Raw genomic sequence first — 56,070 nt, 5'->3', positions numbered from 1 at the left:
TCGGCGGCCTGGTGTCGGACATCCCGTGGGACGTCAGCGTCGACGAGCTGTCCGGTGGGCAGCGCCGCCGCGTCGCACTTGCCCGGCTGCTCGTCGGTGACTGGGACGTCCTGTTCCTCGACGAGCCCACGAACCACCTGGACGTCGAGGGCATCCAGTGGCTCGCCGAGCACATCAACCGTCGCTGGTCGTCGAACCAGGGCGGCATGGTGGTCGTGACGCACGACCGGTGGTTCCTCGACGCGGTGTCGACCGACACGTGGGAGGTCCACGACGGCGTCGTCGACCCCTTCGAGGGCGGCTACGCGGCGTACATCCTGCAGCGCGTCGAGCGCGACCGGCAGGCAGCCGCCAGCGAGCAGCGCCGCCAGAACCTGGCCCGCAAGGAGCTCGCGTGGCTGCGCCGCGGCGCACCGGCCCGGACGAGCAAGCCGAAGTTCCGCATAGATGCGGCGAACGCCCTGATCGACGACGTCCCGCCGATCCGCGACACGGTCGCGTTGGCGAAGACGGCGACCGCCCGCCTCGGCAAGGACGTCGTCGACCTGCTCGACGTCAGCGTCTCGTTCGACGGCACCCGGATCCTGGACCGCATCGAGTGGCGCATCGCACCGGGGGAGCGGACCGGCATCCTCGGCCCGAACGGTGCCGGCAAGTCGACGCTGCTCAACCTCGTCTCGGGCACGCTCGCGCCGACGAGCGGCCGGGTGAAGACCGGCAAGACCGTGCAGGTCGCGATCCTCGACCAGCAGCTCGCCGACCTGGCGCAGTTCGCGAACGACCGGGTGCGCGAGGTCGTCGCCCGCAAGAAGACGAGCTACGTCGCGGACGGCAAGGAGATGACGCCGGCACAGCTGCTCGAGCGCCTCGGCTTCACGGCGGAGCAGCTCTCCACGCCGGTCAAGGACCTGTCCGGTGGGCAGAAGCGCCGCCTGCAGCTCATGCTCATCCTGCTCGACGAGCCGAACGTGCTGATCCTCGACGAGCCCACCAACGACCTCGACACCGACATGCTCGCGGCCATGGAGGACCTGCTCGACACCTGGCCGGGCACCCTGCTGGTCGTCTCCCACGACCGGTACCTGCTCGAGCGCGTCACCGACCAGCAGTACGCCGTGCTCGGCGGGCACCTGCGGCACCTGCCCGGCGGCGTCGACGAGTACATGCGGCTCCGTGCGGCCGGCACCGGTGGCGGGACTGCTTCTGCGGCTGCCGCCGCGTCTGCCGGGAGGCCCGACACGGCGGGCGGGACCGGCTCGGCCGGTGCCGTGGCCGGGTCGAGTGCGTCGGCCGGTCCCGGCGCGTCCGCTGCGGCCGCCTCGGGCTTGTCGGGCGCGGAGCGTCGGACGGCCGAGAAGGAGATGTCGGCGCTCGACCGCAAGATCGCGAAGGTCGGCGCGGACCGGAAGAAGCTGCTCGACCAGTTCGCGACCCACGACCAGTCGGACTACGCCGGGCTCGGGGAGCTGCAGGCGAAGCTCGCGGCGCACGAGGCCGAGATCGAGCAGCTCGAGGAACGCTGGCTCGAGGTCGCGGAGCTGCTCGGGGTCTGAGCGGGTCTACTCCGCTGGCGGCGCGTCCTCGGGGGCCCCGCCGCCGGGGTTCGCGACGACCTCCCACAGGTGCCCGTCCGGGTCCTGGAAGAAGCCGGACCACATGCCCCACGGGCGTGTGTACGGCGGCGCGAGCATCGTGGCGCCGGCGATCCGGGCCCGGTCGAGGAACGCTTCGGCGTCGGCCTGACTGTCGACGAAGTGCCCGATCGTCGCCGCGGGGCCGTCGGCGAGGGCGACACCCGAGTCCTTCGCCATGTCGTGCCGCCCGTAGACGCTGACGATCAGGCCGTCGTCGAGGGTGAACATCGCCGTCGTCCCGCCCGCCTGGGTCTCCGTCGACGGGAACTCGGTGCCGATGACGCCGCTGCCGTCGATGCCGAGCAGGGCGCGGTAGAACTCCGCCGATCGTGCGACGTCGGCGACGGCCAGGGTGATCGCGTGCATGGGCCGGAGACTAGTCCCCGAGGCCCAGGATGAGTCGTCGGAGCAGCCCGGCCAGCTGGTCCTGCTCGGCGTCGGACACCCCGGACAGGATGTCCCGCTCCGCCGTCAGCAGGTCCGCGATGGCCGCGTCGACCGCGACCCGGCCCTTCGTTGTCAACGACACGAGGATGCCCCGGCCGTCCTTCGGGTCGGTCCGGCGTGCGACGAGTCCGCGCGCCGCCAGCCGGTCCACCCGGTTCGTCATCGTGCCGCTCGACACCAGGGTCTGCTGCAGCAGGGTCTTCGGACTCAGCTCGTACGGCTCACCCGCCCGTCGCAGGGCCGACAGCACGTCGAACTCCCACGGCTCCATGTCACCCGCGTCGAACGCCGCTCGCCGCGCGCGGTCCAGGTGCCGCGCGAGCCGGTCGACGCGGGACAGGACCTCGAGCGGACCGAAGTCGAGGCCGGCACGCTCACGCCCCCACGCCGCGACGATCCGGTCGACCTCGTCCTGGTGCGGCATCCCTCCATCTTGGCCGAACCCGGGGCGGACGGCCAGCCTCGTCGGTCATGGGAGGATGGACGAGCACCCACGGGTGCGTTCCGCCTTGGTGTAATGGCAGCACGACGGCCTTTGGTGCCGTTAGGTCCGGGTTCGAATCCTGGAGGCGGAGCTGCAGGGTGGGCGGGCGGGGTGATCGTGCTCATCACCCGCCCGCTACGCCTGACGTCTCCGGTGCTACTCGAGCAGCCCCTCCTTGGTCAGCCAGTCCTTCGCGGCGGCCTGGGCCTGGGCCTTCTCGCTGCCCTCGACACGGTTGCGCAGCGCGATGAGGTCATCGGTCGTCAGCTTCTCGGACAGCTTGTTCAACGTCGACGCGAGCTTCGCGCTGTAGATGTCCTTGTTCAGGAACGGCAGGATGTTCTGCGACGCGATCAGGTTCTCGGGGTCCTTCAGCACGAGCAGCTTCTTCGTCACCAGGTCGGGCGACGTCGTGTAGATGTCGGCCACCTGCACGGTGTCGTCGACGAGTGCCTTGACCGTGTCGGGCCCGCCGTAGTCCTCGATCGACTTGAACGTGACCTTGTCCACGCCGTACGTCGACTTCAGCCCGGGGATGCCGTACGGAAGGGTGCCGAACTGCGGGTTGGCGCCGAGCGAGAACGGCTCGATCTTGGAGAGGTCACCGATCGATGTGAGGCCGTTCTTCTCGGCCTCGGCCTGGGTCACGACGTAGGCGTCCTTGTCCTCGGCCGGAGACGGCTCGAGCACCTGGAAGTCCTTCGGGATCTCGGTCTTCAGCGCGGCGTCGACCTCCGCTGTCGTCTTCGCGGTCGCCTTGGTGTCGTAGAAGAACAGCAGGTTGCCGTTGTACTCCGGCATGAGGTTGATCGAACCGTCCTTGAGCGCGGGGATCGTGGTCTGCCGTGGGCCGAGGTTGAACTTGGTCGTGACGTCGAACCCGGCGTCCTTCAGGACGAGGGCGTACATGTTGCCCAGGATCTCGCTCTCCGGGAAGTTGAACGAGCCGACCACGATCGGCGTACTGCCCGATCCGTCGTCTCCGCCCGATGCTGGCTTCGTGGGGTCCGAGGTGGAACAACCGGAGAGTGCCACGATCGCCCCGACCGCGATCACACCCGCGAGGATGCGTGTCCTGGTGCCTGCTGTGAACATCAGTGGTCCCTTTCGTCGACGGAGAGTGCCGTCACCGCGCGGCGCCGGAGTGGCAGCGCGCGGACGTGTGTGCGGCGGCGGCGGGTCTGCCCCTCGGGGCCGCGGCGGGTGAGGTGTTGTGCGAGTGCGAACAGGCCGTCGATCACGAGGGCGAGGACCGTCACGAGCAATGCACCACCGAGGATGAGGTCGTTGTCGTTCAGGCTGATGCCCGTCGAGATGATCGCGCCGAGCCCGCCCAGCGAGATGTACGACGCGATCACGACGGTCGCGATGACCTGGAGGACCGACGCGCGGATCCCGCCGATGATCAGCGGCAGCGACAGCGGCACCTCGACCTTGAGCAGGATCTGCAACTCGGTCATCCCCACCGAGCGCGCGGCGTCCACCGTCTGCGGGTCCACGGACTCCACACCGGAGTACGCCCCGGCGAGGATCGAGGGGATCGCCAGGACGACGAACGCGATGATGGACGCGATGAAGGCGGTCTGCGTGAACGGCACGGTCATCCCGATGATGACGAAGAGGGTGCCGAGCAGGCCCAGCGTCGGCAGCGCGCGCATGGACCCGCTGAACGCGATGACGAAGCTGCGCCCGCGCCCGGTGTGACCGATGTACAGGCCCAGCGGCAAGGCGATCAGGGCGGCGATGGCGACCGAGATGAACGTGTACAGCAGGTGTTCGCCGATCCGGTCCTGGATCGGGAGGGGGGTCTGCAGGCCGGGGCGGTAGTTCGCCGGGTCGAGGAGCCAGGCGACCGCATGGAGGAAGAACTGCACGGTCAGGCCCCCCGTTCGATCGTCGCCAACGCGGCCCGACGGCGCGACCGACGCGACCGCACCTGTATCCGTCGCGACCACGGCATCAGGACGCGCCCGAGCGCCACCAGGACGGTGTCGAAGACCAGCGCGACGAAGAGACTCGCTGCCACGCCGACCAGGATCTCCTCGAGGAACTGACGCTGTCGCCCGTCCGTGAACAGGAAGCCGATGTTCGCGGAACCGACCAGGGCTCCGACCGAGACCAGGGCGACGGTGCTCGCCGAGACCACCCGCATCCCCGCGAGGAGGACGGGACCCGCCAACGGGAGCTCGACCGTCCAGAAACGCCCCCATGCGGAGTACCCCACTGAGGTGGCCGAGTCGACGACGTCCGCAGGGACGGCGGCGAACGCATCAGCTGCCAACCGCACCATGATGGCGACCGCGTACACCGACAGCCCGACGACGATGTTCACGGGATCCGTGATGCGGGTGCCGAGCAGGTAGGGCAGGATCACGAAGAGCGGCAACGACGGGATCGTGTAGAGCAGGCTGCCGCCGCCGACGATGACCGATCGGACGGCCTGCCAGCGGTTCGCCACCCAGCCCAACGGCACCGCCACGACGAACCCGAGGACGATGGGCACTGCCGCGAGACCCGCGTGCGTGACGGTGAGGCTCCAGACGAGACCGAAGTTCGCGATGATCCAGTTCAGGTCAGCATCCCAATCGTCATCCAGCGATCGGGACCAGCGCCCCGCAGGAACGCTGCGTCGCTCTCAAGGTAGTCGCGCAGGACGGTTCTGACCGGGCGGGTGGTGGTGGCAGGGGCACGCTGGGCCAGGTCGACCGCGTTTACGGTTGCGACGCGTTCCCGCACGGGCGCGTCCACGAACCCCACGAGACGAGACGACCATGTTCATCCACGACCGGAACCACGCCTGATGGACGTCCCACGGCTGCACGTCGCCAGCGCCGCGACGTTCGACGAGACCGCTGCCGACGTCTGGGCGCGCATCGGTGACTTCGGCGATGTGCGCTGGATGCCCGGCGTCGAGCAGGTGGAGCACCTCGAGCACGGCAGTGTGCGGAAGGTGCACCTCCAGGGCGGCGGGCCACCCGTCTCCGAACAGCTCGTCGCGTCCACCGCACGGTCGATGACGTTCAGGTTCTCCGATCCGGGGGCCCTGCCGGTCGCGCACTACCTGGCGACGCTCCGCGTCCACGACGAGGGTGACGGCAGCCTCGTCACGTGGTCGGCGGAGTTCGCAGCCGACGGGGCCGAGGACGAGACGGCTCGTGCGCAGATGACGGCCTGGTACGAGGCCTGCCTCAGCAACGCCGGCGGAACCATCCTCTCGCCGCTGTCGTTGCACGTCTTCGTGAGTGACTACAAGCCCATCAGCGCTCCGGTGGCCGAGTGGAGCTCCGCCGATCCGGCCACCTGGCCCGCCAGCACGGCGACGCTCATCGCCGGCGTGACCGACGCGGTCCTCATCGACGCGCTCATCACCGCGACCGAGGTGGACGAACTCGTCGCCTGGATCGCGGCGACCGGCAAGAACCTGACCACCGTGTACGTGACGCACGGTCACGCCGACCACTTCCTCGGCTTGGCAGCGGTGCTCGCCGCCTTCCCGGGCGCGACGGCAGTGGCGCTCCCCGAGGTCGTGCCGTTCGCCGACGAGCAACTGACCGACGCGTACCTGGCGTACTGGGGTGCACTCTTCCCTGGCCAGCTGCCGGAGACCGTCGCCGGCCCGAGACCGTTGCCCTCCCCCTCCATCGACCTCGAGGGGCACCAGCTGGTCCCGATCTCGGTCGGACAGAGCGACACCGATCCGTCCAGCGTGGTGTACGTCCGTGACCTGGACACGGTCGCCGGGGGCGACGTCGTCTACAACAACATCCACCCGTGGCTGGCACAGACCGGACCCACGCAGCGGGAGGAGTGGGAAGCCGCGATCGACATGGTCGACGAGCTCGAGGCGTCCTGGGTGGTGGCGGGGCACCGGGACCCGCACGCTCCGTCCGACGCTGCGGGTCCGCTCATCGCCGCCACTCGCCGGTACCTCGCGGACTTCAGCGCCGCAGCTGCGGAGTCGACTTCCGGCGACGCGCTCATCCGGGCGATGCTGCAACGCCACCCCGACCTCGGCAATCCCTACACGCTGACCGCCTCCGCCGTGGCGCAGTTCCCGGGGGCGGTCGACGCAGACGACGTCGAACGATGACCGAGGACACGGACGACCCCATCGGCGCAGGCGCGTCGGCGGCGTTGCTGCGAGCCGTGGCCGGGATGGCCGAGGTGCTCCCCGCGGGCAGGCACACAACCGGAGTCGTGGAGACCATCGTCACCGGCGCGGACCTCCGGACGATGAACGGGCTGCACCCGAGTCCCGGTGCATCGATCGCCGACGTCCTCCGTGCCGCGGACTCGCTCGATCACCGCGAGAAGTGGTCGATCATGAGCGTCGAGAGCGCGACGACGGGCGCCATCCGCAGCGCAGCCGCGCAGTTCGACGCCGTCACCGAGACGACGACGACGTACGTGCGGGCACTCACGGCAGAGGCAGCAGCACGGCGGGACGCCGAACTCGACGTCCGCGCGGTGACGTCGCGTGCCGTGGCGACCGACTTCGAGGAGGTGCTCGGCGAAGCGTTCGGGGCTGGGCGGAGCCTGGGTGCTCCCTTCGTCGACGACGCCGTGCTGGCCTCCGTCGGTGTGAAGGCCGTCGTGGCGTACCGGCGCGGTGTCCCCGTGGCCACGGGCATGTCGATCCGCGACGACCTCGGCTTCCTGGGCGTCTTCGCGATCGGGGTCCACCCCGCGGCGCGACGGCAGGGGATCGGCGCGGCCGTCACAGCGCACGTCCTCGACGAGGGGCGGCGCGACGGCGCGCACACGGCGTACCTGCAGTCCAGCGCGGACGGCCTGTCGGTCTACCGCCGACTGGGGTTCGTGCCGGCGTCGGACGGGATCACGTACTGGTTCCCGTCCGACGACCTGGGAGGACGACGGGACGGCGACTCACCAGCCTGACGGCTGCGAGCCCGACCGACGGGTTCGGACTGCTCACCCGAAGGACAGCACGATCTTGTCGCGGGTCTCGCCTGCTTCGAGCAGACGGTGCGCTTCGGCCGCTTCCCGGACCGGCAGGACCAGACGCCGCTTGAGGCGCAGCGCTCCTGCTGCGAGCAACGGCATGGTGACTGCCAACGCGTCCGGCGCCCGATCCGGGCTCGGGTGGGACAGCAGCGCTCCCGAGGCCACGACCTCGGGGCCGCCGACGAGTGTGCTGACCCGGTCCGCGGTCCCGAGTGCCGTGACCGCGTCCACCAGCCCGCCGCGGCCAGCCGCATCGATCACCGCGTCGACGTGGCCGTCGATCCGGTCGAAGAGTCCGGGGCCGAACGCGATGAACTCGGCACCGAGCCCGCGGACCACGTCGGCGTCGCGTTGTCTCGCCGCACCGATCACCCGGATGCCCTGTGCTCGGGCGAGCTGTGTGACCACTGCGCCGACTGCACCGACCGCACCGAGCACCACGAGCGTCTCGCCACGCACCGCACGGACCTGGTGCAGGGTACCCACGGCGGCGTCGGCCGAAGCAGGGAGGGCTGCTGCGGCGTCCCAGCTGACGGAGGCGGGTTTCGGGTACCAGACCGGGGTGGTGACGAGCTCGCCGTACCCGCCCTGGGCCGGCAGGAGCGCAGCGACCTCGTCGCCCGCCCGCGCGTCGGCGCCGACACCGACGGCCTCGACGACCCCGGCCGCCTCGAAGCCCAGCACGTCGCCGGGGCGCTGCGGGAACACGGCAGTGAGGTCGCCGGCGCGGATGTGGAGGTCGGTGGGACCCACCGCCGCTGCCCGCACACGGACGAGCACCTCGCCCCGTCGCGGCTCCGGCGACTCCACGGCGCGCCACCGCAGGACCTCCGGACCACCGAACTCCGTGATCACGATCGCGTTCGACATGTCTGCTCCGTTCGTCTCCGGAGCATGCTCGCGGGCACGCGGTCGTCGAGCCTGTTCCTGTTCGGGACACGTTCGGTGCCGTCGCCGTCCGTACCGTCGCTGACACCCAAGCGAACGGAGTCCCCGATGTCCCCCGTACAGTTCACCCGCGAGTCGCCCGAGGTCGGGCGGATCGTGGTCTCCGACCCACCCGTGGGCTTGATGACGGGAACGACCGTCCGTGGTCTCGCCGACGTCGTCGCGCGACTGGCCGACGATCGCTCGATCAAGGTGGTCGTCGTCGAGAGCAGCACCGAGGACTTCTTCCTGAACCACTTCGACCTCGCCGCACTCGACGACTTCCCGGGCGGCGACGCCTGGGTCGACCTGGTCGTCGGGCTCTCGGAGGCGCGCTACGTCACCGTCGGGCTGATCCGCGGCCGCACCCGCGGTGGCGGCGACGAGCTCGCCCTCGCGCTCGACCTGCGGTACGCGAGCCGTGAACGTGCTCGGTTCGGCCAGCCGGAGGTCGGCACGGCGGTGGTGCCCGGAGGTGGTGGTACCGAACGGCTCCCGCGCCAGATCGGACGGGACCGTGCGCTCGAGGTCGTCCTGACGAGCGACGACTACGACGCGGACACCGCCGAACGGTGGGGCTGGGTGACCCGCACGCTCGACGACGAGGACTTGGACGGGCACGTCGCCGGGATCGTCGCGCGACTGGCGTCCTTCGACGGCGACGCGCTCGCCACGGCGAAGGCGATGGTCAACCGGACGGTGCTGCCACCTCGGTCGGAGCTCCAGGCCGCGTACCGCACGTTCGAGGAGCTGGCGGCGAGCCCCTCGTACCGGGCCCGCGCCGCCGCGGGTGCTGCACCATCGGACGACGACCAGTTGCTCGCGCTGGAGCGCGACCTCGGTTCCTTCATCGGCGCGGCGGCCCGGCGACGGGCCACCGGTGTCTGAGGCGGGCATCGTCCCGCGGACGATGACGGCGATGCAGGTCCGGGTGCTCGGCGGGCCGGAGCGGCTGGAGCGGGTGACGGTCCCGGTTCCGGTACCCGACATCGGCGAGGTCCTGGTCAGGGTCCGCGCGGCCGGGATCAACCCGGCGGACGTCGGCGACCAGCGGACCGGGGTGTTCAGCGGTCCGCCGCCGTTCACACCGGGCTGGGACGTCTCCGGCGAGGTCGCCGCGCTCGGGCCCGGGGTCACGGTCCACCGGGTCGGCGATCCGGTGCTCGGGCTGCTGCCGTTCCCCCGGCGGGCAGGTGCGTACGCGGAGTACGCGGTCGGCCCGGCTCGGGCGTTCGTGCCGAAGCCGGACACGATCGACCACGTGCAGGCCGCGGCGCTCCCGTTGGCGGGACTCACCGCACTGCAGGCACTGGTCGACACCGCAGACGTGCAGCCCGGTGCCCGGGTCGCGGTGACGGCGGCGTCCGGTGGCGTCGGGCACCTGGCCGTGCAGGTCGTCGCGGAACTCGGGGCGCACGCCGTCGCCGTCACTTCGGCACGCAGCGTCGACCTCCTCCGTGATCTCGGCGTGCGGGAGTTCGTCGACCGCGATCGGACCACGCTGGTCGACGGCGCCGATCCGGTCGACGTCGTGTTCGAACTCGTCGGCGGGGACGCGCCACTGGCGTCGCTGCGTGCCCTCGTGCCCGGTGGTGTGCTCGTGTCGTCCTTGCCGCAGAGCCTCGGCCCGGTCCGGCCGCTCGCGGCAGAACTCGGCGTCACCGCGACCGGACTGTTCGTCGAGTCGGACGGCGCCGGCCTGGCGCACCTGGTGGAGCTCGTCCACCACGGCGCGGTCCGCCCCGTCGTCGCGGCGGTCCACGACCTGGCCGACGCGGCTCGGGCGCAGTCCGAGGCCCACGGCCCCGGCAAGGTCGTCCTGCAGGTCCCCTGAGGTGCTCGCCGCGCCGCCCGCGGGGGCGGGCCCGTGAACGCGCTGCAGGAGGGCGGGAGGCCCGTGGCCGAGCCCGCCACGGGCCTCCCGTCCGCACACCGGACACGGTTCAGGGAATACCTGACGCGTCAGGTAGTTGTGTCCGGTGTGCAACGGAGAATGAGCGACGGAGAACTCGCCACCTGGCAGCGACTGCAGGTGGTGACGGAACGGCTGCGTCGACGGGTCGGCGCCGGCCTCCGGGCCGACGCCGACCTGTCCGACGCGGAGTTCACGGTGTTGGCCCACCTCGTCGACGCGGGCGGCGAGGCGCGGCCGACGGCGTGCGCAGCGGCGATCGGGTGGGACTCCAGCCGCCTCGCCCACCAGCTGCGTCGCCTCGAACGCCGGGGGCTCGTCGAACGCCGGAGTGGCCCCGACGGCGACGCACGCGGCTCGACCAGCGCGATCACGGCCACCGGACGCACGACGCACCGAGCGGCGGTGGGCGCCCACCTGCGGGCAGCGGCCACGTGGTTCGGCGACGCCCTCGACGACGACCAGCTCGCCGCGCTCGACGATGCGCTGCAGACGCTGGCCGACCACATGCGCCGTCTCGACGGCGACGGCCCGGGCGACGGACGCCCGGAGGAACAGGAGCACGAGGAATGAACACCACCACCGACACCTGGACGACGGACCCCGCCGACCTGAGTCGATCGACCGTCGTCGTCATCGGGGGCAGCGGCGGCGTCGGCGAGGGCGTCGTGCGCGCCGCGCTCGCCGCCGGAGCGACCGTCGTCGCGACGGGGCGCGACGAGCGCCGGCTCGGCGAACTGGCTGAGCGGCTCGGAGCGCTCGGACTGGCGGGGACGCTGCACACGCGGGTCCTCGACGCCATGGCCGCGACGCTCGACGCGGACGTCACCGCGATGGCCGACGAGTTCGGCGCCTTCGACGGCGTCGTCGTCTCGGTCGCGTCGTGGGGCGAGCAGGGACGCAAGCCGGCGCTCGCCCTGGACGACGACGAGTGGCAGCAGCTGCTCGACGGCAACCTCACGAGCGTCTTCCGGCTCTTCCGCGCCTTCCTGCCGGTCACGGCGCGCACGGGAGTCCTCGTGCAGCTCAACGGCATGAGCGCGGACATCCCGTTCCCGGGCAGCGCCGCGGTGGCACTGAGCGCCGCCGCGACCAAGTCGCTCACCGTCACGCTCGCGGCCGAACTCGGTGGGCGCGGCCCACGTGTCGTCCAGCTGGTGCTCGGGGTCGTCCGGACGCGGGCGCGGCAGCTGGCCGGCATCGATGACGCCCGCTGGATCGACGCCACCCAGATCGGCGACCACGTCGTCGGCCTGGTCGCGGGGACGAGCCCGCTGTCCACCGAACCGTTGCAGTACTTCACCGACCGCGCCGAGGGTCCGCGACCCGGACCCTCGATCCGCTGAACCGAGGACCCCATGGAGATCGTCCGGCCCGCCGACCGCGGGTACGCAGCACTGCAGCACGTCTACTCGAGCACCGGTCGACCCGGTTCGGTGCTCCTGCCCCGGACCACCGCCGAGGTCGTCGAGGCGCTCTCGACCGTCCGCGACACCGGCCGTCCGTTCGCGGTGCGGAGCGGGGGACACGGCATCAGCAGCATCGCCACGAACACCGGCGGTGACGTCATCGACCTCAGGGGGATCGCCTCGGTCGAGCACCGTGGCGGCCGAGCGGTCCGCCTCGGCCCGGGAGCGCGATGGGGCGCGGTGGCCCGGTCCCTCGCGCCGCACGGGCTCGCGATCAGCTCCGGCGACTCCGGCGACGTCGGCGTCGGCGGTCTCGCGACCACGGGAGGCATCGGCCTGATGGGACGTGCGCACGGGCTGACCATCGACCGGCTGCGTTCCGCAGAGTTGGTCACCGCGGACGGCACCGTCCACCGGGTGTCGGATCACGAGTCCCCGGACCTGTTCTGGGCGATCCGCGGTGCCGGCGCGAACTTCGGGATCGTGACCGCGTTCGACTTCGAGGCATCGGACGTCGCGGACGTCGTGCAGACGACCGCGGTGTACCAGCCGGTCGACCTGGCGGCCTTCCTGAGCGCCTGGGGCCGGACGGTGGAGACGGCCGCGCGAGCGGTGTCGGCCTTCCTGTACCTGGGCGCCGGGCCGACCCCGTTCGCACAGGCGACGATCGTGTACGCCGGTGACGACGTCGACGCCGCCACCCCGGAGATCGAGCGGTTCCTGCGCCTCCCCGGGCTGGCCGGGCAGCGTGCCGTCGTGACCCCGTACGCGTCGGTACCGCTGACCAGCGGTGCGCCGCACACCGGCCAGCAGCGGGCGTCGACGCACACGGGGCTCGCCGTGCACCTCGACGACGACCTCGCCGACCGCATCGCCACCCTGCTGCGCAGCCCGGGGACCGACATGGTGCAGATCCGCTCGGTCGGCGGCGCGATCAACGACGTCGACCCGTCGGCGACCGCCTACGCGCACCGGCACCAGAACTTCTCGGTGACGGCCGTGTCGGTCCGCGGGGGAGCGGCGTTCCACGACGCCTGGGAGCCCGTGCACCGACGGATGGACGGCATGTACCTGAGCTTCGAGAGCGACCACGCACTGAGCGCGGTGGCGGAGGCATTTCCGCCCGCGACCCTCGCGCGCCTGCGCGACCTCAAGGCACGGTGGGACCCCGAGGACCTCTTCGACCAGAACTTCGACGTGACCGGGTCACCGAGCGGGGAAGCGCTCCGCGCGGTGCGGTGAGCGCTCGGCGTCGCGGGTCGGGCCGTGACCGGTCACGTGGTCACGGGCTCGGCCCCGATGCGTTCGGCGAGTTCGGCGAGGGCCCGTGCGCTCGCCGAACCCGCGACGGCGTGGTACGCGCAGAGCAGGTAGCCCGGTGTGTTCGGGACCACGAAGGTCTGGTGACGGAGCGGGACCTGACCGTACCCCTCGATGAACGGTCGCACGTCGCCGTCGTAGTAGGGATCGACCTCGTGGCGCTCCCACAGCGTCCGGAAGGTCGGGTCGACGGCCGAGAGCCGGGCGGCGGTCGCGTGGAGTCGTTCGTCGTAGGGGTGTCCGTAGAACCGCATGCGGCGCGCGGTCCGGTCCGCCAGCGCGGGCCAGGTCGGCAGCGCACGGACCTCCGGGAACGTGAACACCACCTCGGGGATGCTGCGCCCGACCTCGAGACCGAGCGGGACGACGCGTCGAGCGAGCGCGTTGGAGAGCACGACTTCGTGGCGCGAGTTGAGGATGTAGGCCGGGGTGTTCGGCCAGGAGTCCAGGATCGTGGACAGCACGTCGTTCGACACCGCAGCCTCGTCTGACGCCAGGTCCTTCGGCTGTGCGGAGGCGAGGCGCAGCATGTGCTGCACGGCGGCGTCGTCGAGGCGCAGCGCGCGAGCGAGCGCCTGCAGGACCTGGTCGGAAGGCGTCCGATCACGTCCCTGTTCGAGCCGCAGGTAGTACTCCTGGCTGATGCCGGTCAGACGAGCGACCTCGTCGCGCCGGAGCCCGGGCACCCGGCGCCGGGTGTAGGACTGCACGGACACGTCCTCCGGCCGCGTGGCGGCGCGGCGCGCTCGGAGGTACTCGCCCAGTGGCGACCATGCTGCGACCACGAGCGGTCCTCCGTTCCCTCCGTCCCGGCGGTGTTTCCCGGGCGGACCTCCATCCAAGCGCAGCCGACGTCCCCGACCGCGCCGAGTGTCCCCGACGGGGACACCCTCGTGCCGTCGTCGGTCCGTACCGTCGGCGCAGTGCGGAGGGAGTGTCGTGCACAGTTCACCAGTGCGACGGGCACACGTCACCGTCGCCGCCCGGTTCGCGGCCGCGCCGACCGCAGTGTGGTCGCGGTTCGTCGACTTCGCGGAAGCACACGTCGGCCCCGGAGGGTCGGTCGAGGCCCTCCGGCCCGGTGCGAGCCGCTGGGTCCGCCGGTCCTCGACGGACCTCGGTGTCGTCGAGGAGCGGACGAGCACCGACGAAGGCGTCGTTGCCTACCGAGCGCGGGTCCCCGGTGGATCCGCGCTCGACGACCTCGACGCCGTGGTCCGGGTCTCGCAGGACGGTGCGGGCAGCCTCGTCACCTGGAGCACCGAGGCACTCGCCGAGCAGACCCTCGCGGAACGTGCGCTGCTGCGTCGCTGGCTGGGAGCCCGGCTCGGCCGCGCCGGTGGGACGGTCCTGCCGCCCTTGACCATGGACGTGTGGCTCGGCGACTACCGTCCGATCGCACGTGCCGGGCTCGACGGCACCGGGACCGCGACCTGGTCGCCGACGACGGCCACCCTGATCGCCGGGGAGCGCGACGCCGTCCTGGTGGACGCGCTGATGACCGCCGACGAGGCGGAGCGGCTCGTCGAGTGGATCCGGGTGAGCGGAAAACGCCTCCGGTCCGTGATCGTGACCCACGGCCAGGCGGACCACTTCTTCGGGCTCGGCCACGTGCTGCGCGCGTTCCCGGAGGCGACCGCGACGGCCGTCCCGGACGTCGCGGAGCATGCACGGGAGCAGACGGGTGCCGCGTTCCGGTCGCGGTGGGACGAACTCTTCCCCGGACGGTTGCCGGTCGCACTCAGCGCGCCCGTGCCGTCACCGGCCGGCACGTTCGACCTCGAGGGGCACCAGGTGCAGCTGTTCGACGTGGGGTGCGTCGCGGGGCGACCGACCAGCGTGGTCTCCGTCCGGCACCTCGACGCCGTGATCGGCGGCGACCTCGTGTACAACGGCGTGCACCCCTGGTTGCTCGGGACCGACCGGACCGACCGCGTGGCCTGGTCGCGTGCGCTCGACCTCGTCGAGGCGCTGCGCCCCGCGTGGGTGATCGCCGGGCACCGCGACCCGGACGCGACGTCGGACGCGGCCGTGCAGCAGGTGGCGGCCCTCCGGTCCTACCTGCGAGGGTTCGACGTCGCGCTCACGTCGAGCAGCGACGCCGCCGAGCTGACCCGGAGGATGGTGCACCGGTGGCCGGACCACGGGAACCGGTCAACGCTCGAGGCATCGGCGGCGACGCAGTTCGCCAGCGGCCGGGACACCGCTCGCGAGGACTACCCAGACCTCCTGCCCGGCACGCCGTCGGGCGGGCCGACGGGACTCGGCTGAGCGCTGCCGGGCGGTTACGCTGAGACCGACCGGGAGGAGCGTCGTGGGCGATACGGACCTCGCAGCGCGGCTCCGGACGCTCCGGCTCGCCGCCGGGATGACGCTCGAGGCGCTGGCCGAGCGGTCGGGGGTCAGCGTCCGGGGGATCAGCGACATCGAGCGTGGCAAGAGCCTGCATCCGCAGCCCCGGACCGTGGAGGCGCTCGTGCACGGACTGCGGCTCGACGAGGGCGGCCGACGGTGGTTGCGTGCGCCGCTGCTCGGCGCGGCCGCGGACGTCGGGAGGACCGACTTCCGCCCGCCGCGCCTGACGGACTTCACCGGCCGTGCCCCCGAGCTGGCACGGCTCGTGGCCGGCCTCGACCCCTCTGCTCACCGCCCCCTGTTCGTCGTCTCCGGACCTCCCGGGATCGGCAAGACGGCGCTGGTCACCGAGGCGTTCGGTCGGGTGGACGCACGACGGGTGTTCGTCGACCTCGCGGGGCACGGCCGTCCCTCGTCCACCGCACTCGAGGTCCTGCAGCGGGTGCTCCGCCAGTGCGACCCGGGTGACCCGCCCGGTACGCTCGCCGCAGCTCGTGCTCGGTGGTCCGAACTCTGCACCGGCGAACGGGTCCTGGTGCACCTCGACAACGTCTCCGACGAGAGCCAGGTCCGCCCGGTGCTGGTCGAGGGTCGCGCGACGGTGGTGGCGACGTCCCGCCGGAGTCTCGCCGGCCTGGACTCGGAACGGATCGTGCTCGACGTCCTCGGACACGAAGACGGCCGACGGCTGTTGGAACGAGCGATCCCGGCGGGACAGCGGGACACCGCCGCGGTCGAGGAACTCATCGCGCTGTGCGACGGGTTCCCCCTGGCGCTCCGGGTCGCCGCGAACCGCGTCGCCAGCCGGCCCGCGACGAGCGTCGCCGACCTCGTCTCACGACTCCGCTCGGCGGACCGACGACTGGCGCTGCTCGTCGCCGGCGACGTCTCGGTCGCAGCGACGATCGCGGTGTCGTACGACGACCTCGACCCGGCCGTGGCGGCGGTGTTCCGGGCGACCGCGGCGCTCGACGGCGTCACGTTCGGGCCCGACCTGGTCGCTGCGGCGACGGACGGTGGCGAGGTCGACACCGAGGACCACCTCGACCAGCTCGTGGACCTCGGGCTCGTCGAGCCGCGCGGAGCCGATCGGTACCGCGTCCACGACATCATCCGCCTGTTCGCGCTCGGTCGGCTCCGCGACGACCCCGCCGCCGAGTCCGCCGCGCGCGACCGACTGACCGGGTGGCTCCTGGACCGTCTGCTCGCAGCGGGTTCCGCGTTCGTCGTGCCCGGCCGTGCTCCGGTGTCGAGACCGGACGACGACCAGGACACGGCGCGCGACTGGATCATCGGCGAGGTCGACCACTGGTGGCCGGCGTTCCAGCGGGCCGCCGCCGGCGGACGGCACGACGTCGTCCTGACGTTGGCCTCGGTGCTGCAGTGGTTCGCGAACCTCTGGCCGGACTGGGGGCGGTGGTACGAGCTCGACCTGCTGGCCGAGCGGTCGGCCGAGGCCATCGGGGACGACGGGGCGCGGTCCCGGATCGCCGGACACCTCGCCTGGGCGGCGCACGTCGAACGCGCCGACCACGACCTTGCGGGGCGGCACGCCGAGGACGCGCTGACGGCCGCGGAACGGTCCGGGGCGGTCGACCTCGTGGCCTGGGGGCACTACCACGTCGCGTGGTCGCTCCTGGAAGCGGGTGATGGCGACGGGGCGGAGGCCCACGCGCTCGCCGCGGTCGCCGGCTTCGAAGCCGAGGACGATCCGGTGTTCCTGCACCAGGCCCGTGGGATGCTCGGCCTGGTGCTCCGCGCCCAGGGACGGCACGTCGAGTCGGTCGCGTCGTTGCACGCGACCGTCGACGGCATCGTCGAGGGACTCGACCCCGTCGACGAACGCGTCCGGTACGCCCAGGCACTCGCACGTGCGGAGCTCGCTGCGTCGCTCCTGGAGTCCGGCGCGGTCGACGAGGCGCTCGCCGTGCTCGACGACGGACTGCGCGCCGTCCCGGACGACACCGGCACGTCGCTGGGGCTGCTCCTGCAGCGACGGGCGTCGGTCCTGATCGCCCTGGGCCGCCGCGCCGAGGCGCTCCACGACGTCGAGCGTGCGCTCGGGGCGATCCCGGCCCAGGGCCGTCCAGCCCGGCTCGAAGCCCTGCACCGCGAGCTCCGCGCGCTGCGCGTCGAGCTCGGCGGACCACCGGACTGATCGCTGCCCGGTCACCCGGCCGCGGCGCCGACCGCCGTCGCCCGGACCGGACCACCCGGCGCCGCACCGGGCCGGCGCCCGAGACCGGCGAGTGCTGCGGCCCCCTCGGAACCAGCCGGCGCGTGGAAGGCCGTCAGGACGAACCGTCGGGGACCGGGCACCTCGAGCGTCTGGCACGCCAGTGTCACCGGACCGTACCCGTGCACGTGCTGGCGGACGGAGCCGTTGAGGTACGGGCGCGCGTCGTGGCGTGACCACAGCTGCCGGAAGTCGTCGTCGCGGACCGACAGGGTGCCCACGATCTCCTGGAGCCGACGGTCCCGCGGATCGCTCCCGTAGCGCAGGGTGGCAGCGGTCCGCGCCGCCGCGTCCGGCCAGTCCTCGAGCATCGCCCGCCCCGCACTGGAGAAGACGGCGAGCGGTAGGTTGACGCCGGGCCGCAGGCCGCCACCGGTCATCGCCCGCGCCAGCGGGTTGACGATCACGACGTCCTGGTTGCCGTCCATGATGTAGGCGGGGGTCCCGGTCCACTGGTCCAGCAGGCCGGCCAGCGCCGCGAGGACCTCGGTCGCGGGAGCCGGAGCCTCCATCGGCGCCTCGCCCGCCTGCATCCGTACGAGTCTGCTCATGTGGTCGACGGCCACGGCTTCGAGGTTGAGGGCTCGGCCGAGCGCGTGCAGGACCTGGTCGGACGGCTGGCGGTCGCGCCCCTGCTCGAGCCGGAGGTAGTACTCCTGGCTGATCCCGGCCCGACGCGCCACCTCGTCTCGTCGGAGTCCGGCGACGCGGCGGGGCGTGAGCGAGACGATCCCCACGTCCTCGGGCTGCACGAGCGCTCGTCGTGCGCGGAGGTATTCGCCGAGCGGGGTCACGGTGATCGGCATGACGGCTCTCCCTCTGGTCGTCCGGTGCGGCCCCGCCGAGCGGTGCTGCATGATGTCGGAGATCAGCACACCAGCAGCCCGGCGTCCGCACCATGCAGAACGCAGGCAGGAATCGAGGAAGCCGTGCCCGAAGGACCAGATGGAGCACTCCTCCGCCGTCTGCGGACCCGCGCGGGCATGACCCTCGCCGACCTCGCCGGGGCCGCACGGATCGGAGTCCGGACACTCGGCGACGTCGAACGCGGCGTCGCACGTCGGCCGCAGCGCGCGACGCTCGAAGCGCTCGCCGATGCACTCGGCGCCGGACCGGACGAGCGCGCGGCACTGCTGCGCATCGGTCGGGCTCGGGCAGCGACCTCGTCCACCGCGCCGGACGTCGTCGCGGACTTCACCGGGCGGGACGACGAGGTCCGGCGGATCGTCGACCGCCTCCGCGCCGGCGCCGGCGCCGGCGCAGGAAAAGGGGCCGGGGCCGGGGCCGTCGTCGTCATCGCCGGCGGTCCCGGCATCGGCAAGAGCGCGCTCGCTGCCGAGGCGCTGCGGACCAGCAGGGGCCGGTGGCTCCACGTCGACCTGGCAGGACAATCGGAGACGCCGCTGTCCGCACTGGACGTCGTCCGTCGTCTGGTCACCCTCGCGACCGCCGGCGCAGAGGAGGCACCGACCGGGTTCGACGCGGCGACGGCGCGCTGGCGGGAGCTGCGCGATGCACACGGCCACGCCGTCCTGCTCGACGACGCCGTCGATGAAGCGCAGGTCCGTTCCGTCACCGGCGCAGGGGGCTCCGGCGGACCGGTCGTGGTGACGTCCCGGCGGCTGCTCGCGGGTCTCGACGCGGACCTCCGCATCACGGTCGGTCCGCTGTCCGAGACCGACGGCACGGCCCTGCTCGGGCGGATGGTGCCGGACGCGACCCACGACCCGGCGCTGCGTGCGTTGGCCGGGCGCTGCGCAGGCGTGCCCCTGGCGCTCCGGGTCGCGGGCGGTCGCATCGCAGCACCGGGCGCCGACGTGGACGGGTTCCTGCAGGCGATGCTGGCCGAGGAGCTCCGGATCGGTGCGCTGCGGCACGGATCGCTGTCGGTCGAGGCGGCGTTCAGCGCCTCGTACCGGCGGCTCCCGCAGACGACGGCCCGGGTGTTCCGGTCCCTCGCCGTCATCGACGGGACGACGTTCGACGCACAGGTCGGCGGTGCGGCGCTCGGTCTCGACGAACCGACCGCCGAGGACGCCCTCGAGGAACTGGTCGACCTCGGCCTGCTGGAGCCGCGCGGGGGCAACCGGTACCACGTGCACGACCTGCTCCGGGCCTTCGCTGCCGACCGGCTCACCGAGGAGGACGGGTCGGCCGCGACGGGGGCATGGCGCGAGCGGCTGCACCGGTCCCTGCTGGCCACGGTGACCGTGGCGGCGAGCCGGTTCGCCCCGGCATCCGAGCACCGTGCAGCAGCCGACCCTGCGGCGCTCCAGGTCTCCGCCGACCCGGTCGCAGCGAGGGCGTGGATCGTCACGGAGGTCGACCACTGGTGGCCGGCGTTCCGGTCGTCGGCCGAGTGCGACAGCCCCGAGGCGAGGGCGGAGGTCGTCGGCCTGGCAACCGGACTGCAGTGGTTCTCGAACCTCTGGCCGGCGTGGGGCCGTTGGTACGACGTCTTCGGCGCTGCCGTCGACGCGGCGCGAGCGATCGGGGACCGCGGTGCATCCTCCCGCTTGCTGGGGCTGCAGACGTGGGCCGCGTTGATGGAACGCGGCGATCGTGCCGGTGCTCTCGACCTGGCGACCGCCGGCCTGGCCGACGCCGCGGCGGCTGGCGACGTCGCGGTCACGGCGAACGCCGAGTACCACGTCGCCTGGGCGCACCTCGCGCTGCGGCAGCCCCTGCTCGCGCTGCCGCACATCGACGCGGCGATCGACGGCAACACCCGGGCCGGCGACGACGCAGCGCTCGTGCAGTGTCGATCGATGGCGGGCGCGGCGCTCCACCTGCTCGAGCGGCACGACGAAGCGATCGAGGTGTTCCGGGCCGTGCTCGTGGACCTCGGACGTGCGCCGGCGGGTGATCCCGGGGCGGCCTTCACCCGCGTGGTGGCCCTGGAGGAGATCGCGAAGTCGGCGAACGCGATCGGGCGGTGGGACGAAGCGCGTGAAGCGGCCGAGGCGGGACTCGGCGCCGCGACCGAGATGGCGTGGGACATCGGGGCGGCCCGCGCCCTGCGGCAGCGCGCGGAGGCTGCTCTCGGCGCTGGCGACGTCGACGACGCGGCCGCCGACGCGCAGCGGGGCATCGCCCTCGTGGACGACGAACGCGCCGACGCCCAGGCGGTCGCGGTGCTCGGCGGGCTGCAGGAACTGCTCCAACGGACCGGGCATCAGGCGTCCTGACGAGCACGGCCGGTGAACCTGTCCCCGGCACGGACACGCTCGGCGTCCGGGCCCTCCGTAGTCTGCGACGGTGCTGCCCGACCCCGACCCCGACCCCGACCCCGACCTCGACCTCGACCGTCAGCCGATCGTGCGTGCCCGTGACGTGGAGCACGCGTACCCGGTCGCGGCAGGACCGGCGGTACCGGTCCTGCGCGGGGTGTCCCTCGACGTCCGGCCCGGGGAGATGCTCGCCGTGGTGGGCCCGAGCGGTTCGGGCAAGTCGACCCTGCTCGCGTGCCTGTCGGGCCTGGAGACCCCCCTCCGTGGCTCGGTCGTGCTCGACGGTGTCGATCTCCGTACCTTGTCGCCGCAACGTGCGGCGCGGCACCGCCGCGGCCGCGTCGGGTTCGTCTTCCAGGCGTACAACCTGCTCCCGGCGCTGACGGCCCGGGAGAACGTCGCCCTGCCCGCTCGGCTCGCCCGCAGGCCGGCCGATCGGCGAACGGTGGACGCCGCGCTGGACGACGTCGGACTCCTCGCCGTCGCCGAACGGCGACCGGAAGCGATGTCCGGTGGGCAGCAGCAGCGGGTGGCGATCGCGCGTGCACTCGTCGTCCGACCACGAGTGCTCTTCGCCGACGAACCGACCGGAGCCCTCGACACCGTCGCGGGCTCCGACGTCCTCGACCTCCTGCGTCGCGCGGCTGGTGGCGACCGATCGGTGGTGATGGTGACCCATGACCTCGCCGCAGCGGCTCGGGCAGACCGTGCGATCGTCCTGCGGGACGGCACGGTGCACGCCGAACTGGACCGACCGGACGCGGCCGCGCTGTTCGCCGCCGTCGAGCGAGCGGCGGCCGCGGCGTGATCGTGGCCCGGCTGGCCGTGGCCGACCTGCGGTCGTCGTGGCAGGTGTGGGCCGGGCTGTTCACCGTGTGCGCGGTCGCCGCGGTCGCGGGTTCCGTGCCCGGCGTCCTGATCGTGAGTGGACTCCGGACCCCCGGCGTGCGTGGACTGGCGTTGCTGTCGATCGCCGGCACGACGGCTGCGTTCGGACTGATCGCGCTGCTCGTGGTGGTCTCCGCCGTGGTCCGGCTGACCGCGGGTCTCCTCGAGCGGACCCACGCCCTCTGGCAACTCGCCGGGGTGACACCCCGCGGCGTCCGGGTCACGATGCTCCTCCAGACGGCCGTCACCGCAACGATCGGGGCAGTGTGCGGAGGCACGGTGGCGGCCTCCGTCGTGCCGGCGTCGGTGGCGGCGTCGCTCGCCGACGCCTCGGGCCTCGCCGGTGTCGACGTGACGGGGTCCGGTCAGGAGACCGCCACGGTGGTCCTGTCCACCGTGGTGGCGGCCGTCCTGGCTGCGCTGCCCGGCAGCCGACGGGCTGCCTCGACCTCGCCGCTGCTGCTGCTGCGCACCGAGACGGGTGGACGTCGGTCCGGAGCCGGTCGGATCGCGGTCGCGGTGCTGCTGAGCGCCCTCGTCGTCAGCATGCTCGTCGGACTCCCGCGGTCGGTCCCCGATGGAGCGGCTCCGGCGCTGCTCATCGGACCCGTGCTCATCGCCGTGGTCGCGGTCCTCGGTCGGTCGATCGGTGCACCCGTCGTGCGGCTCTGGACGGCGGCGGTGCCGGAACGGGCGTCGGTGGCGTTCGCGGTCGCACGGGCCACGGCGCGGTGGGCCGCGACGCGGAGCGACACCACCCTCGCCGCACTCCTCATCGCCGTCGGGCTGCCCACGGCGCTCGTCGGCGGCCAGCGGACGGCGGCGAGCGCGTTCGGGGCAGCCACGGCGCACGCGAGCGGGGCCGGGGCGACGCTCCTCGTCCTGAGCGGACCGGTGCTCCTCGCTGCGATCGGCGCCGCCGCGACCGCGGCGATGTCGACGCGGGACCGCGGTCGTGAACGGGAGCAGCTCCGCGCGATCGGCGCGTCGCCCGGGCTCGCGGTGGGCGTCGCAGCGCTCGAGGGACTCGTGCTCAGCGTGACGGGGATCCTGATCGCCGGCGCCACCGTGTTGATCGCCGTCGGCGCGGAGTGGACCGTCCTGGCGCCGTCGTACCCGGCGACCCGGCCCACCGTCCCCCTCGACGTGCTGCTGTGGGCGGGTGGGTTCTGCTCCGTGCTGGTGGTGGTCTCGACGCTCCTGCCCGCCCTGGACGTCCGCCGCTCGTGGCTCGGCCGTACGCTCCGCCCGTGAGCACGGACGACGGAGCCGACGGCCGGCGGGCACTGCTCGAGCGCCTGGTCCTGCCGTGGCGGACGGTGCCCGCCGTCGTCTACGACCGGCACCTGACGATCCGGATCGTCAACGATCTCGCGCGTGCCCTCCACCGGACGTTCCGACCGGGCGCGAACCTCGCGCGCTCCGCGTTCCTGCCGTCGGGGGACGGTGCTCGGGCCGGCTCGAGCGTGGACCCCGCCGGCACCACACCCGTCGGCGCGCGACTCGCCGCCGAGCTCCGGCGGTCGCTCGACGAACACCACCAGGACCGCGGGTACGTGGAGCTCATCGGGGAGCTGGCAGCCCGGAGCGCCGCGTTCGCGCAGTTCTGGGCGGAGCCCGACGGGGCCGAGCCGAGCGGGGTCGTCGGGTTCGCGCTCCATGGCACCGGCCGGGTCGTCCTGGCCTACCACCGGTTCTCGGTCCCCGGGCCCGACGGTGACACGCTGCTGCTGTGGCACGGCGCCGACGACACGTCGACCGGGCGACTCGCGGCACTCGCCCGGTCGCTCCACGACTGATGCGGGGTCCCGTGGGACGCCGCGAGACCCGCTCCAGGTCCCCACGTGGGCTGCGGGGGAATGGCCCTCGGGGGGACACGTGCGCAGGGTCCGGCCGCCGTAGCGTCGTGAGGGTCGCGACGACGTGACACCGACCCGAGGAGACCCGCGATGACGATCTCGTTCCCGCCCCTGCCCGCCGTCCTGCACGTGGGCGCGGGCGCCGCCACCCCTGCGGTGCAGACCCTGCTCCTGCCGTCCCCGGCAGCCGTCGCCGGCCGTCCGGGAGCCCGGCGGTGAACCCGCTGCGTGCCGTGCTCCACGTGCTCCGGGCGGAGCCGGACCAGTGGCGCCGACGCGTGCTGCGATCGCCACGTGAGATCGCGGTCCTGACGGCGGAACGTTCACTGCCCGACGATCCCGCGTACGGCGACTTCTTCCTGAGGGCGCCGTGACCCGGGTGCATACCGAACGGCCCGGTCCCTGCGGGGACCGGGCCGTTCTCTGACCGGGGACGGCTCAGGCCGCGTGGACTGCCGTGCGTTCCCGGCGGGACCGCGCGGTGAGGCCGATCGCTGCGGCGACGGCGGCGATCGCGACGAGTCCGGCGTAGACGGCCCCGACCTCGGCGAGCCCGACGACGTCGGTGAAGAACCCGGCGACGAGCACCGGGATCCCGTACGCCGCGTAGGCGACCAGGTAGACGGCGGCGAAGAGGCCACCGCGTGTGGCGTTGTCGGCGAGTGGTCCGAGGATCCGCAGGGACGAGCCGAACGCGGCGCCCTGGCCCGCTCCGCCGACGATCGCGGCGGCGACGAGCAGCGGCAGGTCAGCGGCGAGGATCGCCGTGCCGGCGCCGATCGCGCCGAGCAGCAGGAGCCCGGCGCCCACGGCGGTGGCGACCCGCGCCGCCGAGCGTGAGAAGAGCATGCCCGCGATGGCTGCGGCGGCGGGCTGCAGCGCGATGACGACGGCGCTGGCGGTGCCACCGTCGATGCCGAACACGCCGTCGTCGAGGCGTGGGCCGAGGCCGAGGAAGAGTCCCGAGAACATCCACCCGGCGACCGTCAGCGGAGCGAGCACGCCGAACCAGGTCCGGGCGGCCGCGGGGACGGCGAGGACCGGCCGGAGCGACGCGAGCGCCCCGGAGTGGCGGTCGGCGGTCTCGTCCGCAGCCAGGACCGCGGCGACACCGACGAGCAGGACGACGCCCAGCGTCAGGAACACGGCAGCGGTCGGGTCCGGTGCGAACTGCGCGGCGAGACCGCCACCGAACGCACCGAGCGCCAGCCCCCCGACGGGAGCGGCACTGGTCAGCACGGTCATCGTGCGGCGGTGGCGCTCGCTCGACAGCTCGATGATCGCCGCTGTGAACGTGCTGGTCGCCGCACCAGTGGCGATCCCCTGCACGGCACGAGCGGCGATCACCCACCAGACGGAGTCGGCGACCAGGAACAGGGCACCAGCGACGAGCAGGAGGACGAGCGCGCCCACCAGCACCGGGCGACGTCCCACGTGGTCGGACAGACGTCCGGCGACCAGGAGCGTCCCGAGCAGGGTGACGGCGTAGGCCGTGAAGGCCGTGGTCAGCTGCCAGTCCGGGAAGCCCCAGGCCGACTGGTAGACGACGAACAGCGGGCTGCCCGCTCCGGCGCCGAACGCCACGGCGACGGACGCGATGACGACACCGACCAGGGCGGTGCGTCGGTAGGTCGCCGAGGACCGACGGGGTCCGTCGGCCTCCGACCGGCGCAGGAGGCCGAGCGAGCGGGTCGCGATGCTGCCGACGATGACGGTCGCCACCCCGACGACCACCCATGCGAGGGCCGTCCCGAGCGCGCCGACGTCCGCGGCGGTGAGCAGTCGCACCGCGTAGGTGGCACTCGCCGCCGTCGTGAACGTCATCGCCCAGAACCCGATCGCGAAGCCGCTCGTCAGGTACCGGCGGAGCAGGAACAGGTGCGGGAGCAGGAGCGCGACCATCGTGCCGGCCAGTACGGTGTCGACCGTCGAGGGAGCACCCCCGCTGATGACCCACCAGGCGTTGCCGGCGACCGCCGGTGGTGCAGAGAAGATCGCGAGCGTCGGCAGGAGCGGCGCTGGGATCGCCGGCCCCGTCGCCAGGCGCGCGACGAGCATCGCGCCGATGAGGATCCAGAACAGGATCCCCGCGGCGAAGTACCCGACGGCGAGGGTCTGTGCGCCGATCGTCGCGAGCGACTGCGCTGCGAGGAGCGAGCCGGCGACCGTCGGCAGCAGGTACCCACCGTGCAGCGTGCCGATGTCGCGGGGGACGGTGAGCAAGGAGGTGAGGAACCAGGCGCCGAACGCCGTGGTCAGGACGAGCATCACCCAGACGCCGACCGCACCCACGACCGGCGACGTCGCGCTGAGGTGTGCCGCCAGCAGCGACCCGACCGCGGGGACGAGCGCGGCGAAGGGGCCGAGCACGGGGTGCCGGAGATCCGCTCGGATGCCCCTGACAGCCCCCGGGCGTCGGAGGGAGCGGACGATCGTGATCACCCAGGCCAGAGCCGCCGCGGCCCAGAGGACCTCGCCGATCGCCGGCGGCGCGCCGAGCTCGACGCCCGCGACGGTCCACGTGCCGGCGAGGCCGGCTGTGCCGAACGCGATGCCGAAGGTGTTCAAGGGGAGCCGTGGGCGCTCCGCGAGTGTGCTGTTCATCGATGCCTCCAGAGGCGGACGCGAATGTAACCTGCTGAGGTGGGTGGGCATTCCGTGGGATGGCCAAGGGCGACCTGGAGGCGCGTGGCGGGGCCGCCACGCGCCTCCAGGTCGCTGCGGGGGGGTCGCGTCAGCTCCTGATCCAGGCGAGCACGTCCTGCTGCAGGGCCTTGCGGTAGTCGCCGTGGATGCCGTGCGGGGCACCCGGGTAGGTCTTGAGCGTGCCGTCCGCGACGAGCTCGATCGCCTTGCGGGCGGCGTCGTCGATGGGGACGATCTGGTCGTCCTCGCCGTGGTTGATCAGTATCGGCACGGTGAGGGACCGCAGGTCCTCGGTCTGCTCGGTCTCCGAGAACGCCTTGACGCAGTCGTACGCGGCGGACAGGTTCACGTTCTGCCCCTGGCGCCAGAAGTCGAGCTTCGCGCCGTACGAGACGTCGCGGCCGTGGTTCGCCCCGAAGAACGACTCGGACAGGTCGAGCCAGAACTGCGAGGCGTCCTCGAGCACGCCGGCACGGATGCCGTCGAAGACCTCCATCGGCGAGCCCTCGGGGTTGCTCTCGGTCTTGACCATGATCGGCGGGATCGCTCCGGCCGTGACCACCTTGGCGACCCGGCCGTCGGCGTACCGCGCGGCGTAGCGGACGACCTCGCCACCACCGGTGGAGTGCCCGAACACGACGACGTCGTGCAGGTCGAGGTGTTCGATGAGCGCCGCCAGGTCCTTCGCGTACTGGTCGATGGTGTGGCCGACCGCGGTCTTCTCCGACCGACCGTGTCCACGGCGGTCGTGGGCGATGGCGCGGTAGCCGTTGTCGCTGAAGAACTTCAGCTCGGGCTGCCAGGCGTCCGAGCTGAGCGGCCAGCCGTGTGCGAAGACGATGGGCTGTCCCTCGCCCTGCTCGGTCCAGTACATCTCGATGCCGTCGGGGGTGGTGAACGTGGGCATTGCGGGCTCCTTGCGTCGTGGTCGGGTGCCGGACGTCCGTCGTCGGCGATGGCGACGCTACGAGCGGGGCCGCGGCAGGGGCGTGTCCCCACCGGGACCACCCACCTGCTGGCCGACGCGGCCGCCACGGGTGCCCCGGGCGGGGACACGCACGTCCGGGGGACGTCGACCTACGGTCCGGACATGCACCCCCACCAACCCGCGTCCACCGAGCACTCCGCCGACCGTCCCGTGGAGCCGTCGCCGTGAGCATCGACACGACCCTCGCCTGGGTCGTCGCGTTCCTGGTCGTGACGGTCGCGGTGAGCGCGGCGGCACGGCGCGTCGGGTGGTCGGCTCCGCTCGCCCTGGTCGTCATCGGCGTCGCCGTCTCCTACGTGCCCGGCGTGCCCCGCGTGGACGTCGAACCGGACTTCGTCCTGTCCGTGCTCCTCCCGCCGCTGCTGTTCGCAGCGGCCCTGCAGACGTCGCTGTCGGACGTCCGCGCCCGCCGCGAGTCGCTGCTGTTGCTCTCCGTCGGCCTCGTGGCCTTCACCACGGTCGTCGTCGGTCTGGTGACGTGGGCGGTCGTCCCGACGCTGACCCTCGCAGCGGCCTTCGCCTTCGGCGCCGTGGTGGCCCCGACCGACGCCGTCGCGGTGTCCGCCGTCACCCGTCGTGCACCGCTGCCGAGGCTGCTCGCCTCGATCCTGGACGGCGAGAGCCTGCTCAACGACGCCACGGCGTTGGTCGCGCTCAACACGGCCGTGGTCGCGATCGTCGCGGCGTTCGACCCGGTCCGGGCCGTCGGTGAGTTCGTCCTCGCGGTGGTCGGCGGCATCGGCATCGGCCTGCTCGTCGCCTTCGCCATGGGCGCCGTCCGGCGGCGGCTCTCCGTCGCGGTCCTCGACACGAGCCTGTCCCTCGTGACGCCGTACGTCGCGTTCCTGCTGGCGCACGGCATCGGCGCATCAGGGCCCCTCGCGGTGGTCGTCGCGGGGCTGTTCCTCGGGTTCCGGGCCCCGGTCCTGCAGTCGGCCGAGGCCCGCCTGGCCGAGTCGCTCAACTGGCGCACCATCCAGTTCCTGCTCGAGAACGCGGTGTTCCTGCTCATCGGTCTCAGCCTGCCGGCGATCCTGCGTGGCGCGCTGTCGTCCGGGATCGGGCTGGGTCGAGCGTTGTTCGTGATCGGGGTGGTCCTCGTGGTCCTGGTGGCCGCGCGACTGGGCTGGAGCCTGGCCGTGACCGCGGTCTACCGCTGGGGACCGGCACGGCTCAGACGTCGGAGCTGGCAGTGGCGGTTGGACCTGCCGGTCACGGTCGCCGGTGTGCGCGGCGTCGTCACCCTCGCCGCGGTGTTCCTGCTGCCCGAACAGACGCCCCACCGCGCGTTCCTGCAGTTCCTCGCGTTCGTGGTCGTCATCGCCACGCTCCTGCTCGGGCTCTCGCTGCCCTGGGTGATCCGCCGGGGGGGACTGCCGGCGCCGAACCTCGACCAGGAGCGGATGGAGACGCAGCTGCTCCTCGCCGAGGCCCGTGCCGAGAGTCTGCAACTCGTCGACCGGCTGGAGGCCGGAGCCTACGACGACCGCGCGGTCGAACGCGTCCGGATCGATGCGGCACTCCTCGGCGAGACACTGGTCGGCGACGAGGGCGTCCGTGCGGACCGTGCGGCGGCGTACGCCGAGCTGCGGATGCTCACGATCGTCGAGGAGCGTCGGGCCGTGCTCCGCGCACGTGGCGAGGGGCGTTACCCGGAGACCACGGTCCGCGCAGTGCTGACCGTCCTCGACATCGAGGAAGCCGCCGTCCGCGCCACGCTCGCCGACGACGCGGACTGAGGGACGGGACCGTGCCTGCCCGCGTCCGGACCATGTCCCTGACGGGAGCACGCGGCTCGGCGTGCACCGCTCCTAGCGTCGACCCCGCAGCCGACCACCGGGGTCGGTCGAACCCGAGGAGTCACCCATGAGCACCACGGCAACCACGACCGGTCCCACCACGACGACCGTCCCGACCGAGACCGTGACGGCGGCCGACGGCACCACGTACGCCTACCGCCGGTTCGGGAGCAGCACCGATGGCGTCCCACTCCTGTTCCTCATGCACTTCCGGGGGAACCTCGACAACTGGGACCCGGCGCTCATCGATCCGATCGCAGCTCGGCGCGAGGTCATCCTCGTCGACAACGCCGGCGTCGGCGCCTCGACCGGGATCGTCCCGTCGACCGTCGCGCAGATGGCGACGGACCTGCTGGCCTTCACCGATGCACTCGGCATCCGACGGTTCGACCTGTTCGGGTTCTCCCTCGGCGGGTTCGTCGCACAGGACATCGCCCTGCTGCGGCCGTGGGCGGTCCGCTCCCTGGTGCTCGCCGGGACGGGCCCCGCCGGCGCGCCGACCATGCACGGATGGCGCGAGGACATCGAGCGCGAGTCCCGCCACGACGTCCCCACGGCCGAGAGCCTGCTGTACATCTTCTTCGCGCACACCGACACGAGCCGGGCTCGCGGTGTCGACTTCCTGCGTCGACTGGGCGCCCGGACCGAGGACCGTGACGCCCCGACCACCCCGGCGGTGCGCGACGCCCAGTACGACGCCGTGCTCGCCTGGGGGGTCCCGGACCTGACGAAGCTCGAACGTCTGACCGCCATCCGCCAGCCGACGCTCGTGCTGCAGGGCGACGACGACCTCATGATCCGCACGCCCGGCAGCCACACGCTGGTCGGGCTCATCCCGGACGCGCGCCTGCACGTGTTCCCCGACGCCGCGCACGCGTCGATCTTCCAGTACCCCGACGAGGCCGCGGCCGTCGTCGAGGAGTTCCTCTCCGCGGCGACCGCCGCCTGACCACGGAGTCATCATGACCACCACCACGACCCTGCTCGACCGCATCGTCGACGCCCACGGCGGAACCCGCTGGGCCGACGTCTCCACCATCTCGGCGAACCGCCACTTCGGCGGCGTCTTCTGGGGCCTCAAGCAGGTGCCCGGGATCGCCGAGGAAGGACGCTTCACCGTCGACCTCCGGCGTCAGCGCACGTCGCTCGACCACTTCGGCGCCGACGACCTCCGGACTGAGTTCACCGGCGACCACGTTGCGGTGGTCCGCACGACCCCCCACGGCGACGAAGTCATCGAGGAACTGGCGGACCCACGGTCGTCGTTCCGGGGACACGTGCTCGAGACCCCGTGGAACCGGCTGCAGCTGGCCTACTTCACCGGGTACGCCATGTGGACCTACAACACGGAGCCGTGGTCGTTCACGTTCCCCGGCGTCCACGTGGAGGAAGTCGGTCCGTGGACCGAGCCGGACGGCGCGACGTGGGACCGGCTCCGCGTCACCTACCCCGACAGCATCGCGACCCACACCCCGACGCAGACCCTCTACGCCGACGCTGACGGCGTCCTGCGGCGTCGTGACTACGAGGTCGACATCGCAGGCGCCTCGCCGAGCGTCGAGTACATGACCGGGCAGACCTGGGTCGACGGTCTCCTGCTCGCCACCGAGCGGGAGATCTTCGTCCGCGACGGCGACGGCCGGGCGCTGCCGGAGCCGCTGATCGTCTCGATCGGCATCGACGACATCGTCGTCGGTTGACGGGGTCGAGCATGTCCAGCACCTGGTTCATCACCGGTTCGTCCCGCGGCTTCGGCCGCGCACTGGCCCTCGCCGCACTCCGCACCGGAGACCGGGTCGCGGCCACCGCGCGGGACCCCCAGCAGGTGTCCGACCTGGTCGAGGAGTTCGGCGCCCAGGTCCTCCCGCTCGCCCTCGACGTCACCGACGCCGCCGCGGCCGCGACCACGCTCGCAGCCACCCGCGACGCATTCGGCCGGGTCGACGTCGTCGTCAACAACGCCGGCTACGCGAACCTCGCGCCGATCGAGACCACGGCGGAGGACGACTTCCGACGGCAGTTCGAGACGAACTTCTGGGGCGTCCACAACGTCTCCAAGGCGGCGATCCCGATCCTCCGTGCGCAGGGCGGCGGCACCGTGGTCCAGTTCTCGTCCGTCGGCGGTCGGGTCGGTGGCACCCCGGGGCTCGGCTCGTACCAAGCCGCGAAGTTCGGCATCGACGGACTCACCCGGGTGCTGGCCACTGAGACCGCCCCGTTCGGGATCCGCTACCTGGTCGTCGAGCCGGGCGGGTTCGCGACCGACTGGGCCGGAGCGTCGATGGACGTCGGCACCGTCCCGGACGAGTACCGATCCACGGTCGGCGCCGTCGCCGAACGGTTGCGGAGCTCGCCCGCGGCCGGGGACCCGGACCGTGCCGCCGAGATCCTCGTGCGGACGGTGGGACGGGAACGCCTGCCGTCCCACCTCGTCATCGGCACCGGAGCGGCGCGACTGGCGATCGCGTACTCGGAGCAGCAGATCGCAGAAGCGACGGCGTGGGAGGCCGTCTCGGCGTCCGCGGACTTCGCGGCGCCGCGCGTGGAGCTCCCGAGCGACTGACGACCGCACCGCGACCGCCGGTCACTGGTGCAGGAAGTCCTGCCGCTCCTGCTCGACCACCGGCGCGAGTCGCACCCGGACCACCGGACCGGAGTCGACGCTGGTGACGCCCTCGAGCGCGACCACGAGCGCGTCGGGGCGCTGCTCCCAGGCGACCTCGCCGGCGTGGCCGAGGACCGCGACGGACCGGATGCTCCGACCGAGCAGGCCCGAGGCCGACCCGAACGCCCGGATGCTGGCCGACCCGTCGTCCGGGTCGGCCAGCAGCGTCGCGTAGACGGCATCGCCGGTGACGTCGTGGCGCGTGGTGAACCGGACGTCCTCGGCGGTGTACTCGACGGTGTCGGCATCCACGAACGAGCCGGCGGGTCGTGTCGTCGGCCCCTCGCCCGAGATCGTCCACGGCCGGGTGCCGTAGATCGCCTCGCCGTTCACCGCGAGCCACGAGCCGATGCCGCGCAGGATGCGGACCTCGTCCTCGGGCAGGGTGCCGTCGGCCTTCGGCCCGGTGTTGAGCAGCAGCACACCGTTCTTCGCGACCACGTCGACGAGTTCGGCGACCAGGTCGCGCACGGTCTTGTAGTCGTGCCCCTCGATCCAGCTCCACGCGGTCTTGGCGATCGCGGTGTCGTTCTGCCAGACGGCCTCCGGTGTGCCGGCCATCGCTCCGCGCTCGATGTCGTACACGGCGCTGCCCGGCGCGAACGTCTCCCACTTGTAGTTGATGACGACCTCGCGGCCCCACTCGGCGGCGCGGTTGTAGTAGTAGGCGGCGAGGGTGCGCACGTACGGCTGGAACGCGGGCTGCTCGATCCACCAGTCGAACCAGAGCACCTGCGGGCGGTACTTGTCGATGAGCTCGACGGTGCGGAGCAGCCAATCCTCCAGGAAGCGCTCGTTCGGGGCGGTCTCCTCGCGCTGCGCCGGCCCGTAGAAGTCGCTGAACCGCGGATCGAGCACGTCCGAGGGGGTCTTCGTGCCGCCGTTCATGAAGAACCAGTGCTCGGCCCGGTGGGACGACGCGCCACGGACCATCCACGCTTCGTCCGCGGCGACGAGGAGTTCGCCGAACACGTCACGCCCCGGCCCGAGCTGCGCTGCACTCCAGCGGGAGCGGTCGGTGTCGTACATCGCGAAGCCGTCGTGGTGCTCGGCGACCGGGACGACGAACTGTGCGCCGGCGTCGCGGAACACCCGCACCCATTCGGCGGCGTCGAAGTGCTCCATCGTGAACGAGGGGATGAAGTCCTTGTACCCGAACGCGTCCTGCGGCCCGTAGGTCTCGACGTGGTGCGCGAACTCGGGCGTCCCGGCGCGGTACATGTCGCGGGAGTACCACTCGTTCCGGAACGCGGGGACCGAGAAGACGCCCCAGTGGACGAAGATCCCGAACTTGGCGTCCTGGTACCAGAGCGGTGCGCGGTACCGCTGCAGCGACGCCCAGGTCGCGTCGTACGGGCCCGAGCGGACGACGGCGTCGACCGCGGCGAGGGCCGCGGTGTTGTCCGACACGTCGACGGGCTCGGGCAGGGTGGTCGGGTCCAGCGGGGTGAGCGGTTCGTGCACGACGTGCTCCGATCGGTTGCGGCGGCTCGGCGACGGCGATGTCGGGAGCATGAGACATCCTACGTCTGCGCGATCCGCCCGGGAGGGGTTCCCGGTCAGGGCATCCCCGCACGTGAACGGGCGGGGGAGCATCGAACCGTGACCGCTCCGACGACAGCCGACGTCCCGACCGATCGAGGCCCGCACCGAGCCGCGCGGCTGACACTCGTGCTCGCCGCGCTCGGGTTCTTCCTCATCACGCTCGACATCCTCATCGTGAACGTGGCCCTGACCACGATCGGTCGGGAGCTCGGCGGCAGCACCTCGGGGCAGCAGTGGGTGATCGACGCGTACACGTTGCTGTTCGCCTCGCTGCTGCTGTTCGCCGGCAACCTGTCCGAACGGATCGGGGCGAAGCGGGCGATCGGCTGGGGCATCGCGGGGTTCCTCGTGGCCTCCGTCGCCTGTGCCCTCGCCCCGACGCTCGGCGCGTTGATCGCCGCGCGAGCGGTCCAGGGCGCGGCTGCCGCGGTGATGCTGCCCGCGTCGATGGCGCTCATCCGCGAAGCCTTCCCCGAGGCCCGCGAGCGGGCGCACGCCCTCGGCATCTGGGCCGTCGGTGGCGCGGTCGCCGGAGCGGTGGGACCGATCCTCGGCGGCGCGCTGACGACGCTCGACTGGCGGTTGGTGTTCGCGATCAACCTGCCGGTGTGCGTCGTGATGCTCGTGATGCTCGTCCGGGTGGCCTCGTCGGCTCGGCGACCGGCGCGGTTCGACGCTGCCGGTCAGGTCCTCGCGCTGCTCGCGCTCGGAGGGCTCGTCTTCGGGCTCATCGAGGGCGCTGCGACGGGCTTCGGCCGCTGGTACGTGGTCGTCGCGTTGGTCGTCGCCGCTGCCGCGGTCGCCGGGTTCCTGCTGGTGCAGGCGCACGGTCGGAACCCGATGATGCCGCTCGACCTGTTCCGCTCCGGCGGGATGCGGATCGCCCTCGGTGTCGGGTTCGCGTTCATGGTCGGCAACTTCGGCAGCGTCTTCGTCCTGAGCCTCTACCTGCAGCAGCACCTCGGCTTGTCACCACTGGCAGCAGGGTTGGTGTTCCTGCCGTCCGCGGCGTTCAGCATCGTCGGCAACGTGGTGTGCGGCACCCTCGTGAACCGGTTCGGCGCACGGGTCCCCGTCGTCGCCGGACTCAGCACGATGGTGCTCGGTCTCGTCGTGGTGATCGTGCTCGCACCCCTCGACTCGGTCGTCGCGGTCGCGGTCTGCACGATCCTGACCGGCGCGGGCGGGTCGGTCGCGATGCCGCCCGCGACGTCGGTCGTCCTCGCCAGCGTCCCCGCTGAGCGGTCGGGGACCGCGAGCGCGGTGTTCAACACCTTCCGGCAGGTCGGCGGGGCGGTGGCGATCGCGGTCTTCGGGGCGTTCCTGGCGGACCGGTCGCAGTTCGTGGTCGGGACGCAGACCAGCTTCGTGGTCGCCGCCGTGGTGCTCCTCGTCGCGGCGCTGGCAGCGATCCGCATCACGAGCGAGTGACCGCTGGCGACGGCACAGCGTCAGCTCCGGACGTCGGTCCCACGGTGCTCGGCGGAGTCCCGCTGCTCCGTCGCGGCCACGGACCCGAGCAGGCGGAGCGCGTCGGCCGTCGGTGAACCGGGTTCCGCGCTGTAGAGCAGGAGGCTGAGGCCCGGGTCGCTCATCAGCCGTGACCCCTCGAAGTGCAGGTCGAGGACGCCGACGACGGGGTGGACGAAGTGCTTCTCGCCCGTGGCGTGCCGACGGACGTCGTGCGCACCCCACTTCGCCCGGAACTCCGGGCTGCGCGTCGACAGCTCACCGATCAGGGCTTGCAGGTCCTCGTCGTGGGGGTCGTGGCCGGCCGCGGTGCGGAGGATCGCGACGCTCTGGTCGGCGGCGACGTCCCAGTCCGGGTGGAACGCGTCGGCCCAGTCCCGGTCCAGGAACGCGGCGCGGGCGAGGTTCGGCCGCTCCGACCTGCGGAACAGGTCCGCGTAGAGCGCCCGGCCGAGCGCGTTCGCACCGAGCAGGTCGAGTCGGTCGTTGCGGATGAACGCCGGCCCGCCGGTGAACGTGTCGAGCGTGTACTGGAGCCCGACGCGCAGGGTCTTCGGCGTCGCTGCGCGGCGCTGTCCACGGACCGGGGAGGCGTTCGCCGCCCGTGCGAGGTCGAACAGGTGGTCGCGCTCCGCGTCGTCGAGGAGCAGCGCGCCGGCGATGGCGTGCAGGACGCCGTCGGAGACGCCGGAGAGGCTGCCGCGCTCGAGCCGCGAGTAGTACTCCACGCTGACGTCGGCGAGCATCGCGACCTCACTGCGGCGCAGGCCGGCGACCCGCCGGTTGGGCCCGCCGGGCAGGCCGACCTGCTCCGGGCGGACCCGGGCACGGCGGCTGACGAGGAAGTCCTTGACGTCGTCGCGGTTCGTGGTCATGAGGCGACCCTACGAGTCCGCGCCGGGGCGCGGGGTGCACTGCCAGGACACCGGACGGGAGGCACGGCGCCAGCTGGCACCGTGCCTCCCGTCCGCCCTGTGGCGCGTCCACCGCGCCCCTGCCGTGGTCACGCGCGCGGACTGATCCGGACGGTCGCCGAGGTCGGTCCGTCCTGGAGCATCGGCGGGAGGTACGGACTGCCGGCGTACTTCGTCTCGTACGCGAGGTCGATCCGGCTGTTCAGGTCGGGGCCGATGGATTCGAACACCACCTCGTGTTCGGTCCCTGCGGCGCTGATCCTGCCGGCGCCCTGTTCGATCGCGGAGCGGTACCAGCGGGAGCGTTGCCCGTTGTAGGCGCGGACATAGAGGTCGCCATCGACGACGACCGACCAGATCCAGGTCGGCGTGCCGTACGTCGTGCCGTCCGCCCGGAACGGGCTGACGTGGAGGTCGTCGGAGGCGGCGATCGCCGCGATGGTGTCGGGGTTCCAGTCGGACATGTTCATCCTGTTCGTCGGGCCAGTGCGCTGCTCCACCACCGTACGAGGGTGTGGACGGTCGAGGGATGCCCTCGTGGAGCACCTCTCGACGGTGCATCCCAGCCGTCTCCGGTGCGGTGTTCGCTCGTCAGCGACCCACGCGAGTGACCCACGGAACAGCGGAGGAAACACCGATGACGACGAACCAGCCCACGAACGCCGAGCACGATGCGCTGCTCGGAGCATTCAGCACGACGGACCCGGAGTTCGTCGAACGCATCGGAGCGTTCACCTTCACGGAGACGGTCGCGGAGAGCGCACTCGACGCGACCGATCGCCTGCAGTACCAGCTCGGCGCCCTGGTCGCCGTCGGTGCCGTCGAACCGTTCCGGGTGCTCCTCGACGCTGCGCTCGACGCCGGTGTGTCACCGATCGCCGTGAAGGAGGTCGTGTACCAGGCCGGCGCCTACGTCGGGATCGGCCGCAGCCTGGGGTTCCTGGCCGCGGTGAACGAGGTGCTGACCGCGCGCGGGACCGCACCGCGGCTCCGGTCGCAGGCGACCACGACCCCTGCGGACCGGACCGAGCGCGGCATCGCGACACAGCGGGAGATCGTCGGTGGTGACACGGTCGACGCCATGTACGCGAACGCCCCGAGCGATGCGGCGCGCTTCCAGCGGTTCCTGTCCGCGAACTGCTTCGGCGACTACTACACGCGGACCGGTCTCGACGTCCGGCAGCGAGAACTCCTGACGTTCGCGGTGCTCGTCGCACTCGGGGGAGCGGACGGCCAGGTCGCCGCGCACGTCACCGCCAACCAGAACGTCGGCAACACGCGCGCCGAGATGCTCGACGTGCTCACGGCGCTCCTGCCGTACATCGGCTACCCGCGCACCCTCAACGGCCTGGCCGCCGTCGAGAAGGGTGCGCCCGCGGTGGCCTGAGCCACAGCGGTGCCCCACTGGTGCACCCCGTGCTCGGCTCCGTTTCCCTAGGGTCGAACGTGACGCGGGAACGACCCCCGTCCAGAGGCGTCGTCCGTCGCCGCAGCCGCACACCACCGGAAGCAGGACACCGTGCACCACACCCGTCTCGGATCGACCGGACTCGTCGTGAGTCGTCTCGCCCTCGGCTGCATGAGCTACGGCGACCCCGCTCGGGGTCTGCACTCCTGGACCATCGACGAGGACGGCGCCCGCGGGTTCTTCCGGCAGGCGGTCGAGCTCGGCATCACCTTCTGGGACACCGCGAACGTCTACCAGCAGGGTTCGAGCGAGGAGTTCGTGGGGCGCGCGGTCCGCGAGTTCTCACGACGTGAGGACATCGTCCTCGCGACGAAGGTGTCGGGGAAGATGCACGACGGCCCCGGCGGTTCGGGCCTCTCGCGCGGGGCGATCCTCGAACAGGTCGACGCGTCGCTCTCCCGCCTCGGCACCGACTACATCGACCTGTACCAGATCCACCGGTTCGACCCGGAGACCCCGGTCGAGGAGACCATGGCGACGCTGCATGACCTGGTGCGGGCGGGCAAGGTCCGGTACCTCGGCGCCTCGTCGATGTGGGCCTGGCAGTTCGCGAAGATGCAGACGGCTGCGACGGTGAACGGGTGGACGCCGTTCGCGACGATGCAGGACCAGTACAACGCCCTCAAGCGTGAGGAAGAGCGGGAGATGATCCCGATGTGCGTCGACCAGGGCGTCGGCCTCGTTCCGTACTCCCCGAACGCGAAGGGGCGGCTCACCCGCCCACGCGGCGTCGAGACGGCCCGCTCGAGCGTGGACGAGGTCGCCAAGGCGTTCGACTCCGACGCCGACGGGCCCGTCATCGACGCGGTGCAGCGCATCGCCGAGGACCGGGGTGTCCCGATGGCCCAGGTCGCGCTCGCCTGGGTGCTGCGGAACCCGGTCGTCTCCGCACCCGTCGTCGGCGCGACCAAGCCGAACCACCTGGAGGACGCCGTCGCCGCGCTCGACATCGACCTCACCGACGACGAGGTGGCCGCGATCGAGGCGCCCTACCAGCCGCAGGCACCGTTCTGGTGGTGAGCGCGACGCTCAGCGGACGCGTGTCCAGGTGCCGCTGAGCTGGATGAACTCCCCGCCGACCACGGAGCTGGCCATGCAGGTCCCGGCGTCGTAGTCCTCGATGTGGGTGACGTGGTCGCCCGCGTCGTCTTCCGTCCACCGGACCACGTAGAGCCCGTCCCGCACCTTCGTGGTCGTGTACGGCATCGTCTCGGTCCGTCCGGCGATGGCGCCCCCGGTGACGTGGAACGTGACCTGGGTGTCGGTGTCGAAGGTGATCTCGACGGTGAAGTGTCCGAGGGGGGTGTCCGGGCCGAGGTCGGCGAGCCAGGTCTGTCCGACGGCGGGGAGGGTTGCGGTGGTGTCCAAGAGGGGTTCCTTCGTGGGTCGTGTGGATCAGAATTCGAGGACGAGCCGGCCGCGGACGCCGCCCCGTTCGAGTCGTTCGTGGGCGGCGACAGCGTCGGCGGCGGGGACGACTCCGGCGACATCTGCCGTGAGCTCGCCCCGGTCGACGGATCGGGCGAGCCGCTCGATGGCGTCGTGCCGGAGGTTCGAGCGCATCACGTAGGACCCGAACACGCTGATGCCGCGGCCCGGGTCGACGTCGGTCGGCAGGTAGAACGCGACCTGCCCGCCGTCGCGAGCAGCGTCGACGACCTGGTCGGTCAGGACCGCCGGGTCCGCGACCGCGTCGGCACCGCGACCGTTCGTGGCGTCCCGGACCCCTGCGGTGAAGTCCGCCGCACGGTCGAGGACGACCGCCGCGCCGAGACCGCGGACGCGCTCTGCGTCGGCGGGACGCGCATCGGCGATCACGGTGATGCCGCGCGCAGCGGCGAGTTGCACCAGGTACCCGCCGACGGCGCCGGTCGCACCGGTCACGGCGAGGGTCTGGCCGGGCTCCAGGGCGAGGTGTTCGAGGGTGATCTCCGCGGTGAGGGCGTTCGACAGGAACGCCGCGCCTCGGGCGAACGAGCCGTTCGACGGCATCCGGGTCACCGACAGGCTCGGCAGGACGATCCGTTCGGAGTAGCCACCGTGGCTCCCGTCCGGCACGACGAACCCGGTGACGGAGTCCCCGACGACCAGGTCGAACCCCTCGGGTTGCTCCGGGCCGATCTCGTCGATGGCACCGGCGACGTCGGTACCGGGGACGACGGGTTCGGCGATCGCACGGTCGTTGCCGGCGAACCCTCCGGACCGGATGATGGTGTCGACGGGGTTCACGGCAGCGGCGCGGACCCGGACACGGACCTCGCCCGGTCCCGCGTGCTGTTCCGGCAGCTGCACCTCGTGCAGCACATCGGGTGCTCCGTACTCGGTCAGACCGATCGCTCTCATGGTGGCTCCTTCGTGGTCGGGGACGCACCCGACGATGCCAGCCGGCGTCCGCGCTGTGGAGGGCACGGATCTCTCCCCCTCTCCGTCCGGTGGCAGACTGCCCGACGTGGCGATCGACGTGCGCGCAGCAGAGCTCGGTGACTTCCTGCGCGCTCGGCGTGCGGAACTCGACCCGGCGGCGTTCGGGATCCCTGCGGACGTGCGGCGACGTGTGCCGGGCCTCCGTCGGGAGGAAGTCGCCCAGGCCGCGTCGATCAGCGTCGAGTACTACACGCGCATCGAGCAGGGCCGCATCGCGGTGTCCGCTCCGGTGCTGGCAGACCTGGCCGACGTGATGCGTCTGACGAACGAGCACCGGGCGTACCTGACCGACCTCACCGGGAAGGCCGAGGCCGCTCCGCCACTGCCGAGCGTGCAGGCGGTGCAACCGGCGCTGCAACGCGCGCTGGACGACCTCGCGACGACACCTGCGTTCGTCCTCGGACGGTTGACGCGAATCATCGGCTGGAACCGGCTCGGTGCCGCGCTCATCACCGACTTCGGGGCGATCCCACCGGCGGACCGCACCTTCATCCGGCTGTTGTTCGCGGACCCGGCGATGCGAGCCCTGTACGCCGACTGGGCAGAGGTCGTCGAGCTCGCCATCGCGCAGCTCCGGGGTGACATCGCGCGGTACCCCGACGACCCCGAGCTCCGCCGGGTCGTCGACGGGATGACGGCCGACTTCCCGGAGTTCCGGGAGATCTGGGCCGCCCACGCCGTCGCCGGTCGCGGGACCGGGCGGAAGACCCTGCGTCACCCGGTCGTCGGTACGGTCGAGCTCGACTGGGAGATCCTGGCGTCGGCGATGGACCACGACCAGCTGATCGTGCTGTGGACGGCGGAACCGGGGTCGGTGTCCGAGGAACGGTTGCGCCGGCTCGCCGAGCGCACTCCGGACCGCTGACGCTGACGCTGACCAGGTCAGCCGACGACCGCAGCGCCGTTCAGGCGCTCGCTGTCGCCCCGATGATCACGGCACCGAACACCCAGGCGTAGCGCGCCGGACACGGACGCGGAGCGCTGCCGCCGACCGACGCGGAGCGCTGCCGGTCAGTCCGCGTGCAGCATCGCCACGCTCCGGTCCCACAGCTCTCGGGCCAGGTCGGCGTCCTCGGCCTGCGGGTTCGGTGCCGCCACCTTGCGCTTCACGTAGTACTCGCCCGTCGGGTAGTCGCGGCCGGGGGTGTTGTCCGCCAGGTACACCAGCGTGTCGGCGCCCTTCTCCGGTGTCGTCAGGAACACGTGGCGCAGGGGCGTGTGGTACACGAGGTACATCGGCGAGGTCTTGTCGTTCGAGAACCCGGTGCTGATCGTGCCGGGGTGGAACGCCGTCGACGTCACACCGCGGTCGCGGTACCGACGGTCGAGCTCCTTGGTGAACAGGATCTGCTCGAGCTTCGAGTCACCGTAGGCCTTGGTGGCCCGGAAGTGCCGCTCGGCGTCGAGGTCGTCGATGTCGACCCGGCCGAAGAGCTTGTTCGCGACGCTCGAGGTGTTGATGACGGTTCCGCGGGACGCGATGAGCCGGTCCATCAGCAGCTCCGTGAGCAGGAACGGCGCCAGGTAGTTGACCTGGAACGTCAGCTCGTGGCCGTCGACGGTGACCTGGCGGCCCGCGCTGAAGATGCCGCCGGCGTTGTTGGCCAGCACGTCGATCCGGGGGCAGCGCTCCAGCAGGTCCGCGGCGAGCTCCCGGACGGCGGACAGGTCCGAGAAGTCGGCCACGAAGTGGTCGACGCCGAGGTCACGGGCGACCCGCTCGGTCTTGGCGGGGTTGCGACCGACCACGACGACCTCGTTGCCGCGGCGGACGAGCTCCCGCGCGGCGGCGACGCCGATGCCGTCGCTCGCGCCGGTGATGACGATGGTCTTCGCGGCCATGGGTGCTCCTCGGGTCGAGGCGAGCGTGCGCTCGCCTCCGTCCGTCCTACAGGGTCGGCCCTGGACGGACCACGTGACGGACGGGAGGCACACGGCGGGCCCGCCACGGGCCTCCCGTCCGCCCCCCGGTTGCCGCTCAGGCCGCGCCCGGCCCCGCCAGGTCGGCTGTCTGCACGACCACGCCGAGGGCGGGGAACACCGAGCGGAACCGGGCGGCGTGGGCGTCGGGGTCCGGATCGTTGGTGGCGTCCTCGACGAGGACGACGTCATAGCCCAGGTCGTACGCGGCCCGAGCCGTGGACTCGACGCCGAAGGTCGTCGCCTGGCCGACCACGACCACCTCGGTGACGCCGTCGGCGCGGAGCCGTTCGTCGAGGCCGGTGCCGGCGAAGGCGCTCCACCCGCCGCGGGTCAGGTTGCCGTCGTCGTCGGCCCGTTCGAGCAGCAGGGAGCCGTAGGCGACCGGAGCCGGGCGGGGGCCGCCGCCGTACTGGGTCGCGCCTGCCGGGGTCGTGGCGGGGTCGTGGCGGATGAACACCACCGTGCCGCCGCCGCCACGGGTGGCGCGGGCGAGGGTCTCGACGTTGGCCACGACGGTCTCGACGGGGTGGGTGCGCTGGTACGGCGCGGTCCCGGCCTGCAGGTCGACGACGATCAGGGCGGTGTGTTCGGTGCGGGTGCGGGTCACCGGTCCAGGGTGCTCGATCGTCGGGCGCGGCGCGTACTGCGTCTGCGGTATCCCGGTCGGTCCGCCCGGAGTAGTCCGGCACTGCTGGGCCCGGCGAGGCTCGGAGCATGGCCAGTAGCGGAGTCCCTCGGACCGATCCCCACGCATCCGTCCTCGTCGTCGGCGCCTCGGCTGCCGGTGTCGCGACGGCCGAGGCGCTCCGCCGCCACGGGCACGTCGGCCGGCTGACACTGCTCGACGGCGAGACCGAGGACCCGTACGACCGGCCTCCGTTGTCGAAGCAGTACCTGGCCGGGCAGATCGGTGCGGACGCCCTGGTGCTCCGCTCGACCGAGCAGCTCGCGGGCCTCGACGCCGAGTTCGTCCTCGGGGACCGCGCGGTCGCCCTCGACGTCGCGACCCGGACCGTGACCACGACGAGCGGCACCACCCGGGCCGCCGACCACGTCGTCATCGCCACCGGTGTCACGCCGCGTGCGATCCCGGGGGCCGGGCTCGACGGCGTGCACGTCCTCCGCACCCGGGCCGACGCGGACCGGCTCCGAGCGGGACTGCAGACGCTGCAGGGGCCGCTGCTGGTCGTCGGGAACGGCGTGCTCGGCAGCGAAGTGGCACAGACCGTCGCGTCCGTCGGCGTGGACGTCACGCTCGCAGGGAGCATCCGTGCACCGATGTGCGGGCAGCTCGGCGGGTTCGGCTCGCAGTTCCTCGCGGCACAGCACGAGGCGGCCGGCATCCGGTTGCTCGGCGGGGTCCGCGCCGCGCGGGTCCGCGGCCGGAACGGTCGCGTGGACACGGTGGAGTTCGTCGACGGCCCGAGCCGTCCGGCCGACGCCGTCGTCGTCGCCGTGGGGTCCCGCCCGACGACCGGGTGGCTCGAGGCGTCCGGCCTGGAGGTCACGGACGGCATCGACTGCGACGCGTTCGGAGCCGCTGCACCCGGCGTCTGGGCCGTGGGCGACGTCGCCCGCTTCCACCACGTCGGCGCGGGGCGCCCGATGCGGCTCGAGAACCGCACGAACGCGACCGAGATGGCGCAGGTCGTCGCCGGCAACGTCCTCGGGCGCCGCGTGCCGTACACACCGGTGCCGTACTTCTGGACGGACCAGCACGGCACCCGCGTGCAGGTCTTCGGGCAGATGACCCCGGCCGACCGGGTCACCGTCGTCGACGGGCACCCCGAGGACGGCCGGTTCGTCGCCGTGGCCGAACGCGCCGGTGAGGCGGTCGGGGCGCTCGGGTGGGGGATGCCGAAGCAGGCGCGGATCGCCAGCATGCGCCTGCATCCCCGGTACGTGCCGGGAGCGGCGTCTGCCGCGTCTGCGGCGCCTGCCTTGTCTGCCGCACCTGCCGCACCTGCCGTGTCTGCGGTGTCTGCCGCCGAGAGCCCGGCACCGGTCGGCTGACCGGTGCCGTCCGCTCCGGTCGCCTGACCGGGGCCGTCACCCGAACACAGAGGAGCAGACCATGACCGACCCACCGATCACCGCCGACCGACCGGACACGTTCCCGATGGACCGGCGGACCGCCGGGTGTCCCTTCGACCCGCCGCCTTCGGCCCGCGTGCTGCAGGAGGACGGCCCCGTCCACCGCGTGACGCTGGCCGACGGCCGCGAGCCGTGGCTCGTCACCCGCTACGACGAGGGCAAGCAGGTGCTGTCGAGCCTGTCCGTCAGCGCCGACGCGGCCAACCCGGGGTACCCCTCCGCCAGCGCCTCGGGCGGTGGCGGCGGGCTGTCCTTCATCCTGATGGACGACCCGGACCACGCCCGGCTGCGGCGGATGGTGACCGCGCCGTTCGCGATCAAACGCATCGAGGCGCTCCGCCCCGTGGTGCAGCGGATCACGGACGACCTGATCGACCAGCTGCTCGCCGGCCCGAACCCGGTCGACCTGGTCGAGGCGTTCGCGCTCCCGCTGCCGTCCCTGGTGATCTGCGCCCTGCTCGGCGTGCCGTACGAGGACCACGACCGGTTCCAGGCGCACTCGAAGACCATCATCCGCCGCACCACGACCGACGACGAACGGCAGCAGGCGTTCCGCGAGCTCGGTGCGTACCTGACGTCGCTGCTCCGCCGCAAGACGGCGGAACCCGGCGACGACCTGCTCACGGACATCGCCGCGCGGGTCACCGCCGGCGACATGACCGAGGGCGAGGCCGTGCAGATGGGGATCCTGCTGCTCATCGCCGGGCACGAGACGACCGCGAACATGATCGCCCTCGGCACGCTCGCCCTGCTCGAGCACCCGGACGAGCGCGACCGCCTGCTCGACGACCCCGAACCGGCGCTGGTCGCCTCGGCGGTGGAGGAACTGCTGCGCTACCTGACCATCACGCACGACGGACGCAAGCGCGTGGCGACCGAGGACCTCGACGTCGCCGGCACCACGATCCGCGCCGGTGACGGGGTGATCGTCGCGACGGACCTGGCGAACCGGGACCCGGACGTCTACCCGGACCCGGACCGGCTCGATCTGACCCGCAACCCGCGGAACCACGTGGCGTTCGGGTTCGGCGTGCACCAGTGCCTGGGCCAGCCGCTCGCCCGGGTCGAACTGCAGGTCGTGTACCCGACGCTGTTCCGTCGGATCCCCACCCTCGCTCGCGCGGTCCCGCTCGACGAGGTCCCGTTCAAGCACGACGGCGCCGTCTACGGGGTGTACGAGCTCCCCGTCACGTGGTGCCCCGTCGACCACCACACCACCACGAGCGCGAGCTCGACCACCGGAGGGAACGAGTCATGAAGGTCATCCTCGAACAGGACAAGTGCGTCGCCAGCGGCCAGTGCGTCATGGCCGCGATGGACGTGTTCGACCAACGGGACGAGGACGGGATCGCCGTCCTGCTGACCGACGAGGTCGCCGACGACCAGGTCGATGCGGTGCGCCACGCCGCGGCGGTCTGCCCGGCCCTGGCGATCCGTCTGGAGGACTGACCCGTCGGCTCCGGCACACACGACGGCCCGGTGGGGATCCCACCGGGCCGTCGTGTGTGCTCCGTGCGCGGGACTCCGCCGTCGTCACGACCCGACGGGCGGGTGCGTGCACGCGTCGATCGCGGCGTACTCCCGGCTGAGTGCGGTCTGGTTCCGCTCGGTGCGCCACGACCGGATGCCGGGCGCTGCGGCCACGGCGGCGATCCACACGCCGGCACCGACGAGGACCGGCACGAGCGTCGGGTCCCCGCCGAGGGCGAGCAGACCGCCGAGCGCGACCGCCAGCACGGCGACCGCGGAACCCGCGGTGGCGACCACACCAGCCAACCGGGCCGGCTGCTGCTCGAGGGCGGCGATCCGGGCCAGCGCCCGCTCGGCACGACGCTCGAGCAGCGGTCGTGCCGGGTCTGGCCGGGTGCGCAGCCGCTGGAGCAGCAGGGACGTCGTGCCGAGCCGTCCGCCCTGCACGGTCACCGTCCAGCCGAACTGCTCCAGGGTGTGCCGGTGGAGCGGCACGAACGCGGTCGGCGCGTACAGCACCCGGGTTTCCAGGTGGCGGGGGACCGGCGCGTGCAGGACAGCGGCTTCCCGGGCGATGGTGTTCGTCATCGGGGCTCGGGCCGCGCTCAGGCGGTCCGGCGGCGACTGGCCGCCTCGCACGCGCCGTAGACGACGTCGAACTGGCGGTCGACGGCCGGACGGATCCGCTTGGTGCGCGCCGCGCGGACGAGCTGGAAGGCCACGGGAGCGATCGCCCAGTTGACCAGACCGCCGGCCCCGACGAGGAACACCGTCACCGGGTCGAGCCCGCCGAGCAGGTCGGGGACGGCCACGGTGTCCTGCATGGCGAACACCGAAGCGGCCAGCAGGACGCTGCCGATCGCGCCGAGGGCGTACGCGACCACCGACGCCGCGGTCGTGCGGGAGCGTTCGAGTGCGTCGATCGTGGCCAGAGCGGCCTCGGCGTTCTGCTGGAGCTCGGTCAGTTCGACGGAGCGGACGGCACGGTCGCGGCGGAGGCCGAGGGTGCGCCGGCGGTTCGGTCCGACCGTCCGGTCCGCGCCGTCGGGCGTCCAGCCGAAGTTGCGGTAGGTGTCCGCGTACAGGGCGTCCTTGCCCCGTGGGACCTCGACCGTGCAGTAGTCGTAGGTCATGGGGGCGGTGTTCGTCGTGGTCAGCGTCATGGCGGTTCCTCCGGTCGGGGCCGGATCGTTCCGGCCTGGTGTCGATCGTCCCGGGGACGGGTCGCGGGCAGATCCCCGATCGGTGGTACCCCCGACTACTGCGTTCGCAGTAGCCGGGCCGCTCACGCGCACGACAGGATGAGTGCATGCGGCGACTGCGGGCGATCTGGGGTTCGTGGCGTCCGGACGACCGCTGGGTGTTCCGCGGCACGGCTGCCGTCGTCCTGCTCGCGTGCGCGATCGAGTCTGGTCGGGTGATCGCTGCCGACGCCGGACCGGGGCCCGGCATCGCGGTCGCCGCAACCGTGCTCGCCGTCGTCGCGGCACCGTGGACACCGTGGTCGGCACTCGGCCTCGCCACGATCGCGCCGGTGCTCGGAGGACTGTCTGGTTGGTCGCCGATCGTGACCTGGAGCTGCGCCGTGCTGCTGCTGTTCGCGGTTTCGTCGCGGGAGGGGCACCCGGTCCGCGCCGCTGCGATCGTCGCCCCCGGTGTGGTCATCGGCACGCTCCTCGCGCCGGGAGAGGGCGGCGCGGTGCCGACCGCCCTCGGCGCCCTCATCTCCGTCGTCGCCGCGGCGGCCATCGGCTCGGGGCTGCGGGTCCAGCACCAGTACCGAGCGTCGTTGGAACAGCGCGCCGCCGATGCCGTCGCCACGCGGGAACTCGAGGCCGAACGCCGCGTGGCCGAGGAACGCGTCCGGATCGCGCGGGACCTGCACGACGTCATCGGGCACGAGATCGCGGTGGTCAGCATGCAGCTCGGGGTCGCCGAGGTCACCCTGCCCGCCGGGGCCGACGAGGCCCGGCGTGCGCTGGATGCCGCCCGGGACGGGGTGCGGAACGTCCTGACGGAGACCCAGCACGTCCTGACGGTGCTCCGTTCGGCGTCGGGCAGCGGCGCCGACCTCGACGACCCGACGGCACCTGCCCCCGGCATCGAGCAGCTCCCCGGACTCATCGCGTCGTACGAACGGATCGGCCTCGACGTCGATGCCCGACTGGACGACGTCGGCCCGGTCTCCGTGCCGATCGGTGTGACGGTCTACCGGGTGTTGCAGGAGTCGCTCACCAACGCCCACCGACACGGCGAGGGCCGGACGACCGTCACCCTCGCCCGCGCCGGTGACGACCTGGTCCTCGAGGTCCGCAACCCCCGCCGGCGGAACCCGGCGAGCGACCCCGTCGCAGGCCGGACCGGTGGGCTCGGTCTGGTCGGCATGCGCGAGCGCGTCGCCGCCGTCGAGGGGTCCGTCCAGGCCGCGCCGGACGGCGTGCTGTTCGTCGTCCGCGTCCACCTGCCCACCGCGAACGGAGCACGATGACCACACGAGTGATCCTGGTCGACGACCAGGACATGATCCGACTGGGGCTCCGTGCGATCCTCGACCGCCAGGACGGCATCGAGGTCGTCGGCGAGGCCGGCGACGGGCTCGCCGCGGTGCAGACGGCGCTGTCGGTCCCGGCGGACGTCATCATGATGGACATCCGGATGCCGGGCATCGACGGGGTCGAGGCGACCCGACGGATCCGCGCCGAGCGCACCGCCGAGCAGGTGCGCATCGTCATGCTGACGACCTTCGACCAGGACGAACTCGTCTTCGCGGCGCTGCGTGCCGGGGCGAACGGGTTCCTCAGCAAGGCCGCGGGGCCCGCAGAGCTCGTCGCGGCGATCGAGGAGGTGGCAGCGGGCGGAGGGGCGCTGTCCGCGGCGGCCGCAGCGGCGCTCATCGGACAGGTCGCCCGCACCCCCGCGTCCTCCGTCGATCCGGAGATGACCCGGCGGTTCGAGGCCCTCACCGCTCGCGAGCACGACGTCGTGGTGATGGTCAGCCGAGGTCAGGGCATCGACGCCATCAGCGCCGAGCTCTTCCTCTCACCGCTCACGGTCAAGACCCACGTGAACCGGGCCATGGCGAAGGTCGACGCTCGTGACCGGGCCCAGCTCGTGGCGTTCGCGTTCCAGGCCGGCCTGGTCGACTGAGGTCGGCGCCGGCCGAGGCGCCGTTGCTTCCGGGAACCGCCGCAGCGCCATCGTGAGCCCGATCACCGCGGCCACACCGCCGAGGAACACCCCGCTCGCACCCGTGGACGCAGCAGCGTCCTCGGCGCTGCCCGCGAACGAGAGCAGTGCCGACTGGGTCAGCACGAGCAGGACCACCGCGGCGGCGATGTTCACGAGCTTCGTCGCCTCGACGAGTGGTTCCCCGTCCTTGCGCGCGGTCACCGCACCCCAGACCCCGATCCCCAGCTCCGCGAACGTCGCCGCCGCGATGACGATCGCCACCCACTGGTCATAGTGCACGGGGTGCGCCCGCCCGACGAGCATCGGCACGCTGCACCCGACGAACACGACCGACATCGCGGTCACCGCACCCCCGATCCACCGGTGTCCGGCCTGCCGGAACCGCATCCGGTCGCCGTTCGCCGCATCGAACGCGAACGACAGCCGGTGCCGACGAACGGCCCAGACCTTCGCGGCCGCGACCCCGAGCGTGAAGACCACGGTCGCGGTGAGGAACAACGAGGGAGCCGCGCAGAACAGGACGACCTTCCACCCCGCCATCACGAGGCTGCTCGGCACCGACAGCACGGCGAGCACGAGCCCGCGGCGCGGCCGATCCCGCCACACCGTGACGGCGTACTGCACGGCGACCTTCCTGGTCACCGGCATCAGTCGAACGTGACGACGACCTTGTCGGCCGCACCGGGGGTCGCAGCCACCCGGAGGGCCTCGAGCACGTCGCTCGCCGGGAAGACGTCGCTGACGATCTGCGCGTACGCCCCGGGGTTCGCGATGATGTGCTCGGTGACGTCGAAGATCTCGGTCGGGTACCCCATCGCGGTCACGATCGTCGGCTCGACGGCCAGCAGGTCACCGAAGTCGACCTCCACGGGCCGCTTGTGCACCGCCACGACGCCGATCGTCGCGCGGTGCTTCGCCAGGCGCAGCGCCGTCTGCACGGTGGCCGGCACCCCGGCGGCGTCGAGCCAGACGTCGGTGCCGGACTTCCCGCCGTGCCCCACGCCGTCCCGTGCTTCGCCGTGCAGGGCGATCAGGCGCTCGTCGAGCGGCTCGTCCGCCGAGTTCACGACGGCATCGGCTCCGACGAGCAGGGCCTTCTCGAGCCGCGACGCGATCACGTCGACGACGACCACGTGCCCGACGCCGAGCGCCTTGTAGCTGATCACGGCGCCCAGCCCGATCGGGCCGGCACCGAACACGACGACCGTGTCGCCCGGTTGCGGCGCGGTCCGGTTCACGGCGTGCAGGGCGACCGCCATCGGTTCGTTGAGCGCGGCCACCTGCCAGGGCAGGTCCTGCGGGACCAGGGCGATGCTGGTGCCGAGCACGGCCTGCTCGACGAGCAGGAACTCGGAGAGCCCGCCGGTGGGGCCGCCGTTGCCGATGATCCCGCGTGGGTCGCCCATCGGGTTCACCACCACGTGGTCGCCGACGGCGATGCCCTCGACCGCGTCGCCGACGGCGGCCACCTCTCCGGCGACCTCGTGCCCGAGGGGCGTGTGCCCCTCACGCGGCGGGATGCCGCCGCGCGCGGCGTAGAAGGCGTCGGAGCCGCAGACTCCGCACGCCTTGACGGCGATCAGGACGTCGGCGGGGCCGACCTCGGGGACGGGCTCGTCGCGGATCTCGACGGATCCGGGGCCGGTGACGACGACGGTGCGCATGGTGCTCCTCACGTCACGAGCACGGGCGGCTCGGGACGGAACCATCTGACCAAGACGGCGACCTGCGCACGTACTGCGATCGCAGTAGCGCCGGGTCATCGGACGGGAGGCCCGTGGCGGGCCCGCCACGTGCCTCCTGTCGGCTGTCCGTCCCGTTCAGGGCACGCAGTCTGCTGCACGCGAGAGGATGGCGTGTGACCACCGCGACCAGCATCCTCGACGCGATCGTCCGGCACGTCGACGAGACCGGCTTCGGCGCCCACGGCCTGCACGTCCGGACTGCGAACGACGACGTCGCCGAGGACCGCTGGACGCCCGACGTGCGCGAGGAGATCCACTCCGCAGCCAAGGGCGTCTGCGTCCTCGCCACCGGGATCGCCGCCGACGAGGGCCTGGTGGACGTCGACGAACCGATCGCCGCATCGCTGGCCGGGTTCGTGTTCGGGGACGGCGTCGACCAGGTCACCCTCCGACACCTGCTCACGATGACGAGCGGGATCGACATGCCCTGGTCGGCGACCGAGCTGACGGACTGGCCGGACCTGGCCGCCGAGTTCCTGCGGCGCCCCTCGCGGGGCCGCGTGTTCCAGTACGCGAACGTCAGCACCTACACCGCCATGCGCGTGCTCGAGACCCGCGTCGGCGACGTCGGCACGTTCGTGTCCCGACGCCTGTTCGACCCGCTCGGCATCGACGACGTCGAGTGGTCACGCTGCGCGAACGGGTACGTCGCCGCAGGTGAAGGCCTGGCACTCCGCACCGAGGAACTCGCGCGCCTCGGCAGGCTCATCCGTGACGGCGGTGTGGTCGACGGGCAGCGCATCGTCAGCGCCCGCTGGTGCGACGCGATGCACTCCGACTGGGTCGAGCGCGAGGGGACCGGGCCGGGGTACCACCGCTACGCGATGGCCGGGTGGGGTGGCCCGGGGCAGCTGTGGCGGCTGCACGGGGCGTACGGGCAGATGCTGCTGTTCGACGACCACCCCGACGGTGACACCGTGGTCACGATCACCGCCGACGACCACTTCGGCGCCGACGCCATGGCCGCGTTCGTCGCCGAGGAGCTCGCCCGGCAGCGGTAACTGACATCTTGTGGCTCCTCGCCGTGCGAGGATCGATCAGTGCAGGAACAGGTGCCCGTCGCGATCATCATCGCGGCCATGAGCGAAGAGGTCTCCGCCTTCGCCGACCTCTTCGGCGGAGTGCCGATCCTCGACGGCCCGGTCGGCGGCCACGACCCGCACCAGCTGCTCGACATCGGCGGCGCCACCGTCGCCGTCCGCCGCAGCGGCATCGGCTTCACGAACGCGACGGCCGCCGTCGCGCACGGCTTCCACGACTTCGGACCCGGCATCCCCGTGATCAGCGTCGGGACCGCCGGCGGCCTCATGCACGGCATCGCGATCGGGGACGTCGTCGTCGGCGATCGCTACGTCAACCTCAACGCGGACGCCACGGCGTTCGGCTACGCCCTGGGCCAGGTGCCCGGGATGCCGACCGGGTACGCACCGGACGCCCGACTGGTCGAGCTGGCGATGGGTGCCGACATCGCCTGGCCGCTGCGCTCGGCGACGATCGGCTCGAGCGAGGTCTTCGTCACCGAGGGACGCGCCCGGACGCTCCGCGGCGCCTTCCCCGACGTGGCGGCGGTCGACATGGAGTCGGCCGCCATCGCGCAGTTCGCGCACGTGCACGACATGCCGTTCGTGTCGGTCCGGTGCATCAGCGACCTGTGCGCGCCCGACGGTGCGGAGTTCCGCGAGCACCTGGACGGCGCCGCGGCGCGCGCCGCCCGCGTGGTCCACGACCTGGTGCGCGGCCTGCGTCCCTGAGACCCGGCCCGCTGTCGGACGGGAGGCGCGGTGCGGGCCCGCCACGTGCCTCCCGTCCGCCCCGTGCGCACGTCGAGAGCCGCGGTGCGCACGCATGTGCGCCAGCTGCGAGCGCATCCCGCGCACGGTGCGATGATGAGCGGCGGCCGTCGCCCGGACGGCCGGAGACGGAAGTGCCGAGCGTGACCGAGACCCGCTCCGAGACCCCGACGGAACCGTCGAAGCCGACGGACCACACCACCCCCACGACCGACACCACCGACGACGGTGGCCACGGCCCGCGCAAGGGCGTCGCCGTCCTCGCGCTCGCCGCACTCGGGGTGGTGTTCGGCGACATCGGCACGAGTCCGCTCTACGCCCTGCGCACGGTGTTCACGATCGATGACGGCCTGGTCAAGGCCAACCAGGAAGACGTCTACGGCGTCATCTCGATGATGTTCTGGAGCATCACGATCATCGTCTCGATCAAGTACGTCCTGATCCTGATGCGCGCCGACAACGACGGCGAGGGCGGGGTGATGGCACTCGCCGCCCTGGCCCGCCGGCTCTACGCCAAGCGCCGCGGGGGCGCGGTGATCTTCCTGGTGATCGGCATCGTCGGCGTCTCGCTCTTCTACGGCGACTCCGTGATCACCCCAGCCGTGTCGGTGCTGTCCGCGGTCGAAGGGCTGGGCACCGCCGCACCGTCGGTCGGGCACCTGATCGTGCCGATCGCCGCCGTCATCCTGGTCGTGCTGTTCGCGGTGCAGCGCTTCGGCACCGGCAAGGTCGGCAACCTGTTCGGCCCGGTGATGCTGCTCTGGTTCGTGGTGATCGCCGCCGCCGGCGTCCCGCACATCCTGCAGCACCCCGGGGTCCTGCAGGGGCTCTCGCCGACCTGGGCGATCTCGTTCACCTTCGCGCACCCTTACATCACGTTCGTGGCGATGGGCGCGGTGGTGCTCGTCATCACCGGCGCCGAGGCGCTCTACGCCGACATGGGGCACTTCGGCCGCTCGCCGATCCTGCGGGCGTGGTTCTTCGTGGTGTTCCCGGCGCTCGTCCTGAACTACCTCGGGCAGGCGTCGCTCGTGCTGCGCGACCCGTCGGCGGCGAAGGACCCGTTCTTCCTGCTGTTCCCGGACGCGCTGCGACTGCCCGTGGTGGTGCTGGCGACGCTCGCGACCGTGATCGCCAGCCAGGCCGTCATCTCGGGGGCGTTCTCGCTCACCCGCCAGGCCGTCCAGCTCGGGCTGCTGCCGCCGCTGACGATCCGGCAGACCTCGCGGCGGGAGAGTGGCCAGATCTACCTGCCCGCGGTGAACCTGCTGCTGTTCATCGGCGTGCTCGCGATCATGCTCGCGTTCCGGTCGTCGGCGAACCTCGCCACGGCGTACGGGGTGTCCGTCACCGGTGCTCTCGTCGTCGACACGCTCCTGCTCCTGCTCGTCGTCCGCCCGCTGTGGAAGTGGACGACCTGGAAGCTCGTGGTCGCGGCGGTGGCCTTCGGCGGACTCGAGCTGACCTTCCTCGCCGGCAACCTGTCGAAGATCATCCACGGCGGCTGGGTGCCGCTCCTCATCGCCCTGGCCGTGATCACGGTGATGACGACGTGGCGCCGTGGACGCGCACTGGTGCAGGAGGAACGGAAGGAGCGCGAAGGGTCGCTCGCCGACTTCATCGACCGCATCAACCACGAGCACATCCCGCGGGTGCCCGGGGTCGCGGTGTTCCCGCACCCGAACAAGGAGACCACCCCGCTGGCGCTCCGGGCCAACGTCGAGCACAACCACGTCGTGCACCGGACCGTCCTGATCGTCTCGGTGCTCACCGCCAACGTGCCGCACGTCCCGCACGCGAAGGCCTTCTTCCGCGACGACCTCGGCTACGAGGACGACGGCATCGACCACATCACGGTGAAGTTCGGGTTCTCGGACGACCAGGACCTGCCGAAGGCCCTGCACGCCGCCTGCCTGGCCGAGGTGCTCGACATCGACCCGGAGGAAGTGCTCCGGGCGTCGTACTTCATCTCCCGCGGCGCACTCCGCCCGGTGCCCGGCAACCGGGGGATGGTCGCCTGGCGGAAGAAGCTCTTCGTCGGCCTCGCCCACAACGCGGCCGACCCCGCAGCGCGCTTCGGGCTGCCGGCACAGCGCACCGTGACGATGGGCAGCGACGTCGAGATCTGACCGCGGATCCGCATCCGCGGAGCGCAGACCCCCGTTCGGGGGTGCTGGTCTTGTGCACCCGTTCAGGGTTACGCTCACGGGAACCACACTCGCGCTGTAGGCAGCATCACCAACTGCCGGACCAGCACCAGGATCAGGAGCACAGCCAATGAGGCTTGGAGCACTCGCGCGCGCCCAGAAAGAACCGGGGGCGCCCACTTCCACCCGATGGTCAGGTCGGACACAAGGGGTCGCGGTCGTCACCGTGGCGCTCCTCGGCGCCGGCGGCAGCATCCTCGCGGCAGCCCCTGCGATGGCTGCACCGGTCGCGTCGACCGCAGAGGGCCGCTTCATCAGCGGTTCCGCGCTCGGCCTGAACCTCGACGACATCCTCACGGTGACCCCGGCGGACGCCGTGAACACCGGTGGGGCCGCGGACACCGACGTCCACCCGCTCGACGTCACCGCGCTGAACGCGGTCAACGTGAACCTCGGCGGGGGTCTCAACCTGCTCGGGAACAACGGCATCCTCACCCTCGGTGCCGTCAACCAGTACGCCGCCGCCAACGCCGACGGCAGCTCCGTCGCCGCGTCCGGCGCGGTGACGAACACCGGTGGGATCGGCGTGGGCGGCCAGGACGGCGTCCCGCAGTCCAACGCCACGCTCGACCTGTCGGGCCTCATCGGCACCGACCTGGCGGGCGCACTCGCGAACGCCCAGCTCGAGGTCGGTGCCGTCTCGGCGACGGCTGCCCAAGCAGCCGGCCCGGACGGTGCACAGACGGGCGACTACGGCATCGCCGGACTCGACCTGTCGCTGACGAGCCCCGCGCTCGGCGCCACGGTGACCGACCTCCGCACCACGCTCGGCACGCTCCAGCCGACGGTCGACAACCTCGAGAACCTGCTCGCGGTGCTCGGTCCGCTCGTCGAGGTCGACGGCATCCCGAACCTGGTCACGGTGCTCGACTCGGCCACCGGTGACGTCACCAGCGCCGACGGCTCGATCACGGCGAACCTGCAGACCGGTGCGATCACGGTCGACGTCGCCGCGGTGCTGACGAACGCCGGACTGGACATCAACAACCTGCCGGCGAACACCGAGCTGCTGCCGTACATCACGGACGCGCTCACGACGCAGCTCCTGCCGGCGGTCACGACCGCGCTGCAGGGCGTCGTCACGCAGCTCACCGCCTCGTTGCAGGGCCTCTCGGTCACCGTGCTCGGCGTCCCCGTGCCGGTCGGCCAGGTCCTGCCCATCGTGAACCCGGTGCTGGCGCAGGTCGTCGCCCCGATCAACCAGGTCGTCGCCGGCCTGGGCGAGACGGTGGTCACACCGCTTGCCAACGCCCTGACGACCGTCGTGTCGCTGCAGGCCAACGTGCAGGAGACCAGCGCCGACGGCGTCTTCACGCAGCGTGCACTGCGCGTCGCACTCCTGCCGGCTGCCGGCACCGCCGTCGTCAACCTCGCCTCGGCGGCGGTCGGTCCGAACGCCGGTCCGCTCGCGGTGCCGACGATCACGGCGCTCGACCCGGACAACGGCCCGGTGGCCGGTGGCACGGTCGTCACCGTGACGGGTACGGGCTTCACGGACGACGCCACGGTGTCGGTCGACGGTTCCGACCCGATCGAGGCGGACTCCGTCTCGGACGACGGCACCGAGCTGACGTTCACGACGCCGGCGCACGATGTCGGCACGGTCGACGTCACGGTCACGACGCCTGCTGGGACGTCCGACCCGCTCGACTTCACGTACACCGACGACGCGGCTGCGGTCCCGACGATCACCACGCTCGACCCGGACAACGGCCCGGTGGCCGGTGGCACGGTCGTCACCGTGACGGGTACGGGCTTCACGGATGACGCCACGGTGTCGGTCGACGGTTCCGACCCGATCGAGGCGGACTCCGTCTCGGACGACGGTACCGAGCTGACGTTCACGACGCCGGCGCACGCCGTCGGCACGGTCGACGTCACGGTCACCACGCCCGCTGGGACGTCCGACCCGCTCGACTTCACGTACACCGACGACGCGGCTGCGGTCCCGACGATCACCACGCTCGACCCCGACAACGGCCCGGTGGCCGGTGGCACGGTCGTCACCGTGACGGGTACGGGCTTCACGGATGACGCCACGGTGTCGGTCGACGGTTCCGACCCGAT

General features: G+C 72.3%; 53 protein-coding genes, 1 tRNA gene and 1 pseudogene (1 of these 55 only partly in view). 34 read left to right on the top strand and 21 right to left on the bottom strand.

Features of this window, described 5'->3' with window-relative positions:
- Nucleotides 1–150: pseudogene (locus ACVKXF_RS00275) on the top strand (ATP-binding cassette domain-containing protein); its annotated part reaches 319 nt to the left of the window's first position; the annotation flags it as partial.
- A gap of 56 nt (nt 151–206) precedes the next feature.
- The gene (locus tag ACVKXF_RS00270; protein ID WP_456794890.1) at nt 207–1,553 is read left to right on the top strand and encodes an ABC-F family ATP-binding cassette domain-containing protein; all 1,347 of its coding nucleotides are present in this window, start codon (nt 207–209) and stop codon (nt 1,551–1,553) included.
- A gap of 6 nt (nt 1,554–1,559) precedes the next feature.
- On the opposite strand, the gene ACVKXF_RS00265 is transcribed toward ACVKXF_RS00270, so the two are convergent.
- Together ACVKXF_RS00265 and ACVKXF_RS00260 are read right to left on the bottom strand one after the other, a co-directional pair.
- Nucleotides 1,560–2,000 (bottom strand): VOC family protein, encoded by a 441-nt coding sequence (locus ACVKXF_RS00265; RefSeq protein ID WP_456794489.1) that lies wholly within the window; start codon nt 1,998–2,000, stop codon nt 1,560–1,562.
- Between the two features lie 10 nt (nt 2,001–2,010).
- Nucleotides 2,011–2,505: a MarR family winged helix-turn-helix transcriptional regulator gene (locus ACVKXF_RS00260; RefSeq protein ID WP_456794488.1), complete on the bottom strand. Its 495-nt coding sequence runs from the start codon at nt 2,503–2,505 to the stop codon at nt 2,011–2,013.
- A 79-nt stretch (nt 2,506–2,584) separates the two neighbouring features.
- Between ACVKXF_RS00260 and ACVKXF_RS00255 the strand changes: the two genes are divergently transcribed.
- Nucleotides 2,585–2,656 (top strand) — tRNA-Gln (locus tag ACVKXF_RS00255).
- A 65-nt stretch (nt 2,657–2,721) separates the two neighbouring features.
- Here the strand turns inward: ACVKXF_RS00255 and ACVKXF_RS00250 are convergent.
- From ACVKXF_RS00250 to ACVKXF_RS00240, 3 genes are read right to left on the bottom strand one after another with little or no spacing between them, the layout of a single operon-like run.
- Nucleotides 2,722–3,660 (bottom strand): ABC transporter substrate-binding protein, encoded by a 939-nt coding sequence (locus ACVKXF_RS00250; protein WP_123310135.1) that lies wholly within the window; start codon nt 3,658–3,660, stop codon nt 2,722–2,724.
- Nucleotides 3,660–4,439, bottom strand: a complete 780-nt coding sequence (locus tag ACVKXF_RS00245; RefSeq protein WP_123310133.1) for an ABC transporter permease — start codon at nt 4,437–4,439, stop codon at nt 3,660–3,662. The genes ACVKXF_RS00250 and ACVKXF_RS00245 overlap by 1 nt, the downstream gene beginning before the upstream one ends.
- A 2-nt stretch (nt 4,440–4,441) precedes the next feature.
- A complete protein-coding gene (locus tag ACVKXF_RS00240; RefSeq protein ID WP_307860918.1) occupies nt 4,442–5,068 on the bottom strand; it encodes an ABC transporter permease in 627 nt (208 codons plus the stop codon).
- A 297-nt stretch (nt 5,069–5,365) separates the two neighbouring features.
- Here ACVKXF_RS00240 and ACVKXF_RS00235 point away from each other — a divergent pair, with 297 nt between their 5' ends.
- Both ACVKXF_RS00235 and ACVKXF_RS00230 read left to right on the top strand, forming a co-directional pair.
- The gene (locus ACVKXF_RS00235; protein WP_123310128.1) at nt 5,366–6,655 is read left to right on the top strand and encodes an SRPBCC family protein; all 1,290 of its coding nucleotides are present in this window, start codon (nt 5,366–5,368) and stop codon (nt 6,653–6,655) included.
- Nucleotides 6,652–7,464, top strand: coding sequence for a GNAT family N-acetyltransferase (locus tag ACVKXF_RS00230; protein WP_123310126.1), 813 nt, complete (start codon nt 6,652–6,654; stop codon nt 7,462–7,464). The genes ACVKXF_RS00235 and ACVKXF_RS00230 overlap by 4 nt, the downstream gene beginning before the upstream one ends.
- 33 nt (nt 7,465–7,497) lie before the next feature.
- Here ACVKXF_RS00230 and ACVKXF_RS00225 read toward each other — a convergent pair whose 3' ends face one another.
- Nucleotides 7,498–8,400, bottom strand: a complete 903-nt coding sequence (locus tag ACVKXF_RS00225) for an alcohol dehydrogenase catalytic domain-containing protein (protein ID WP_340195593.1) — start codon at nt 8,398–8,400, stop codon at nt 7,498–7,500.
- A gap of 126 nt (nt 8,401–8,526) precedes the next feature.
- On the opposite strand from ACVKXF_RS00225, the gene ACVKXF_RS00220 reads away from it, so the two are divergent.
- The 5 genes from ACVKXF_RS00220 to ACVKXF_RS00200 all read left to right on the top strand — a co-directional run bounded on the left by ACVKXF_RS00220 (nt 8,527) and on the right by ACVKXF_RS00200 (nt 13,020).
- Nucleotides 8,527–9,345 (top strand): enoyl-CoA hydratase/isomerase family protein, encoded by an 819-nt coding sequence (locus ACVKXF_RS00220; RefSeq protein WP_456794487.1) that lies wholly within the window; start codon nt 8,527–8,529, stop codon nt 9,343–9,345.
- Nucleotides 9,338–10,291, top strand: a complete 954-nt coding sequence (locus ACVKXF_RS00215; RefSeq protein WP_221180511.1) for an NADP-dependent oxidoreductase — start codon at nt 9,338–9,340, stop codon at nt 10,289–10,291. Before ACVKXF_RS00220 ends, ACVKXF_RS00215 begins: the two co-directional genes overlap by 8 nt.
- Nucleotides 10,292–10,450: 159 nt before the next feature.
- A complete protein-coding gene (locus tag ACVKXF_RS00210; protein ID WP_123310120.1) occupies nt 10,451–10,942 on the top strand; it encodes a MarR family winged helix-turn-helix transcriptional regulator in 492 nt (163 codons plus the stop codon).
- A complete protein-coding gene (locus tag ACVKXF_RS00205; RefSeq protein ID WP_456794486.1) occupies nt 10,939–11,715 on the top strand; it encodes an SDR family NAD(P)-dependent oxidoreductase in 777 nt (258 codons plus the stop codon). The genes ACVKXF_RS00210 and ACVKXF_RS00205 overlap by 4 nt, the downstream gene beginning before the upstream one ends.
- Before the next feature lie 12 nt (nt 11,716–11,727).
- Complete coding sequence (locus ACVKXF_RS00200; protein WP_123310116.1) at nt 11,728–13,020, top strand: FAD-binding oxidoreductase; 1,293 nt, start codon at nt 11,728–11,730, stop codon at nt 13,018–13,020.
- A gap of 32 nt (nt 13,021–13,052) precedes the next feature.
- Here the strand turns inward: ACVKXF_RS00200 and ACVKXF_RS00195 are convergent, their stop codons facing one another.
- On the bottom strand, nt 13,053–13,883 hold the full coding sequence (locus ACVKXF_RS00195) for a helix-turn-helix domain-containing protein (RefSeq protein WP_185021217.1): 831 nt from the start codon (nt 13,881–13,883) through the stop codon (nt 13,053–13,055).
- Nucleotides 13,884–14,052: 169 nt separating this feature from the next.
- On the opposite strand from ACVKXF_RS00195, the gene ACVKXF_RS00190 reads away from it, so the two are divergent.
- On the top strand, nt 14,053–15,369 hold the full coding sequence (locus ACVKXF_RS00190; RefSeq protein ID WP_456794485.1) for an MBL fold metallo-hydrolase: 1,317 nt from the start codon (nt 14,053–14,055) through the stop codon (nt 15,367–15,369).
- A gap of 43 nt (nt 15,370–15,412) precedes the next feature.
- Nucleotides 15,413–17,611, top strand: a complete 2,199-nt coding sequence (locus ACVKXF_RS00185) for a helix-turn-helix domain-containing protein (RefSeq protein ID WP_340195597.1) — start codon at nt 15,413–15,415, stop codon at nt 17,609–17,611.
- A gap of 11 nt (nt 17,612–17,622) precedes the next feature.
- Here the strand turns inward: ACVKXF_RS00185 and ACVKXF_RS00180 are convergent, their stop codons facing one another.
- Complete coding sequence (locus ACVKXF_RS00180; RefSeq protein WP_185021215.1) at nt 17,623–18,495, bottom strand: helix-turn-helix domain-containing protein; 873 nt, start codon at nt 18,493–18,495, stop codon at nt 17,623–17,625.
- Between the two features lie 24 nt (nt 18,496–18,519).
- Here ACVKXF_RS00180 and ACVKXF_RS00175 point away from each other — a divergent pair, with 24 nt between their 5' ends.
- The 5 genes from ACVKXF_RS00175 (at nt 18,520) to ACVKXF_RS00155 (ending at nt 23,885) form a co-directional block, all read left to right on the top strand.
- The gene (locus ACVKXF_RS00175; protein WP_456794484.1) at nt 18,520–20,877 is read left to right on the top strand and encodes a helix-turn-helix domain-containing protein; all 2,358 of its coding nucleotides are present in this window, start codon (nt 18,520–18,522) and stop codon (nt 20,875–20,877) included.
- Between the two features lie 70 nt (nt 20,878–20,947).
- Nucleotides 20,948–21,727 carry an ABC transporter ATP-binding protein gene (locus tag ACVKXF_RS00170; RefSeq protein WP_340195600.1) on the top strand — a complete coding sequence of 260 codons (780 nt, stop codon included), beginning with the start codon at nt 20,948–20,950 and terminating at the stop codon, nt 21,725–21,727.
- On the top strand, nt 21,724–23,061 hold the full coding sequence (locus ACVKXF_RS00165) for a hypothetical protein (RefSeq protein ID WP_456794483.1): 1,338 nt from the start codon (nt 21,724–21,726) through the stop codon (nt 23,059–23,061). Before ACVKXF_RS00170 ends, ACVKXF_RS00165 begins: the two co-directional genes overlap by 4 nt.
- The gene (locus ACVKXF_RS00160) at nt 23,058–23,606 is read left to right on the top strand and encodes an MmyB family transcriptional regulator (RefSeq protein WP_148061673.1); all 549 of its coding nucleotides are present in this window, start codon (nt 23,058–23,060) and stop codon (nt 23,604–23,606) included. Before ACVKXF_RS00165 ends, ACVKXF_RS00160 begins: the two co-directional genes overlap by 4 nt.
- Nucleotides 23,607–23,756: 150 nt before the next feature.
- Nucleotides 23,757–23,885, top strand: a complete 129-nt coding sequence (locus tag ACVKXF_RS00155; RefSeq protein ID WP_340195601.1) for a hypothetical protein — start codon at nt 23,757–23,759, stop codon at nt 23,883–23,885.
- 219 nt (nt 23,886–24,104) lie between these two features.
- Here the strand turns inward: ACVKXF_RS00155 and ACVKXF_RS00150 are convergent, their stop codons facing one another.
- Nucleotides 24,105–26,270 carry an MFS transporter gene (locus ACVKXF_RS00150; protein WP_456794482.1) on the bottom strand — a complete coding sequence of 722 codons (2,166 nt, stop codon included), beginning with the start codon at nt 26,268–26,270 and terminating at the stop codon, nt 24,105–24,107.
- Nucleotides 26,271–26,400: 130 nt separating this feature from the next.
- Nucleotides 26,401–27,219, bottom strand: coding sequence for an alpha/beta fold hydrolase (locus ACVKXF_RS00145; RefSeq protein WP_123310101.1), 819 nt, complete (start codon nt 27,217–27,219; stop codon nt 26,401–26,403).
- 245 nt (nt 27,220–27,464) lie between these two features.
- Between ACVKXF_RS00145 and ACVKXF_RS00140 the strand changes: the two genes are divergently transcribed.
- The 4 genes from ACVKXF_RS00140 (at nt 27,465) to ACVKXF_RS00125 (ending at nt 31,662) form a co-directional block, all read left to right on the top strand.
- Nucleotides 27,465–29,039 (top strand): cation:proton antiporter, encoded by a 1,575-nt coding sequence (locus tag ACVKXF_RS00140; RefSeq protein ID WP_123310097.1) that lies wholly within the window; start codon nt 27,465–27,467, stop codon nt 29,037–29,039.
- A gap of 127 nt (nt 29,040–29,166) precedes the next feature.
- Entirely contained in the window at nt 29,167–30,048 is an 882-nt protein-coding gene (locus ACVKXF_RS00135; protein WP_340195604.1) for an alpha/beta fold hydrolase, read from the top strand.
- 13 nt (nt 30,049–30,061) lie between these two features.
- On the top strand, nt 30,062–30,799 hold the full coding sequence (locus tag ACVKXF_RS00130; protein WP_123310093.1) for a hypothetical protein: 738 nt from the start codon (nt 30,062–30,064) through the stop codon (nt 30,797–30,799).
- Between the two features lie 11 nt (nt 30,800–30,810).
- Nucleotides 30,811–31,662 carry an SDR family NAD(P)-dependent oxidoreductase gene (locus ACVKXF_RS00125; RefSeq protein ID WP_456794481.1) on the top strand — a complete coding sequence of 284 codons (852 nt, stop codon included), beginning with the start codon at nt 30,811–30,813 and terminating at the stop codon, nt 31,660–31,662.
- A 21-nt stretch (nt 31,663–31,683) separates the two neighbouring features.
- Here the strand turns inward: ACVKXF_RS00125 and ACVKXF_RS00120 are convergent, their stop codons facing one another.
- Nucleotides 31,684–33,279: an alpha-L-fucosidase gene (locus ACVKXF_RS00120; RefSeq protein ID WP_456794480.1), complete on the bottom strand. Its 1,596-nt coding sequence runs from the start codon at nt 33,277–33,279 to the stop codon at nt 31,684–31,686.
- Between the two features lie 87 nt (nt 33,280–33,366).
- Here ACVKXF_RS00120 and ACVKXF_RS00115 point away from each other — a divergent pair, with 87 nt between their 5' ends.
- Nucleotides 33,367–34,740 carry an MFS transporter gene (locus ACVKXF_RS00115; protein WP_456794479.1) on the top strand — a complete coding sequence of 458 codons (1,374 nt, stop codon included), beginning with the start codon at nt 33,367–33,369 and terminating at the stop codon, nt 34,738–34,740.
- A 20-nt stretch (nt 34,741–34,760) separates the two neighbouring features.
- Here the strand turns inward: ACVKXF_RS00115 and ACVKXF_RS00110 are convergent, their stop codons facing one another.
- Nucleotides 34,761–35,654, bottom strand: a complete 894-nt coding sequence (locus tag ACVKXF_RS00110; RefSeq protein WP_123310087.1) for a helix-turn-helix transcriptional regulator — start codon at nt 35,652–35,654, stop codon at nt 34,761–34,763.
- Between the two features lie 128 nt (nt 35,655–35,782).
- Nucleotides 35,783–36,157 (bottom strand): DUF2255 family protein, encoded by a 375-nt coding sequence (locus ACVKXF_RS00105; protein WP_123310085.1) that lies wholly within the window; start codon nt 36,155–36,157, stop codon nt 35,783–35,785.
- 173 nt (nt 36,158–36,330) lie between these two features.
- On the opposite strand from ACVKXF_RS00105, the gene ACVKXF_RS00100 reads away from it, so the two are divergent.
- Together ACVKXF_RS00100 and ACVKXF_RS00095 are read left to right on the top strand one after the other, a co-directional pair.
- Nucleotides 36,331–37,080, top strand: coding sequence for a carboxymuconolactone decarboxylase family protein (locus ACVKXF_RS00100; RefSeq protein ID WP_456794478.1), 750 nt, complete (start codon nt 36,331–36,333; stop codon nt 37,078–37,080).
- Between the two features lie 132 nt (nt 37,081–37,212).
- Nucleotides 37,213–38,181, top strand: a complete 969-nt coding sequence (locus ACVKXF_RS00095; protein WP_456794477.1) for an aldo/keto reductase — start codon at nt 37,213–37,215, stop codon at nt 38,179–38,181.
- A 9-nt stretch (nt 38,182–38,190) separates the two neighbouring features.
- Here the strand turns inward: ACVKXF_RS00095 and ACVKXF_RS00090 are convergent, their stop codons facing one another.
- Complete coding sequence (locus ACVKXF_RS00090; protein WP_123310079.1) at nt 38,191–38,529, bottom strand: MoaF-related domain-containing protein; 339 nt, start codon at nt 38,527–38,529, stop codon at nt 38,191–38,193.
- A 27-nt stretch (nt 38,530–38,556) separates the two neighbouring features.
- Nucleotides 38,557–39,504: a quinone oxidoreductase family protein gene (locus ACVKXF_RS00085; protein ID WP_123310077.1), complete on the bottom strand. Its 948-nt coding sequence runs from the start codon at nt 39,502–39,504 to the stop codon at nt 38,557–38,559.
- 106 nt (nt 39,505–39,610) lie between these two features.
- On the opposite strand from ACVKXF_RS00085, the gene ACVKXF_RS00080 reads away from it, so the two are divergent.
- A complete protein-coding gene (locus ACVKXF_RS00080; protein ID WP_456794476.1) occupies nt 39,611–40,450 on the top strand; it encodes a helix-turn-helix domain-containing protein in 840 nt (279 codons plus the stop codon).
- 146 nt (nt 40,451–40,596) lie between these two features.
- Here the strand turns inward: ACVKXF_RS00080 and ACVKXF_RS00075 are convergent, their stop codons facing one another.
- Nucleotides 40,597–41,427 carry an SDR family NAD(P)-dependent oxidoreductase gene (locus ACVKXF_RS00075; RefSeq protein ID WP_456794475.1) on the bottom strand — a complete coding sequence of 277 codons (831 nt, stop codon included), beginning with the start codon at nt 41,425–41,427 and terminating at the stop codon, nt 40,597–40,599.
- Between the two features lie 136 nt (nt 41,428–41,563).
- A complete protein-coding gene (locus ACVKXF_RS00070; RefSeq protein ID WP_456794474.1) occupies nt 41,564–42,115 on the bottom strand; it encodes a cysteine hydrolase in 552 nt (183 codons plus the stop codon).
- A 107-nt stretch (nt 42,116–42,222) separates the two neighbouring features.
- Here ACVKXF_RS00070 and ACVKXF_RS00065 point away from each other — a divergent pair, with 107 nt between their 5' ends.
- The 3 genes from ACVKXF_RS00065 (at nt 42,223) to ACVKXF_RS00055 (ending at nt 45,051) form a co-directional block, all read left to right on the top strand.
- Nucleotides 42,223–43,521, top strand: a complete 1,299-nt coding sequence (locus tag ACVKXF_RS00065) for an NAD(P)/FAD-dependent oxidoreductase (protein WP_456794473.1) — start codon at nt 42,223–42,225, stop codon at nt 43,519–43,521.
- 61 nt (nt 43,522–43,582) lie between these two features.
- Complete coding sequence (locus ACVKXF_RS00060) at nt 43,583–44,860, top strand: cytochrome P450 (RefSeq protein ID WP_456794472.1); 1,278 nt, start codon at nt 43,583–43,585, stop codon at nt 44,858–44,860.
- The gene (locus ACVKXF_RS00055; protein WP_456794471.1) at nt 44,857–45,051 is read left to right on the top strand and encodes a ferredoxin; all 195 of its coding nucleotides are present in this window, start codon (nt 44,857–44,859) and stop codon (nt 45,049–45,051) included. The genes ACVKXF_RS00060 and ACVKXF_RS00055 overlap by 4 nt, the downstream gene beginning before the upstream one ends.
- A gap of 84 nt (nt 45,052–45,135) precedes the next feature.
- Here ACVKXF_RS00055 and ACVKXF_RS00050 read toward each other — a convergent pair whose 3' ends face one another.
- On the bottom strand, nt 45,136–45,660 hold the full coding sequence (locus ACVKXF_RS00050; protein ID WP_456794470.1) for a hypothetical protein: 525 nt from the start codon (nt 45,658–45,660) through the stop codon (nt 45,136–45,138).
- 17 nt (nt 45,661–45,677) lie between these two features.
- On the bottom strand, nt 45,678–46,235 hold the full coding sequence (locus ACVKXF_RS00045; RefSeq protein WP_456794469.1) for a hypothetical protein: 558 nt from the start codon (nt 46,233–46,235) through the stop codon (nt 45,678–45,680).
- Nucleotides 46,236–46,381: 146 nt separating this feature from the next.
- On the opposite strand from ACVKXF_RS00045, the gene ACVKXF_RS00040 reads away from it, so the two are divergent.
- Both ACVKXF_RS00040 and ACVKXF_RS00035 read left to right on the top strand, forming a co-directional pair.
- The gene (locus ACVKXF_RS00040) at nt 46,382–47,560 is read left to right on the top strand and encodes a sensor histidine kinase (protein ID WP_456794468.1); all 1,179 of its coding nucleotides are present in this window, start codon (nt 46,382–46,384) and stop codon (nt 47,558–47,560) included.
- A complete protein-coding gene (locus tag ACVKXF_RS00035) occupies nt 47,557–48,219 on the top strand; it encodes a response regulator (protein WP_456794467.1) in 663 nt (220 codons plus the stop codon). The genes ACVKXF_RS00040 and ACVKXF_RS00035 overlap by 4 nt, the downstream gene beginning before the upstream one ends.
- Here ACVKXF_RS00035 and ACVKXF_RS00030 read toward each other — a convergent pair.
- Nucleotides 48,112–48,909, bottom strand: a complete 798-nt coding sequence (locus tag ACVKXF_RS00030) for a hypothetical protein (RefSeq protein ID WP_456794466.1) — start codon at nt 48,907–48,909, stop codon at nt 48,112–48,114. The two genes, ACVKXF_RS00035 and ACVKXF_RS00030, sit on opposite strands and share 108 nt — an antisense overlap.
- Nucleotides 48,909–49,925 (bottom strand): zinc-dependent alcohol dehydrogenase, encoded by a 1,017-nt coding sequence (locus ACVKXF_RS00025; protein WP_456794465.1) that lies wholly within the window; start codon nt 49,923–49,925, stop codon nt 48,909–48,911. Before ACVKXF_RS00025 ends, ACVKXF_RS00030 begins: the two co-directional genes overlap by 1 nt.
- A gap of 194 nt (nt 49,926–50,119) precedes the next feature.
- Here ACVKXF_RS00025 and ACVKXF_RS00020 point away from each other — a divergent pair, with 194 nt between their 5' ends.
- The 4 genes from ACVKXF_RS00020 to ACVKXF_RS00005 all read left to right on the top strand — a co-directional run.
- On the top strand, nt 50,120–51,007 hold the full coding sequence (locus ACVKXF_RS00020; RefSeq protein WP_456794464.1) for a serine hydrolase domain-containing protein: 888 nt from the start codon (nt 50,120–50,122) through the stop codon (nt 51,005–51,007).
- A gap of 39 nt (nt 51,008–51,046) precedes the next feature.
- Nucleotides 51,047–51,757: a 5'-methylthioadenosine/S-adenosylhomocysteine nucleosidase gene (mtnN, locus tag ACVKXF_RS00015; RefSeq protein ID WP_456794463.1), complete on the top strand. Its 711-nt coding sequence runs from the start codon at nt 51,047–51,049 to the stop codon at nt 51,755–51,757.
- Between the two features lie 182 nt (nt 51,758–51,939).
- Nucleotides 51,940–53,925 carry a potassium transporter Kup gene (locus ACVKXF_RS00010; RefSeq protein ID WP_123312134.1) on the top strand — a complete coding sequence of 662 codons (1,986 nt, stop codon included), beginning with the start codon at nt 51,940–51,942 and terminating at the stop codon, nt 53,923–53,925.
- A 244-nt stretch (nt 53,926–54,169) separates the two neighbouring features.
- The coding region (locus tag ACVKXF_RS00005; protein WP_456794462.1) for a choice-of-anchor G family protein at nt 54,170–56,070 on the top strand (1,901 nt) is incomplete at its 3' end.

This window comes from Curtobacterium sp. PvP017 (genome assembly GCF_054060195.1).
Note: the sequence above shows the minus strand (reverse complement) of the source record. Positions and strands in the feature narration are given on the sequence as shown.

Bases quoted from the DNA above. Each gene is read 5' to 3' on its own strand.
- ACVKXF_RS00270 (WP_456794890.1), top strand. From the start codon at position 207: ATGGTGGTCGTGACGCACGACCGGTGGTTCCTCGACGCGGTGTCGACC.
- ACVKXF_RS00265 (WP_456794489.1), bottom strand. From the start codon at position 2,000: ATGCACGCGATCACCCTGGCCGTCGCCGACGTCGCACGATCGGCGGAG.
- ACVKXF_RS00260 (WP_456794488.1), bottom strand. From the start codon at position 2,505: ATGCCGCACCAGGACGAGGTCGACCGGATCGTCGCGGCGTGGGGGCGT.
- ACVKXF_RS00250 (WP_123310135.1), bottom strand. From the start codon at position 3,660: ATGTTCACAGCAGGCACCAGGACACGCATCCTCGCGGGTGTGATCGCG.
- ACVKXF_RS00235 (WP_123310128.1), top strand. From the start codon at position 5,366: ATGGACGTCCCACGGCTGCACGTCGCCAGCGCCGCGACGTTCGACGAG.
- ACVKXF_RS00230 (WP_123310126.1), top strand. From the start codon at position 6,652: ATGACCGAGGACACGGACGACCCCATCGGCGCAGGCGCGTCGGCGGCG.
- ACVKXF_RS00225 (WP_340195593.1), bottom strand. From the start codon at position 8,400: ATGTCGAACGCGATCGTGATCACGGAGTTCGGTGGTCCGGAGGTCCTG.
- ACVKXF_RS00220 (WP_456794487.1), top strand. From the start codon at position 8,527: ATGTCCCCCGTACAGTTCACCCGCGAGTCGCCCGAGGTCGGGCGGATC.
- ACVKXF_RS00210 (WP_123310120.1), top strand. From the start codon at position 10,451: ATGAGCGACGGAGAACTCGCCACCTGGCAGCGACTGCAGGTGGTGACG.
- ACVKXF_RS00205 (WP_456794486.1), top strand. From the start codon at position 10,939: ATGAACACCACCACCGACACCTGGACGACGGACCCCGCCGACCTGAGT.
- ACVKXF_RS00200 (WP_123310116.1), top strand. From the start codon at position 11,728: ATGGAGATCGTCCGGCCCGCCGACCGCGGGTACGCAGCACTGCAGCAC.
- ACVKXF_RS00180 (WP_185021215.1), bottom strand. From the start codon at position 18,495: ATGCCGATCACCGTGACCCCGCTCGGCGAATACCTCCGCGCACGACGA.
- ACVKXF_RS00155 (WP_340195601.1), top strand. From the start codon at position 23,757: ATGACGATCTCGTTCCCGCCCCTGCCCGCCGTCCTGCACGTGGGCGCG.
- ACVKXF_RS00150 (WP_456794482.1), bottom strand. From the start codon at position 26,270: ATGAACAGCACACTCGCGGAGCGCCCACGGCTCCCCTTGAACACCTTC.
- ACVKXF_RS00145 (WP_123310101.1), bottom strand. From the start codon at position 27,219: ATGCCCACGTTCACCACCCCCGACGGCATCGAGATGTACTGGACCGAG.
- ACVKXF_RS00135 (WP_340195604.1), top strand. From the start codon at position 29,167: ATGAGCACCACGGCAACCACGACCGGTCCCACCACGACGACCGTCCCG.
- ACVKXF_RS00130 (WP_123310093.1), top strand. From the start codon at position 30,062: ATGACCACCACCACGACCCTGCTCGACCGCATCGTCGACGCCCACGGC.
- ACVKXF_RS00125 (WP_456794481.1), top strand. From the start codon at position 30,811: ATGTCCAGCACCTGGTTCATCACCGGTTCGTCCCGCGGCTTCGGCCGC.
- ACVKXF_RS00120 (WP_456794480.1), bottom strand. From the start codon at position 33,279: ATGCTCCCGACATCGCCGTCGCCGAGCCGCCGCAACCGATCGGAGCAC.
- ACVKXF_RS00110 (WP_123310087.1), bottom strand. From the start codon at position 35,654: ATGACCACGAACCGCGACGACGTCAAGGACTTCCTCGTCAGCCGCCGT.
- ACVKXF_RS00105 (WP_123310085.1), bottom strand. From the start codon at position 36,157: ATGTCCGACTGGAACCCCGACACCATCGCGGCGATCGCCGCCTCCGAC.
- ACVKXF_RS00100 (WP_456794478.1), top strand. From the start codon at position 36,331: ATGACGACGAACCAGCCCACGAACGCCGAGCACGATGCGCTGCTCGGA.
- ACVKXF_RS00085 (WP_123310077.1), bottom strand. From the start codon at position 39,504: ATGAGAGCGATCGGTCTGACCGAGTACGGAGCACCCGATGTGCTGCAC.
- ACVKXF_RS00075 (WP_456794475.1), bottom strand. From the start codon at position 41,427: ATGGCCGCGAAGACCATCGTCATCACCGGCGCGAGCGACGGCATCGGC.
- ACVKXF_RS00065 (WP_456794473.1), top strand. From the start codon at position 42,223: ATGGCCAGTAGCGGAGTCCCTCGGACCGATCCCCACGCATCCGTCCTC.
- ACVKXF_RS00060 (WP_456794472.1), top strand. From the start codon at position 43,583: ATGACCGACCCACCGATCACCGCCGACCGACCGGACACGTTCCCGATG.
- ACVKXF_RS00055 (WP_456794471.1), top strand. From the start codon at position 44,857: ATGAAGGTCATCCTCGAACAGGACAAGTGCGTCGCCAGCGGCCAGTGC.
- ACVKXF_RS00050 (WP_456794470.1), bottom strand. From the start codon at position 45,660: ATGACGAACACCATCGCCCGGGAAGCCGCTGTCCTGCACGCGCCGGTC.
- ACVKXF_RS00045 (WP_456794469.1), bottom strand. From the start codon at position 46,235: ATGACGCTGACCACGACGAACACCGCCCCCATGACCTACGACTACTGC.
- ACVKXF_RS00040 (WP_456794468.1), top strand. From the start codon at position 46,382: ATGCGGCGACTGCGGGCGATCTGGGGTTCGTGGCGTCCGGACGACCGC.
- ACVKXF_RS00035 (WP_456794467.1), top strand. From the start codon at position 47,557: ATGACCACACGAGTGATCCTGGTCGACGACCAGGACATGATCCGACTG.
- ACVKXF_RS00030 (WP_456794466.1), bottom strand. From the start codon at position 48,909: ATGCCGGTGACCAGGAAGGTCGCCGTGCAGTACGCCGTCACGGTGTGG.
- ACVKXF_RS00025 (WP_456794465.1), bottom strand. From the start codon at position 49,925: ATGCGCACCGTCGTCGTCACCGGCCCCGGATCCGTCGAGATCCGCGAC.